General features: G+C 59.7%; 51 protein-coding genes and 3 pseudogenes (1 of these 54 cut by a window edge). 35 read left to right on the top strand and 19 right to left on the bottom strand.

The features are described from left to right. The 5 genes and pseudogenes from ACQ5BM_RS05740 to ACQ5BM_RS05760 all read right to left on the bottom strand — a co-directional run. A pseudogene (locus ACQ5BM_RS05740) lies at positions 1 to 301 on the bottom strand (esterase); the annotation flags it as partial. A gap of 91 nt (positions 302 to 392) precedes the next feature. Then, positions 393 to 605 carry a hypothetical protein gene (locus ACQ5BM_RS05745; RefSeq protein ID WP_429808963.1) on the bottom strand — a complete coding sequence of 71 codons (213 nt, stop codon included), beginning with the start codon at positions 603 to 605 and terminating at the stop codon, positions 393 to 395. Continuing rightward, a complete protein-coding gene (locus tag ACQ5BM_RS05750; protein WP_429808966.1) occupies positions 602 to 1,393 on the bottom strand; it encodes a DUF2092 domain-containing protein in 792 nt (263 codons plus the stop codon). Before ACQ5BM_RS05750 ends, ACQ5BM_RS05745 begins: the two co-directional genes overlap by 4 nt. A 136-nt stretch (positions 1,394 to 1,529) precedes the next feature. After that, on the bottom strand, positions 1,530 to 3,344 hold the full coding sequence (locus ACQ5BM_RS05755; RefSeq protein ID WP_429808969.1) for an adenylate cyclase: 1,815 nt from the start codon (positions 3,342 to 3,344) through the stop codon (positions 1,530 to 1,532). Between the two features lie 442 nt (positions 3,345 to 3,786). Then, complete coding sequence (locus ACQ5BM_RS05760) at positions 3,787 to 4,125, bottom strand: DUF2147 domain-containing protein (RefSeq protein WP_429808972.1); 339 nt, start codon at positions 4,123 to 4,125, stop codon at positions 3,787 to 3,789. A 418-nt stretch (positions 4,126 to 4,543) separates the two neighbouring features. Between ACQ5BM_RS05760 and ACQ5BM_RS05765 the strand changes: the two genes are divergently transcribed. From ACQ5BM_RS05765 to ACQ5BM_RS05785, 5 genes are all read left to right on the top strand, one after another. Continuing rightward, positions 4,544 to 4,969: a hypothetical protein gene (locus ACQ5BM_RS05765; RefSeq protein ID WP_429808975.1), complete on the top strand. Its 426-nt coding sequence runs from the start codon at positions 4,544 to 4,546 to the stop codon at positions 4,967 to 4,969. Between the two features lie 27 nt (positions 4,970 to 4,996). Then, on the top strand, positions 4,997 to 5,566 hold the full coding sequence (locus ACQ5BM_RS05770; RefSeq protein WP_429808978.1) for an OmpA family protein: 570 nt from the start codon (positions 4,997 to 4,999) through the stop codon (positions 5,564 to 5,566). 108 nt (positions 5,567 to 5,674) lie between these two features. Further along, entirely contained in the window at positions 5,675 to 7,117 is a 1,443-nt protein-coding gene (locus tag ACQ5BM_RS05775; RefSeq protein WP_429808981.1) for a DUF1254 domain-containing protein, read from the top strand. 220 nt (positions 7,118 to 7,337) lie between these two features. Next, a complete protein-coding gene (locus ACQ5BM_RS05780; protein WP_429808984.1) occupies positions 7,338 to 7,784 on the top strand; it encodes a hypothetical protein in 447 nt (148 codons plus the stop codon). Positions 7,785 to 7,788: 4 nt separating this feature from the next. Next, the gene (locus ACQ5BM_RS05785) at positions 7,789 to 8,754 is read left to right on the top strand and encodes a polysaccharide lyase (RefSeq protein WP_429808987.1); all 966 of its coding nucleotides are present in this window, start codon (positions 7,789 to 7,791) and stop codon (positions 8,752 to 8,754) included. 231 nt (positions 8,755 to 8,985) lie between these two features. Here ACQ5BM_RS05785 and ACQ5BM_RS05790 read toward each other — a convergent pair whose 3' ends face one another. From ACQ5BM_RS05790 to ACQ5BM_RS05800, 3 genes are all read right to left on the bottom strand, one after another. Then, a complete protein-coding gene (locus ACQ5BM_RS05790; RefSeq protein ID WP_429808990.1) occupies positions 8,986 to 9,873 on the bottom strand; it encodes an NAD(P)-dependent oxidoreductase in 888 nt (295 codons plus the stop codon). A gap of 130 nt (positions 9,874 to 10,003) precedes the next feature. After that, complete coding sequence (locus ACQ5BM_RS05795; RefSeq protein ID WP_429808993.1) at positions 10,004 to 10,561, bottom strand: DNA-3-methyladenine glycosylase; 558 nt, start codon at positions 10,559 to 10,561, stop codon at positions 10,004 to 10,006. A gap of 211 nt (positions 10,562 to 10,772) precedes the next feature. Then, positions 10,773 to 11,654 carry a LysR family transcriptional regulator gene (locus ACQ5BM_RS05800; protein WP_429808996.1) on the bottom strand — a complete coding sequence of 294 codons (882 nt, stop codon included), beginning with the start codon at positions 11,652 to 11,654 and terminating at the stop codon, positions 10,773 to 10,775. Between the two features lie 180 nt (positions 11,655 to 11,834). Between ACQ5BM_RS05800 and ACQ5BM_RS05805 the strand changes: the two genes are divergently transcribed. From ACQ5BM_RS05805 to ACQ5BM_RS05840, 8 genes are all read left to right on the top strand, one after another. Continuing rightward, entirely contained in the window at positions 11,835 to 12,824 is a 990-nt protein-coding gene (locus ACQ5BM_RS05805; RefSeq protein WP_429808999.1) for a hydroxyacid dehydrogenase, read from the top strand. A 47-nt stretch (positions 12,825 to 12,871) separates the two neighbouring features. Next, positions 12,872 to 13,555 carry an RraA family protein gene (locus tag ACQ5BM_RS05810; protein WP_429809002.1) on the top strand — a complete coding sequence of 228 codons (684 nt, stop codon included), beginning with the start codon at positions 12,872 to 12,874 and terminating at the stop codon, positions 13,553 to 13,555. Between the two features lie 160 nt (positions 13,556 to 13,715). Further along, the gene (locus tag ACQ5BM_RS05815; RefSeq protein WP_429809005.1) at positions 13,716 to 14,672 is read left to right on the top strand and encodes a tripartite tricarboxylate transporter substrate binding protein; all 957 of its coding nucleotides are present in this window, start codon (positions 13,716 to 13,718) and stop codon (positions 14,670 to 14,672) included. Further along, positions 14,672 to 15,136: a tripartite tricarboxylate transporter TctB family protein gene (locus ACQ5BM_RS05820; protein ID WP_429809008.1), complete on the top strand. Its 465-nt coding sequence runs from the start codon at positions 14,672 to 14,674 to the stop codon at positions 15,134 to 15,136. The genes ACQ5BM_RS05815 and ACQ5BM_RS05820 overlap by 1 nt, the downstream gene beginning before the upstream one ends. Positions 15,137 to 15,146: 10 nt before the next feature. Further along, positions 15,147 to 16,655: a tripartite tricarboxylate transporter permease gene (locus tag ACQ5BM_RS05825; protein ID WP_429809011.1), complete on the top strand. Its 1,509-nt coding sequence runs from the start codon at positions 15,147 to 15,149 to the stop codon at positions 16,653 to 16,655. 75 nt (positions 16,656 to 16,730) lie between these two features. After that, positions 16,731 to 17,711 carry a D-2-hydroxyacid dehydrogenase gene (locus tag ACQ5BM_RS05830; RefSeq protein WP_429809014.1) on the top strand — a complete coding sequence of 327 codons (981 nt, stop codon included), beginning with the start codon at positions 16,731 to 16,733 and terminating at the stop codon, positions 17,709 to 17,711. A 4-nt stretch (positions 17,712 to 17,715) separates the two neighbouring features. Then, positions 17,716 to 18,975 (top strand): glycerate kinase type-2 family protein, encoded by a 1,260-nt coding sequence (locus ACQ5BM_RS05835; RefSeq protein ID WP_429809017.1) that lies wholly within the window; start codon positions 17,716 to 17,718, stop codon positions 18,973 to 18,975. Positions 18,976 to 18,977: 2 nt separating this feature from the next. After that, on the top strand, positions 18,978 to 20,147 hold the full coding sequence (locus ACQ5BM_RS05840) for an alpha-hydroxy acid oxidase (protein WP_429809020.1): 1,170 nt from the start codon (positions 18,978 to 18,980) through the stop codon (positions 20,145 to 20,147). Positions 20,148 to 20,432: 285 nt separating this feature from the next. On the opposite strand, the gene ACQ5BM_RS05845 is transcribed toward ACQ5BM_RS05840, so the two are convergent. After that, the gene (locus ACQ5BM_RS05845) at positions 20,433 to 21,272 is read right to left on the bottom strand and encodes a hypothetical protein (protein ID WP_429809023.1); all 840 of its coding nucleotides are present in this window, start codon (positions 21,270 to 21,272) and stop codon (positions 20,433 to 20,435) included. A 176-nt stretch (positions 21,273 to 21,448) separates the two neighbouring features. Between ACQ5BM_RS05845 and ACQ5BM_RS05850 the strand changes: the two genes are divergently transcribed. The 4 genes from ACQ5BM_RS05850 to ACQ5BM_RS05865 all read left to right on the top strand — a co-directional run bounded on the left by ACQ5BM_RS05850 (position 21,449) and on the right by ACQ5BM_RS05865 (position 24,925). Beyond that, positions 21,449 to 22,042: a nutrient deprivation-induced protein gene (locus ACQ5BM_RS05850; protein WP_429809026.1), complete on the top strand. Its 594-nt coding sequence runs from the start codon at positions 21,449 to 21,451 to the stop codon at positions 22,040 to 22,042. After that, positions 22,035 to 22,454, top strand: a complete 420-nt coding sequence (locus ACQ5BM_RS05855) for a phage holin family protein (protein WP_429809029.1) — start codon at positions 22,035 to 22,037, stop codon at positions 22,452 to 22,454. Before ACQ5BM_RS05850 ends, ACQ5BM_RS05855 begins: the two co-directional genes overlap by 8 nt. Next, positions 22,451 to 23,386, top strand: coding sequence for a DUF3618 domain-containing protein (locus ACQ5BM_RS05860; RefSeq protein ID WP_429809032.1), 936 nt, complete (start codon positions 22,451 to 22,453; stop codon positions 23,384 to 23,386). The genes ACQ5BM_RS05855 and ACQ5BM_RS05860 overlap by 4 nt, the downstream gene beginning before the upstream one ends. A gap of 195 nt (positions 23,387 to 23,581) precedes the next feature. Then, a complete protein-coding gene (locus tag ACQ5BM_RS05865) occupies positions 23,582 to 24,925 on the top strand; it encodes a PQQ-dependent sugar dehydrogenase (RefSeq protein ID WP_429809035.1) in 1,344 nt (447 codons plus the stop codon). 1,262 nt (positions 24,926 to 26,187) lie between these two features. Here ACQ5BM_RS05865 and proX read toward each other — a convergent pair. From proX to ACQ5BM_RS05880, 3 genes are all read right to left on the bottom strand, one after another. Next, positions 26,188 to 27,171, bottom strand: a complete 984-nt coding sequence (gene proX, locus ACQ5BM_RS05870) for a glycine betaine/L-proline ABC transporter substrate-binding protein ProX (RefSeq protein ID WP_429809038.1) — start codon at positions 27,169 to 27,171, stop codon at positions 26,188 to 26,190. 307 nt (positions 27,172 to 27,478) lie between these two features. Next, positions 27,479 to 28,474, bottom strand: a complete 996-nt coding sequence (locus ACQ5BM_RS05875; RefSeq protein WP_429809041.1) for an ABC transporter permease — start codon at positions 28,472 to 28,474, stop codon at positions 27,479 to 27,481. A gap of 39 nt (positions 28,475 to 28,513) precedes the next feature. Next, positions 28,514 to 29,545, bottom strand: a complete 1,032-nt coding sequence (locus tag ACQ5BM_RS05880) for a quaternary amine ABC transporter ATP-binding protein (protein ID WP_429809044.1) — start codon at positions 29,543 to 29,545, stop codon at positions 28,514 to 28,516. 1,271 nt (positions 29,546 to 30,816) lie between these two features. Between ACQ5BM_RS05880 and ACQ5BM_RS05885 the strand changes: the two genes are divergently transcribed. From ACQ5BM_RS05885 to ACQ5BM_RS05905, 5 genes are all read left to right on the top strand, one after another. Next, positions 30,817 to 31,830, top strand: coding sequence for a GlxA family transcriptional regulator (locus ACQ5BM_RS05885; RefSeq protein ID WP_429809047.1), 1,014 nt, complete (start codon positions 30,817 to 30,819; stop codon positions 31,828 to 31,830). 199 nt (positions 31,831 to 32,029) lie between these two features. Continuing rightward, complete coding sequence (locus tag ACQ5BM_RS05890; RefSeq protein ID WP_429809049.1) at positions 32,030 to 33,394, top strand: LLM class flavin-dependent oxidoreductase; 1,365 nt, start codon at positions 32,030 to 32,032, stop codon at positions 33,392 to 33,394. A gap of 20 nt (positions 33,395 to 33,414) precedes the next feature. Beyond that, positions 33,415 to 34,413: a flavin reductase gene (locus tag ACQ5BM_RS05895; protein WP_429809052.1), complete on the top strand. Its 999-nt coding sequence runs from the start codon at positions 33,415 to 33,417 to the stop codon at positions 34,411 to 34,413. Between the two features lie 13 nt (positions 34,414 to 34,426). After that, positions 34,427 to 36,031 (top strand): GMC family oxidoreductase, encoded by a 1,605-nt coding sequence (locus ACQ5BM_RS05900; RefSeq protein ID WP_429809055.1) that lies wholly within the window; start codon positions 34,427 to 34,429, stop codon positions 36,029 to 36,031. Between the two features lie 101 nt (positions 36,032 to 36,132). Continuing rightward, entirely contained in the window at positions 36,133 to 36,657 is a 525-nt protein-coding gene (locus ACQ5BM_RS05905; protein WP_429809058.1) for an NAD(P)H-dependent oxidoreductase, read from the top strand. A 24-nt stretch (positions 36,658 to 36,681) separates the two neighbouring features. Here the strand turns inward: ACQ5BM_RS05905 and ACQ5BM_RS05910 are convergent, their stop codons facing one another. From ACQ5BM_RS05910 to ACQ5BM_RS05925, 4 genes are all read right to left on the bottom strand, one after another. Continuing rightward, positions 36,682 to 38,112: an aldehyde dehydrogenase family protein gene (locus ACQ5BM_RS05910; RefSeq protein ID WP_429809061.1), complete on the bottom strand. Its 1,431-nt coding sequence runs from the start codon at positions 38,110 to 38,112 to the stop codon at positions 36,682 to 36,684. Next, the gene (locus tag ACQ5BM_RS05915; RefSeq protein ID WP_429809064.1) at positions 38,109 to 39,197 is read right to left on the bottom strand and encodes a quaternary amine ABC transporter ATP-binding protein; all 1,089 of its coding nucleotides are present in this window, start codon (positions 39,195 to 39,197) and stop codon (positions 38,109 to 38,111) included. Before ACQ5BM_RS05915 ends, ACQ5BM_RS05910 begins: the two co-directional genes overlap by 4 nt. Then, complete coding sequence (locus tag ACQ5BM_RS05920; protein WP_429809067.1) at positions 39,197 to 40,246, bottom strand: ABC transporter permease; 1,050 nt, start codon at positions 40,244 to 40,246, stop codon at positions 39,197 to 39,199. Before ACQ5BM_RS05920 ends, ACQ5BM_RS05915 begins: the two co-directional genes overlap by 1 nt. Positions 40,247 to 40,356: 110 nt before the next feature. Beyond that, positions 40,357 to 41,325 (bottom strand): ABC transporter substrate-binding protein, encoded by a 969-nt coding sequence (locus ACQ5BM_RS05925; RefSeq protein ID WP_429809070.1) that lies wholly within the window; start codon positions 41,323 to 41,325, stop codon positions 40,357 to 40,359. A gap of 117 nt (positions 41,326 to 41,442) precedes the next feature. On the opposite strand from ACQ5BM_RS05925, the gene ACQ5BM_RS05930 reads away from it, so the two are divergent. The 3 genes from ACQ5BM_RS05930 (at position 41,443) to csgH (ending at position 43,886) form a co-directional block, all read left to right on the top strand. Next, on the top strand, positions 41,443 to 42,435 hold the full coding sequence (locus ACQ5BM_RS05930) for a LysR substrate-binding domain-containing protein (RefSeq protein ID WP_429809073.1): 993 nt from the start codon (positions 41,443 to 41,445) through the stop codon (positions 42,433 to 42,435). A 498-nt stretch (positions 42,436 to 42,933) separates the two neighbouring features. Further along, positions 42,934 to 43,371 carry a curlin gene (locus tag ACQ5BM_RS05935; protein ID WP_429809076.1) on the top strand — a complete coding sequence of 146 codons (438 nt, stop codon included), beginning with the start codon at positions 42,934 to 42,936 and terminating at the stop codon, positions 43,369 to 43,371. Between the two features lie 71 nt (positions 43,372 to 43,442). Continuing rightward, positions 43,443 to 43,886, top strand: a complete 444-nt coding sequence (gene csgH, locus ACQ5BM_RS05940; RefSeq protein WP_429809079.1) for a curli-like amyloid fiber formation chaperone CsgH — start codon at positions 43,443 to 43,445, stop codon at positions 43,884 to 43,886. A gap of 819 nt (positions 43,887 to 44,705) precedes the next feature. Here the strand turns inward: csgH and ACQ5BM_RS05945 are convergent. Together ACQ5BM_RS05945 and ACQ5BM_RS05950 are read right to left on the bottom strand one after the other, a co-directional pair. Then, on the bottom strand, positions 44,706 to 45,140 hold the full coding sequence (locus ACQ5BM_RS05945) for a thioesterase family protein (RefSeq protein ID WP_429809082.1): 435 nt from the start codon (positions 45,138 to 45,140) through the stop codon (positions 44,706 to 44,708). Beyond that, positions 45,137 to 45,826, bottom strand: coding sequence for a TetR/AcrR family transcriptional regulator (locus ACQ5BM_RS05950; protein WP_429809085.1), 690 nt, complete (start codon positions 45,824 to 45,826; stop codon positions 45,137 to 45,139). Before ACQ5BM_RS05950 ends, ACQ5BM_RS05945 begins: the two co-directional genes overlap by 4 nt. Before the next feature lie 79 nt (positions 45,827 to 45,905). Between ACQ5BM_RS05950 and ACQ5BM_RS05955 the strand changes: the two genes are divergently transcribed. The 10 genes and pseudogenes from ACQ5BM_RS05955 (at position 45,906) to ACQ5BM_RS06000 (ending at position 55,155) form a co-directional block, all read left to right on the top strand. After that, positions 45,906 to 46,313: a hypothetical protein gene (locus tag ACQ5BM_RS05955; RefSeq protein WP_429809088.1), complete on the top strand. Its 408-nt coding sequence runs from the start codon at positions 45,906 to 45,908 to the stop codon at positions 46,311 to 46,313. A 12-nt stretch (positions 46,314 to 46,325) separates the two neighbouring features. After that, complete coding sequence (locus tag ACQ5BM_RS05960) at positions 46,326 to 47,423, top strand: efflux RND transporter periplasmic adaptor subunit (RefSeq protein WP_429809091.1); 1,098 nt, start codon at positions 46,326 to 46,328, stop codon at positions 47,421 to 47,423. After that, positions 47,420 to 48,481, top strand: a complete 1,062-nt coding sequence (locus tag ACQ5BM_RS05965; RefSeq protein WP_429809094.1) for an efflux RND transporter periplasmic adaptor subunit — start codon at positions 47,420 to 47,422, stop codon at positions 48,479 to 48,481. The genes ACQ5BM_RS05960 and ACQ5BM_RS05965 overlap by 4 nt, the downstream gene beginning before the upstream one ends. A gap of 5 nt (positions 48,482 to 48,486) precedes the next feature. Next, the gene (locus tag ACQ5BM_RS05970; RefSeq protein ID WP_429809097.1) at positions 48,487 to 51,606 is read left to right on the top strand and encodes an efflux RND transporter permease subunit; all 3,120 of its coding nucleotides are present in this window, start codon (positions 48,487 to 48,489) and stop codon (positions 51,604 to 51,606) included. Positions 51,607 to 51,669: 63 nt separating this feature from the next. Beyond that, a complete protein-coding gene (locus ACQ5BM_RS05975; protein WP_429809100.1) occupies positions 51,670 to 51,852 on the top strand; it encodes a hypothetical protein in 183 nt (60 codons plus the stop codon). A gap of 181 nt (positions 51,853 to 52,033) precedes the next feature. Further along, positions 52,034 to 52,885: an aminoglycoside 3-N-acetyltransferase gene (aac(3), locus tag ACQ5BM_RS05980; protein WP_429809102.1), complete on the top strand. Its 852-nt coding sequence runs from the start codon at positions 52,034 to 52,036 to the stop codon at positions 52,883 to 52,885. 17 nt (positions 52,886 to 52,902) lie between these two features. Continuing rightward, positions 52,903 to 53,448: an AAA family ATPase gene (locus tag ACQ5BM_RS05985; protein WP_429809105.1), complete on the top strand. Its 546-nt coding sequence runs from the start codon at positions 52,903 to 52,905 to the stop codon at positions 53,446 to 53,448. A 286-nt stretch (positions 53,449 to 53,734) separates the two neighbouring features. Further along, complete coding sequence (locus ACQ5BM_RS05990) at positions 53,735 to 54,148, top strand: SyrB-like regulator (RefSeq protein ID WP_429809108.1); 414 nt, start codon at positions 53,735 to 53,737, stop codon at positions 54,146 to 54,148. 111 nt (positions 54,149 to 54,259) lie between these two features. Further along, positions 54,260 to 54,802, top strand: coding sequence for a hypothetical protein (locus tag ACQ5BM_RS05995; RefSeq protein WP_429809111.1), 543 nt, complete (start codon positions 54,260 to 54,262; stop codon positions 54,800 to 54,802). A gap of 86 nt (positions 54,803 to 54,888) precedes the next feature. Next, a pseudogene (locus ACQ5BM_RS06000) lies at positions 54,889 to 55,155 on the top strand (hypothetical protein). A gap of 818 nt (positions 55,156 to 55,973) precedes the next feature. Here ACQ5BM_RS06000 and ACQ5BM_RS06005 read toward each other — a convergent pair. Further along, positions 55,974 to 56,434: pseudogene (locus ACQ5BM_RS06005) on the bottom strand (hypothetical protein); it runs 12 nt beyond the window's last position.

Consider the following 56,434-nt stretch of genomic DNA (forward strand, 5'->3'; position numbering starts at 1 on the left):
TCAGTTCGTCCGCCTTCAGGGTCGCAAAGTCGGTGGCGGGGTTAGGGGGTAGCTTCTTTGGCCAAGCCACGTCACCCACCTTGCGCACAGCGGGGATGGATACTGTGATGTCGGCGAACGTTGGCGCGCGCGCCCTTTCGCCCGAGAACATTTCTCCGGGCACTTGCGAGCGATCACGCGTTGTCGTGATCAACATGTCCACCCGGCTTGCGTCGGCTTGCGTCTCGGCGACCGGCGTCAATACACCCTTCGGGTGGCCGCCGCATCCGGAAATGGTCACCACCGTCAGGAAAAGGATCATCCCTCGCAGACGACGCAAGTAAGAACCAAGGCACGCTTCGTGAGTGGGTGGATCGATCAAAAAGCTTCCAACTTTCACCAGATACCGGCCCCTAGCAGTAATAGACGCCAACGCCGCAGCGCCGCACGGTTCGTCGAGCGACCCCCGCGACGCTGACCGGCGTCAACGGGCGACCGACACGAGCCTCGGCGGGCTTTAAAGGACGGTAGAGCCCAAAAGTCGCCAGCTGCTCAGCGGCATCGATCGCAGGAAGCCACAAAGCGGCAACAAGCAGGACAGTCCTCAGTCGCGCGTGCGCGGTCATTTCTTGTCTCCCATCCTCAGGTGATCGGGTAGCTCGTCTGTGTCAGCAAGATCCTTGAGGTCGACCCTCTTGGCGTCGGTCTTGTTGATGAAACTATAGTCTTCCGCCGCGACATCGACGCCCGTCTTCCAGTCCCTGATCTGGATACTGTATTGCGGAGCTTGATCGACCTGGCTGGCGGTAATCACGTAACGGCAGGGACGCGGGTTTTCGCCCTGCGCAATCCAGATCTGCCAGTCGACGTCTTTCGCCCGGAACGCGAGGTGGTCACATTCAACGCCACCGATCACGCCACTGCCGAGATCCTTTATGTCGGTTACGCCTTCCATCAGCTTGTTGTAGGCGTCGGGCAGGAGCAGGTCCGCACCGGGAACCGGTCTACCGAGCTTGTCGCGCATCTCGTCGATCAGATGCTCTACCGTGCCGGGGAGTTCTATCTGGGCATAAAGGTTGCTCTCCTTGCCGACGAGGGTTACCGATTTGCCGTCGAAAACCATCTCGATATCTGCAAAGCCGCCAAACCGCGTGACGCGCAGCTTGTCTGGTCGCCCCACCTCGACCTTCCCGGAGCTCGCCAGCAGTAGCTTCTGATGATCTGCTGTGACGATTTCCAGGTTTGAGTCGTAGCCAAAGGAAATCGCCTTTTGCGAAGCGACGTAGTCTGACATCGCCTTAAGGAGGTTCTTGGCGTCAACTTCTGCCGCCACGGCCTGTGTTTGCAGCATCAGTCCCGACATTAACGCGAACGCAGCGCTTGAAACGGTGGTTTTCCTATTCCAGTGAAACATCTGCCTATGCCTCTCGATGTGGCCTGCGTCAGGGGCCTGCCATTGGCAAACCGTAATCGTCAGAGAGACGGAACACCCGTAACGTCTGGTAGGCTCTGTGCGGGCAGACCGTAGGCTCTGTCTGCCATCATAACCTTCAGGGGAGTTTCGACGCAGTGGAGGCCGATACTGACGCCTCGACTTCCTCTACGCTCGGCACAGGAAGGCCCGCTTTGCGAAGCGACGAAATCATCCGTAGATTGTCGCGTGGCTGGATGTTGCGCTTCCTGTGTTCCTCCATGATGTTGGGAATGTAATCCGGGCGCATTTTCATGAAGATTTCGCCCTCGCGCCTCGCATCGTCCAGGAAGCCGGCCTCCGCGTAGATTGCGGCTGCGACCAGATGAAACATCGGGAACGTCTGCAATTTTGTTGTCCGGATCAGGCTCACAGCTTTGTCATTGTCATTCAGCATGTAGGCGGCAAGCGCTCTCGCTCCGTGATAAAAACTTGCGCCGCCGGGATTAAGCGCAAGCGCGCGGTCAAGGAGATCTGCGCCGCGTTGCCACTGGCCGCAGATTGCCAGCCGCGTTCCGAACTCGCCCAACAGTTCGGTGTCGTTCGGGTTTATTGCCAGAGCCTCCTCGCCAACTTGAAGCGCCTCGGCGAGTTGTTGGTTGAAAAACAGTGCAATCATTAAAGATTGAAGCGCCCGGGTATTTCCAGGTTCGAGTTCAACCGCTCGGCGGGCGGAGCGCAACGCTCGCTCGAGCGGCGTCGGTTGGCCGGGCGTGAGGTTGAAGCGGAAGCGGTCCTCATCGATATAAACGATGGACGACATTGCCCAAGCGGTCGCATACGTTGGGTAACGCGCTACGACGCTTTCGAGACACTCTCGAGCGGCTAGGTGCGTTTGTTGGCTCAGCTCAGAACGGTACGCGTAGAAGCGGAGCGTGCAGTCGTACACGCCGAGATCATCGGGGGGCGGGCTTGCCATGGCGGCCTGAGCGATGATTCCGTATGGCTGGGCAATAGCTGTCGCGACCTTGCTCGCGACGTCGGATTGAATGACGAAAAGTTCCCGGCTGGACAAGTCATCGTTGTAGGTTTGCGACCAGAGGATAGCACCGTCGGATGTGTCCAACAGACGTGCCGTCACCCGGACCTTGGAGCCCGACACCCTGACACCGCCTGCAAGCAGATAGCGAGCGCCGAGACCGCCACGAATTTCAGACGCCTCAACATTGGGGGGAAGTGACTTCGACGTCTCGCGACCGAAGACCATGATCTCCTTGAATCGCGGCAACGCGGTGAGCAATTCCTCAGTGAGGCCGCTTGTGTAAAGATCGGCCTGCGGGTCGTCTCCCAGATTGGCAAAAGGTGCGATCACCAGCGTCGGCTCGTATGCCGATTTCGTGGCGCCGCGCCAGGTCGTGGCCTTGTCTATATGTTCGCTTGCCGAGTAAATCAGCGCGGCCAGCCCAAAAGCGCCAACAGGGCCAAGGATCGGCCACAAATTCCTTCGCCTCGTTTGGCGGTTCTCATCGCCATCGGTCTCGGCGGGAGCAGATGTCGCCGCGGTAGGTATCGGATGATTCCAGGCGAACGAAGGTGCATAGCGTCCTTTTGGAATATCTATCCTGATTGGATCGTGCCGTCCCGCCACAAGATAGTAGCGCTCGAGCGACCGCCTCAGCCGCCCGGCTTCGATACGGACGACGGGGTCGTCCTGGGTAAAGTTTTCGCTACGCTTGAACACTTCGACCGCGATAGTGTAGCCCTTCAGGCGCTGCGCGCGTCCGGCAAGGGCCTCCTCGACGACGAAAGTAAGGAAAGCAGGGCCGCGGCCTCCCTGCGGAAACTCTGGGCTGGATGTGATGCGCGCGAGCTGGTCCCGGATATCTGCTGGGTTTGGCGCAGATCCTGGCGGTTCTTCCGCGTCCTTTGATCCCTTTGCCACAAAGGTGTCCATCGATCGCCCCCACTACGCAAATGCAACAATTACAGATTTAGTTAGCGCCCTTTCTGTAACCTATGCTGCAAAAAAGTGTGCTCGTCCAGAAAGCACACCGGACCAACACAGCGATTTTGATGCTGCGGTGAAGTTCCCGTGTCCGAGCATCGGGCGCACGAAAAGGCCAACCGATCCGGTTCAAAACGGATTCTCATGAAAAACTTGAAGGAGTATCGCGATTGAGCGCGTGAATGGTGAAGCCTCGCGCGGACGTGCGGGGGCTGTCACGGCAGGTAGAGACGGCGTCTCTGGGCGCTGCGGCGCTCGGATGCGGCTCATAGAGCGCATCCATAGCCATGTTCATGCGCTGTGGGCGGGTGATCGACAGTTTTTTGCGATTATCTCGTGGCGGGCGACGTCTTGTCGGAGATTCTTTTTTGGGCGCGAGGAAATCCCGCTTTCAAATCCGCGGCCAGGTCTGAGACTCGCATACGACCCTCAGGACGCACCCCTTCAACTTCAGTGCATTACCTGAAACGGAAAGGGAGCCATCATAAGTCTTGTTCGCCTCGGGATCCGTGATCTTTCCCGAATAGTTTCCATCCTTGCCATGGAACGTACCAATCTGCTTGCCTGCGTGCTTCCCGGATTTCAGGGTTATGCAGTAGCCTTCAGCGCAAGGTGCGATGGCAGCAGTGTCGCCCAGTTCAGTCTTCCAGTTGCCGACGATGAGATCGTCTGCGTGGGCGGCACTTGCAGTCACCGTCAATGCAGCCGCCATGGCGAAGATGCGCTTCATAAATCGCTCCTGTGAGATGTTGCTTCTCGAAATCTACGCCTGTTCTCGCTCGTGCGCCTGTAGCCACTGGTAGGTTCTTAGTATCGGACGCCGTATGTCGGCGCTACCGAGGTGACTCTCTGGGGATATTTCCGCACGCAATTGGAAGCTGCACTTGGTGCGCAGGCGTGTTTCTCGATTTCTGCGGTGATGCCGGCGCATCGATTCAGTGCAGCCGTCTAGAGTGCGAAGAGCGTCCGATACGGCAACTCGATCGCGCTCGCCATGGTGGCAGAACAGCGATGCAGCCGTAATGAGGGTGTTGGATACTGTAAGCTACTTTTCTTTTGGCCGTCGCATTGAGCATGTCAGGGCTAGCTAATGCCTGGCCAGTCGGCTGGGGCAGTCGAGTTCAACGCTGTTTTCGATCGGATATGCCATGGCGAACAGACTTGGAGTTTTCGGAGGAACGATCCTTCTTGCGGTTATTGCCCTTACCACCATCGGTCGGGCGGAAACCATCAGCTATGCCGACGCGGTGAGCATGCTCGCCAACGATTGTGGCGCGGATATCCGGAAATACTGCAAGGGGCTCAATCTCGGCGGCGGCCGAATTCAGGCCTGTCTCGAGCAGAACGAGGGCAAAGTCTCCCCGGCCTGTACCGTGACACTGGCGAACGTGATCACGTCGATAAGTCAACGTCAGGCAGCGCAGTCGTCCTTTGCGACGATTTGTAAGCATGACATCGCCCAGTACTGCAAGAGCGTCAAAGGCGAGGGCAATGTTCTCTCCTGTCTGAACAAGGCGACGCGCGTGAACGAAGGGCAATGCGGCCAGGCCATCATCGACGCCGGATGGCGTTGAGGCTTCTTGAGGACGAAAGGCAAGACGATGAAGAGAATCCAACTTGGCGCGTTGCTGACGATCGGGCTCACGATGTTCGCTGGCGAAGTAGCATCGCAGGAAATCAGTGACACGCAACTTATCCGTACGCTTGGCAGACTGGAAAGTACCGCGCCTGCGATCGACGTTGCGCTTCTTGTAGAAGAGGCATCGGCAAGTGCCGGCAAAGGTGTCGCCAACCTTCCGAACTGGCAGAAACTCTCCAAGTTGTCGCAACTGATCGTAGATATCGAATTCGAAAACGACTCCGTCGCCATCGAGCCAAAATCTTACCGTACGGTCGGCCTGATCGCCGATGCGTTGCATCATCCCAACCTGCGGCGCTACAAATTTCTCGTCGTCGGTCACACGAGTTCGACGGGAGACGCGCAACACAATCTCGAACTTAGCGCGCAGCGCGCCAACGCCATAACCGAGGCGCTTTCGACCACGTTTGCGATCGCACCAGACCGCTTGTATTCGATCGGTGTGGGCGAGGAGTGGCCGCTGGATGCAGCCGACTCGAAAGCGGCGGAAAACCGGCGGGTCCAATTGATTAATCTCGGTCTCGCCAAATAGCCCAATTCTTGCCTCGGTTGTCATTCTGCGGTCGTGGATTGAGGCGTTAGAAGTCTATGTCCGCGTTTTGCATACATTTCGTCATGAATCGTTTTTTCGGAGGATAAAATGGATATTACGCGCCGTGAGCTGACGGTGGCTGGTCTAGGGCTGATGGCCGCCGGATCTATGGGGTCGACGTCGAACGCCAACGACGGGCTGGTGGCAAATTTGCCGGAGGGTCTCGACGAATTCGCACTTGCGGTCGAAGCGTATATTTACGCTTATCCGCTTGTGACGATGGAGGTAACTCGGCGTGTAATCACCAACGTAGCCGAGTCGAAGGGCACCCGCGGCCCGATGGGGCATGTCATCAAGCTGCGGCAGTATCCGGACGCTAAGTTCCGCGATGTGACCGCGCCGAATGCCGACACACTATACACGACCGCATTCTTCGACGTGGGTGACGAGCCCTGGGTGATCAGCCTACCGGATCTGAAGGATCGTTATGCGCTGTTCCCCATGTTGGATGGTTGGACGACGGTGTTCGACGTTCCAGGAAAGCGGACGACCGGTACAGGTGCGCAGACCTTCGTGGTGACCGGTCCCGGTTGGGAAGGTACGCTGCCGGATGGACTGAAGCAATACAAGTCGCCGACAAGCATCGTCTGGTTGCTCGGTCGTATCTATTGCACCGGCACACCAGAGGATTATGCAGAAGTCCATAAGCTGCAGGATGAGGTCAAGCTTTACCCCTTGAGTGCCTGGGGGAAAGACTGGACGGCACCCGAAGGCAAGGTCGACCCGGCGATCGACATGAAGACTGCCGTGCGCGAGCAAGTCAACAGCATGAACGCCGTCGAATACTTCACTCTATTCGCCGAGCTCCTGAAAAGAAATCCGCCGACTGATGCGGACGCACCGATGGTCGCTAAGCTCGCCGAGCTGGGGATCGTTCCCGGTAAGGACTTTGACAAAAGCAAATTCGATCCCGCATTTGTGAAGCGTGTCCCCCAGGCCGGCTTCGCCCGCATCATGATGCATTTCAAGTTCAGCGACGGCGACGTTCAGGACATCGACGGCTGGGGCTTCACAACCAAGACCGGCGTCTACGGAACCAACTACCTGCAGCGTGCTTTGGTCACCGCGATCGGTCTTGGGGCAAACCGGCCACAGGACGCGATCTACCCAACGTCGACGAAGTCCGGCGGGGGTCTGATCAAGCGGGCCTACAATGGCTCCGAGAAGTATGTGCTGACATTCAAGAAAGGTTTGACGCCGCCGGTTGGGGGCTTCTGGTCACTGACCATGTATGATGCGCAGTACTTCTTTGTCGACAACCCGCTGAACCGTTATTCGATCAGTGCAAGGGAGCCGCTCAAGGCCAACCCGGACGGCTCGATCGACCTGTTGATCCAGCATGAATCTCCCGGAGCGGACATGGAATCAAACTGGCTGCCCGCGCCTGAGGGGAAATTTATCCTGATGATGCGCCTCTATTGGCCCAATGAGGCCAATCCTTCCATCATCGACGGCACGTGGACGATCCCGCCGGTGAGAAATGTGAGCTGAAATAGCGCTCCGGGGAACAGGGACAGGTTCGGCCCGTCTCGTTCCCCGGCGGCACACCGCCCACGACAAGTTTGGCATTTAGGTGCAAGGCGCTTCGCCAGTCCGGTTTGCCGGTGACGCTCTTCGACTGACGCCTCGGATCGAATTGAGGAGGGTGCTGTTTGAGCGGTTGGAAAGGCCCCAATCGGATTATCTGGATTCATGCGAGGGTAGCCTCCGTATGACCGATGCAGAGTTCGTCGCGCACATTCGTCAGACGTATGCCGGACTCTTCGATCCGAGGACGAGCCAGGAGGCGTGGCGTCATTTCCTGACCACAAACGCCGGTTGGAACGCACTGATTGAAGAGTATTTGCAGCGCGTCGAAGAGTTCGTGATCCAACACGGTCTGCTATCCATGGTCTACGTTCGGCAAATAGAAGAAAAATGGGGCGGTCTCCGCTGCTATCTGACGCCAGCGAACGGCTATCGCTTGTCGGCAGAAAAGGCCGCCGCCCTTGGCGTGATCTACCACGAGATCGCCAGCCGATCTTACCACACCTGCGACGTCTGCGGAGGTGTCGGTCGATTGATGTCAAACAACGGCCGTTACCTAACTCGGTGCGACGACCACATCGCTGATCTCAAGCTCGCGATGGACAGTCGCAGGATAGCAAGCGGGTGCTAAGACCATGGAGGAGAGGGGGCTGGACACCGTTGGTGAAGAATCTGATGAGGTCGGCGGCGCGACGCCACTGTCCTGGGAAGCCAACCTTTTTGACGGCTTCGAGGGCGACAGCTTCTCGCCCAGGGGTGGGCTCTATTATCGTGACAATGCCGAGCAACGGGCGGGTTCCGTTGAGTTTCAGAGCGACGTAACCTACGGCAGTGAGGGCGCGTTAAAGCTAAGCGTCCGGCCACTCTGGCAGGGCGAGGAAGATCGAAGTGAGCGGGCGGAGGTGTGGGAACGCACTAGCCTCCGGGTCCCTTTTGACAAGGCTGTCTGGTACGGCTTTTCGGTCAGGTTTGCCGATCCCATTCCGCAGGCTGACCATCGTCATTTGATCGCACAGTGGAAGCGTGAGATCGGTCCCGAGGCAAGGGGGGACTACAGCCCTTTCCTCGCGCTTCGTCTTGTGCGTGGTCGGCTCTTTGCGACGGTCGAAACCACATTTCCGGTGATCCCTGGGCCCGTTCTCTCGTCGACCCGGACATCTGGTCTCACGCCTGTTTGGCTTCGGCCGGGAAAGCGGCAGATGCGCGCGTTGGTTGCCACGGACCCTGACTGGAGGCCAGCGGACGGGCACTTATTCACGGCCTATACGGATCGCATCACGGTCGTCAACAGGGGGAATTCACTGCCATCGCCGGATAGCGGATGGATCGACTTTGCAGTTATGACGCGACCCGGACCGGACGGCACAGGGCATATTGAACTCTTCGCCAACGACCGCTGGGTCGTCACGGTCCGTGGCCATATCGGACATGACGAACACGGGCTCGGTTCGCGGCAGTACTTTAAGTTCGGCCCCTACCGGTCGGCAGCCCAGAGCGAATGGACGCTCTACTTCGACAATTTTCGCCGCTCCAAACGCGGTGAAGATGTTCTCGGTTCGGCCGGACTTGCGGCACTGCGGGCAGACCAGATTATCGCCTGATTTCGGGAAGTTTCTGCTCCGCGACGATGGTCAAACGTACGCATAATCCACGCGACGGAAAGAAGCACGTATCGTCCGCTAACGGAGATTGGGGACGTACGGTGAACCGGAACTGATCGGCCTACAAAAATCGGAGCCCTTGGTCCTTGTTGACGACGTGAATGGCTGGCGCGCATAGACCCTTCGATGTCATGCTCGACGTCGGAGAAAGCCGCCGTTAACAGCTGCCTCTCACTTGATGCCGTTCGCCTCGGCGACGAAATCCGATAGCATCGGCACGTAATCCTCGCCGCGACCAGCTGCGACCGCCTGGGCGAAGGAATTCCTGACTGCGGCCCCGATCGGGTTCGCGACGCCGCTCGCATTGGCGAAGCCGGCGAGATAGCTCATGTCCTTGAAGCCGTTGCGGATTGCGAACTTGTGGGCGTTCGGGTCACGCTCCAGCACCCAGCGGAAGAACGTCTGATAGAAGGGGCAATCCATGCGGCCCCCTCGAATGACGCTGTCGAAGACTTCCGGGGTGAGCCCCGCCTTGCGTCCGAGCATCAGCGCCTCGGAATAGAGCGCCGCATAGCCCATCGAGAGAAAGTTGTTGAGCAGCTTCATCGTGTGGCCGGTGCCGGTTGGGCCTGTGTGGACGATTCTGCCGGCGAAGCATTCGAGCAAGGGCCAGACACGGCGCACGTCCTCGTCCGCGCCGCCGACCATCACATCGAGCGTACCGGCGGCGGCGTCCGCCGGGGTACGGCTGAGCGGCGCATCGATGAGGGTAATAGCCTTGCCGGCGAGGTTCGCAGCGAGTTTTGTGGTGACGGAGGGATCGGAGGTCGAACAATCGACGATGGTGAGCGGCTTGCCGGCGGAAGCGATGCCGTCCGGGCCTTCAATCACCGAGAGGACTTCTGGCGAGCCGGTTACGCAAAGGATGATGATGTCGCAACGCTCGGCCATATCGCGCGGTGTTGCTGCCTCCGTCGCGCCCTCGGCGACCAGCGCGTCGACCGGCACGCGATTGCGATGCGCCATCACGCAAAGCGGCAAACCCTTCTTCAGGATATTCGCCGCCATGCCCTGACCCATCAGCCCGAGCCCGATGAAGCCCACATTTGATTTCGTCATTTGGTCGCCTCCACTGATTGGCTATCGAGATCACGATGAATCTGGGTCGGGCCCGAGAGCCATTGAACGCGATCGATTCCGACAAGTCGAGCCTCGGGATCAGGCTAAAAACGGCGCAGACGTTTCCGCGCTAGAATTTACGGCTGATGAAGGGCGAGTTGGCGAGCCCGAAACGCCACGGGTGTTCCACCGCCTTTGTAATTCCCACACGGATACCGCTGGAGATCGGCGGACGCTGAGCCGGTAGGTGGAGGTGAAACGGCTCCTGCCAGAGCGGCAGGCCATCCTGCGCTCTATTGATCGCCAGCGCCTGGCCGAGGCGTCCCGGCCCGGAGCACAAGAGCCTGTCCTTACGAACACCCCTCCGCGCTTGCATCGCCTCGATGCCCCACTTCGGCTCGATCGCGCGGATCAAGACGGCGCTGCCGGGCAAGCAAACGAAGTTGAGGCACCAATGGAGGCCATAGGAGAGATAAACATAGGTGTGCGCTGGCGGACCGAACATCGCTCGATTTCGGTCGGTGGCGCCGGCGAAGCTGTGCGACGCGGCGTCATTGGGCAGGTATGCCTCGGTCTCGACAATAATGCCGCCGACGCCGGACACTGCGAATTCGGCGCCGATCAGGTCCGCTGCCACCTCGAAAGCGGGGCGCGCGAAAAACCTGACATCCCAACTCAATCGATGCACCGCAGGGTCGTAGCCTCCATCTTTGCATGATGATCTACTGGATGATTCCTTGGATAGGAACCGATTTAGGGATCAGGCGGCAGTTCACAGTGCCACGTCACCACGCTGTCGACCGGCTGGGAACTGAACGCGACGCGCCGGCGAACTTCGATATAAGATCGGCGACCCAACCTATTAGCTGAACATCCCCGTCGCGCTCAAAGACCTACTGTCAACGAGCAAGCCCGTACTTTCCGCTGAAACTGACCAAATGCTGATGCAGCCGATCGATTACCGCCGCCCGAGGGCTGGCCCGCCGCTCAATAAGGCCGATCTGGCGAGAGATCGGCGGATCGCCAAAGGGCACCGCAACCATCTCCCCAGACGCTTCTTTCAAAGCGCTCCAGGGGGCGATTGATGCTCCGAGCCCATTTACCACGCAGGCGACTACCGCTGTGATGGTGTCGATCTCGGCAATGACGTTTGTGACGATCCCGCGTCTGGCGACCTCGGTTTCGATAATGTTGGCCAAGCGAAACCGGCTGATGAACTTCACGTAAGGAAGCTCCGAGAGCATCTCCGCTGCAGGCATAGGAGGCGTTCCCTTCGGGGCGATCGCGAAGAGAGGCTCCTGGATGAAGGGGCTCCAGCGCAATGTCGATGGAACGCCCGAATATTCGGCCACCATCGCTGAATCGAGGCGTCCGGTAACGACATCGTTGAGCAGCTCGTCGGTATTGGCAACGTGCAGTTTGATCTTCAAATCGGGGAAATCGTTCTTAAGTGCAATGATCGCCTTCGGCAGGAGAGAAAGTGCGCTTGAACGCACGGAGCCGATGGTAAATGTGCCGCTGACCGACTTTCCGGAAATAGCGTCAACGACATCATCGGCAGCGCGCACAAGACCTTGTGCGGCCTCTAGCATCTGAAGTCCTTGGCTGTTCAGTGTGATCGGCCGCGTGGAACGATCGAATAACTCTGCTCGCACTTCAGATTCTAGTGACTGGATCTGCTGGCTCACAGCAGACGGCGTGAGCCCGACTGCGTCGGCGGCCTTCGCGAACGTGCCGTGTTCTGCAATCGCGATGAACGTTTTCAGCTGACGAATATCCAACGGTCACCTGTTGAATTAAGTTTTGCTGTTTATCTTTGACAGATTTATTCGCTTTTTTCAAGAAAAGCTTATGTTAACGTCATGGGTAAGAGGTGCCCACGGGAGTTCGGGCACGAGGGAGGATCTGGCAGAAAGCACCGTTAGTGCTCCGCGTCCTCGCCATTGCCAATCGAGGTACGCATGCCAAGCCAAAACATTCTCGTCACCGGTCCAGCGATCAATGAGCGGGCAGTGAAGCTCGCCGAAGAACGCGGCTACAGCCTGGTCTACGTACCGCCCTATACGAGCGAAGAAGACCTCGTGGGTATCGTGTCGAGAGCGGATCCGGTGGGTGTTATTGTGCGGATGGGCCGCTTCGGCGCCTCGGCGATTGCTGCTGCCCCCTCGCTGCGCGTGATTTCCAAACATGGGGTAGGGGTGGACAACATAGATCTCGATGCGGCCTCCCGTCGCGAAATTCCGGTTGTCGTCGCGACCGGTGCGAACGCTCTTTCCGTCGCGGAACACGCCATCGCCCTGCTGCTTACTACGGTTAAGGGGATTTTGCCGCTGGATAGTGGGCTACGAGCGGGAAAGTGGGAGAAGCCAGGTTTCTCCGGCAAAGAGCTTTCGGGCATGACCATGGGGCTCATCGGCTTCGGGGCGATCGCCCGCCATACGGCGATGCTCGCGAAAACATTCGGTATCCGCATCAGCGCATACGATCCGTTCACGGACGATGCCACCTTCGCAGAGGCCGGCGTCACCCGAGCGCGCACGGTTGAGGAGATCCTCGCAGGTTCGGATATTGTCAGCCTGCACTGCCCACTCACGCCCGAGACGCGAAATCTCCTCGACGACAAGGGTCTCGCTCGGATGAAGCCGGGGTCCTATGTGATCAACACCGCGCGTGGTGGCCTCATCGATGAGGACGCGCTGCTGCGCGCAATTGCCAGCGGCCACATCGCGGGCGCGGGCCTCGATACCTTCCAGACCGAGCCACCTTCACCCGACCACCCGTTCTGGCAGGAACGGAAGATCGTCGTGACGCCCCACATCGGCGGGGTCACGAAAGAGGCGAATGTCCGTGTCGGCGTCGACGCGATCGAGGGAGTGCTCGCCATCGTAGAAGGGCGTGGACTTGGCCGCGAGAGGATCGTGAACTTCCGGACCCTGGCGGCCTCGGCCTGACAATCGCTCACATTCAACATTGTCACTACCAAATTCAGGAGAACACGTTGACCATAGGATTCAGAGTTCGCAGCCGTCCTCGGACCGTCGAGCAACAGTGGGTCGAGAAGTTCCGTGAACTGCCGGTTGCCAATGTCAGCGACAGCATGCACCGCATGCATGCGGCTGGCGCGCAACTTCGACCGATGCACCGTTCCGGTAAACTTGCCGGCCGCGCCCTCACGGTCAAGGCGCCGCCAGGCGACAACCTCATGCTTCACAAGGCGATGGATATGGCCGCCGAAGGTGACGTGATCGTCATGGATGCAGGAGGCGATGTTACTCACGCGCTAATGGGCGAAATGATGCTCGACTATGCCCGCCGCCGAGGCGTGGTCGGTTTTGTATTGAACGGAGCCATTCGTGACGCTGACGCGTTTCTTGAGATGAACGTTCCGTCGTTCGCCGTTGGCGTGACCCATCGGGGTCCGTACAAGAACGGCCCTGGCGAAATCAATTGCCCCATCGCCATCGGCGGAATGGTGATCATGCCGGGCGATCTGGTTCTGGGTGATGCAGACGGGGTCGTCGTGGTTCCGATCGATGACGTCGCTGAGGTCTACGAGCGCACCGTAGCCAAGCACGCGGCTGAGAACAAGCAGATGGAGAACATCAAGGCGGGGACGCACAAGCCGACATGGTTCAACGATGCGCTCGCGAAAGCTGGCTGCGAACTGCCGGCAGAGGGCTGACCGCTCAGCCTTGGGTAAACCAGCCGGGTACCTCACGAGGAGGTGAGTTTACCGGCCACGTCAAAGTCTCGGCCTACGCACCGGATGGCTCCGGGTGGGGCCGAGCGAACCTTCGAAGCGCTGCGGCGCTCTAAAGTACTGTCATCAATGGGAGGATACCATGAAGCACTTGATCCGAAACACCGCGCTGGCAACGACCCTACTCCTTGGCGCAGGCGCTGCTCATGCCGAATGGCCGACGGACCGGCCGATCGAATTTATCGTTGCCTTTGCACCAGGCGGTGGCACGGACGTTATGAACCGCACACTCGCTCCCTTTGTCGAGAAGGAGCTCGGTGCAAAGATCACCATCCTGAACCGGCCGGGTGCTTCGGGCGAAATCGCCTACACGGCGATGACTGAAGCCCGCCCAGACGGTTATACAGCCTCTTCGCTGAACACTCCCGGTTATCTGACCATGCAGATGGACCGCAAGGTCCGTTTCGACCCCAAGAAGATCTGCCCCGTCGCCCGCATCGTCGAAGATCCGGGCTCGTTCATCGTGCAAGCCAACTCCGAGTTCAATTCGCTCAAAGACCTGGTTGCCTACGCCAAGGCAAACCCCGGGGCGGTAACCGTCGGTACGACCGGACTTGGTACCGACGAGCATCTGGCGATGCTTCAGCTTGAGAAAGCTGCCGGTATCGACCTCACCGCCGTAACCTTCAATGGGGCCAACGAGGCACGCACCGCACTGCTTGGTGGTCATGTGATGACAATCGGCATCAACGTCGGCGAGTTTGTCGGAAGCGACCACTCGGCATTCAAGAACCTTGGCCAGTTCGCGGAGCAGCGCGCCGTAATCGCCCCGGATCTGCCGACGGCGAAGGAACAGGGCTTCGAAGTGCTGATGAGCTCCGAACGCGGCATTGCAATGGGTTGCGACGTTCCAGCGGAGATCCGTACAAAGTTCTCTGAAGCCGTTCGCAAGGCACTCGACAATCCCGAGTTCCAGGCGAAGGCCAAGCAGCAGTCACTCGCGTTGTCCTACCTGTCCACTGAGGATTGGAACAAGGAAATGCCGGTGAGGGCAGAACGCCTCGGCGCGATTTGGAAATTGGCCAAGGAACAGAACTGATGTCGAACTCGCGCAAGGTGGGTGGAACTGGGGACCGCCCAGATTTCCTCACGGCAGCACTTTTGGTGGGTTTCGGAGCGCTCGGCCTTTGGGCCGGGCGCGACCTGACCCTCGGTACAGCGTCCGCAATGGGTCCCGGCTACCTTCCGCGGATTGTCTGTTGGCTTTTGATCGCCGTCGGTGTCGCTGTCGGTGGCCTTGGTGCCTTCCGGGAATACGCGGAGATCTCCAAGCCGAAGCTCTGGCCAGTGGCAATCATACTGGCATCAGTGGTCGGCTTTGCCTTTATCGCCGAATTCTTTGGTTTCGTGGCCGCTTCAGTCTGGCTGCTTCTCGTTGGAAGCGTTGCCGATCACGACTCCAAGCTCCGCGAGGTGCTCATCCTCACCGCTGGGCTGACTGCCTTCGGCGCCTTGGTCTTCATCGTCGGGTTGGGCGTGCAGATGCCAATCTGGCCGTTTTGAGGCTTAGAATATGGAATTCCTTGACCTCCTCGTATTGGGCTTCAGCGAAGCGCTGACGCCGACCAATCTTGGTTTCTGCCTATTAGGCGCACTGCTCGGAACCCTTATCGGCGTGCTGCCCGGTATCGGTCCAACCGCAACGATTGCGGTACTCCTGCCGATCACGTTTTACCTGCCGCCCTTGGCCGGTATCATCATGCTCGCCGGCATCTACTACGGCGCGCAATATGGTGGGTCCACGACAGCAATCCTGGTCAACTTGCCGGGCGAAGCATCCTCAGTGGTCACCGCGATCGATGGCTACAAGATGGCGCAGAACGGGCGAGCGGGGTCGGCATTGGCCGTCGCAGCGCTCGGTTCCTTTTTCGCTGGGACGGTTGCCACGTTTGGCATTGCGATTGCCGGGCCGACACTTTCCTCTTTTGCCCTGTCATTCGGGCCGGCGGAATACGTCTCGCTCATGCTGTTCGGCTTGCTCGCGGCGACAGTGCTCGCCCGTGGGTCGGTGCTCAAGGCGATCGGGATGATCCTCCTTGGCCTGCTGCTCGGCATGGTCGGCATCGACGCCAGTTCGGGCGAGGAGCGCCTGACGTTCGGCGCGGTCGAATTGTTCGATGGCATCGATTTCGTGGTGATAGCAATTGGCCTGTTCGGCTTTGCCGAGATCATCGAAAACCTCGAGAACCACGAGGCGCGCGGCGTGCTCGTCAGCAAGCTGAGCCGGCTCTGGCCGACACGGGACGATTTCCGCCGCGCTTGGCCGGCCGTCCTGCGTGGCACTGGCGTCGGGACCTTCCTAGGCGTGCTGCCGGGGGGAGGAGCAACGCTTGCTTCCTTCTGTGCCTACTCCGTCGAGAAGAAAGTCTCCAAGAATCCGCAAGAATTCGGCAATGGTGCCGTTGAAGGTGTCGCTGGCCCTGAGGCCGCCAACAACGCCGGTGCACAATCATCATTCATTCCGTTGCTCACTTTGGGTATCCCCTCGAACAACATGATGGCGATGATGTTGAGTGCCTTCATCATCCACGGAATTACCCCAGGCCCGACGGTGCTTGCGACCCAGCCCGAAATTTTCTGGGGCCTCGTCGCGAGCATGTGGGTCGGCAACCTGATGCTCGTCGTCATCAACCTGCCGCTCATCGGCGTCTGGGTGAAGTTGCTGACAGTTCCTTACCGCCTGCTCTATCCGGCGATTCTGCTCTTCTGCTGCGTCGGCGTATATAGCATCAACAATCGCATCTTCGACGTTGTTCTCGCCGCAGGGTTCGGTCTGTTGGGGTACGCTTTCCGTAAGGCAAGATGTGAAGCTGGACCGCTGCTCCTCGGCTTCGTACTGGGCCCGCTACTCGAGACGAACATCCGCCGTGCGATGACCATCTCTCACGGTGATCCGAGCGTATTCTACGAACGACCGATCAGCCTGGCATTGCTTATCGCCACCGTGGGCATGTTCGTGCTGATGGTGTTGCCATCCTTCCGTCGGACACGCGAGGAAGCGTTCCAGGACGAAGAAGCCTGACCCCTCGTTCCATTGTTGAACCTCATGACGGTCGCTCAATGCGGCCGTCTTCCACCTCAACCGGGCTGAATTCGCATGTCCAAGTTCCCGCAGAAACCTGCTCGCATTGTGTTGCTCGATCGTCATACGCTCCCTGCCGACATTACATTTCGTGCATTTTCGTTTCCTCACGAACTTGTCCAGTTCGATCACACAAGGCCGGAGGAAGTTGCTGACCGCATTCGCGATGCAGACGTCGTCATCACCAACAAGGTTCCAGTTCGAGATGCCGCGATTGCGGGAGCTCCAAATCTGCGCTTCGTGGCAGTCGCGGCAACCGGTACAGATGTCGTAGACGTTCGGGCCTGTGCCGAGCGCGGCATCGCCGTGTCGAATATCCGCAACTACGCGGTCAATACGGTTCCGGAGCATACCTTCGCCCTGATCCTGGCGCTCCGCCGGAGCCTGGTGGCCTATCGGGACTCGGTGCGTGCCGGTCGGTGGCAGGAATCCGGTCAGTTCTGCTACTTCGACTATCCAATTCGTGATCTGTCGGGCGCGACGTTGGGGATCATCGGCGATGGTGTGCTGGGCCGTTCCGTCGCCGATCTCGGCCGCGCGTTCGGCATGAAGGTGCTGTTCGCCGACTATAAGGGGACGAAGGGGATGGGGCCGCTTTACACCCCGTTCGAAGATGTTTTGCGGATGAGCGACATCATCACATTGCATTCTCCGCTGATGCTTTCGACCCGCAACATGATTTCCACCGCAGAGTTCACGCTCATGGCGCAGCGGCCGCTGCTGATTAACACGGCCCGGGGCGGCTTGGTCGATGAGGCGGCTCTTGAGGTGGCCCTTCGCAAAGGACTGATCAGCGGCGCCGGGTTTGATGTCGTCACCTCCGAGCCGCCAGAACGCAGTCACGCTCTTATGCGCCTCCTCGATTTGCCGAATTTCATCCTGACGCCGCATGTCGCGTGGGCAAGTCGCGAAGCCGTTCAGACGCTTGTCGATCAATTGATCGAAAACGTGGAAGCGTTTGAACAGGGTCAACCCGTCAACCTTGTGGCGGCCTAGCGCGATGAACCCGAGGCAGGACCAAAAGGCATTTCTGACCAGTCTCTTCTCGGCTGCGGTTAGCGCCGCCAATCCCTACGATGCCATCAAGGCGAACCTGCCTTGCGGACGGACCATCGTCGTGGGCGCCGGAAAAGCGTCTGTTCAGATGGCTCAAGCCTTTGAAAAGCTTTGGGATGGCCCTCTTGAGGGGCTGGTCGTGACGAAACGGGGAGGGGGTGCTCGGTGTGATCGGATTGAGGTTATTGAGGCGAGCCACCCGGTCCCTGATGCTTCCAGTCTGCATGCGGCCCAGCGTCTGATGGAAGTCGTCACCGGGTTGGCAGAAGATGACCTTGTGGTTGCGCTGATTTCCGGGGGAGGCTCAGCGTTGCTTGCAGCGCCGCAACCCGGCCTGACGCTCGACGATGAGATTGCAGTCGGTGAGGCGCTCCTCGCGTCGGGCGCGCCGATCTCCGCTATGAATGTCGTACGAACCCAACTCTCCAGGATCAAGGGAGGGCGTCTTGCCATCGCGGCCCATCCTGCGAAGATCCTGACGCTGATCGTGTCGGATGTGCCAGGCGACATTGCCGGTTTGGTGGCTAGTGGGCCGACGGTTCCAAGCTCCAGGAGCCATGCCGATGCACTCGACATTGTCGAGCGATATCGAATTCAGTTACCGCGACGCGTCATCGAGTTTCTTTCCGCACCGGTTGAACGCCGGCTTGATCCGGATCATCAATGCTTTTCCCGAAACGACGTGCGCGTCATTGCCTCGGCGGCCAAATCGTTGGAAGCTGCGGCAGAGATGTCCCAGTGTCTGGGCGTTCCGGCGGTCATCCTTGGCGATGCCATGGAAGGGGAGGCAAGCGAAATCGCCAAGGTCCACGCTGCAATTGCAAGAGAAGTCCTCAACAAAGATCGGCCTTTCAAGGGGCCGGTGGTCCTCTTGTCGGGCGGCGAAAGTACCGTGACGCTGCGAAGTGACGGCAAAGGTGGCCGAAACCCCGAATTCCTCCTTTCGCTTGCAATAGACATCGCCGACTGCGATGGGATTTTCGCCTTGGCTGCCGATACGGACGGGATCGACGGGTCGGAAGACAATGCCGGGGCTTTTGCGGATGCCTCATCTGTGGCGCGATTGAAAGCGTTGGACCAGGACGCGAAAGCGCTGCTCGCCAAGAACGATGCCTGGACAGCGTTCAACGCCGTGGATGACCTGTTCCTCACCGGGCCGACGGGAACAAATGTGAACGATTTTCGCGCAATCCTGGTGGTCTAGAGATGGGCGATGGTCTTCAGCGGTACCTCTGCCTGGATGATTTCGAGAAAATGGCCAGGCGGCGACTGCCGCGGCCATTGTTCGGATACATCTCTGGCGCAAGCGAAACCAACGCGTCGCTGCGCTACAATGCACAGGACTTCGATGGGTATGCTTTTCGGCCCCGTGTGCTTCGAGACGTCTCCAGGCGCAGCACCCAAACTACGTTGCTTGGCGAAACATATGACGCGCCGTTCGGGATCGCGCCAATGGGCATCAGTGCGTTGATGGCCTACCGCGGCGACGTCGTGCTGGCCCAGGCGGCCAGGAAGCGTCGAATTCCCATGATCATGAGTGGTTCGTCGCTGATAAGGCTCGAAGAAGTCGCCGCCGCCGCCCCGGAATCTTGGTTCCAGGCATATCTGCCGGGAGAACCGGATCGAATTGACGCGCTCGTCGACCGGGTACTACGCGCCGGTTTTCAGACGCTGGTACTCACGGTCGACACGGCTACTCTGGCCAATCGCGAGAACAATGTACGCGCCGGCTTCTCGACTCCATTGCGCCCGAACCTGCGTTTGGCGTGGCAAGGCATCACCCATCCCCGATGGACGATTGGTACGTTTTTACGCACTCTGGCCGTGCATGGCGTTCCGCATTTTGAGAACTCCTACGCAGACCGTGGCGCGCCGATCATTTCATCGAACATCATGCGTGATTTCGGGAGGAGGGATCACCTCAATTGGGTCCATCTCGAGCGCATCAGAGGACGCTGGCCGGGAAAGCTCGTCGTCAAAGGGGTTCTCCATCCGGATGACGCGTTGCGGGTTCACGACGTTGGTGCGGATGGGCTGATTGTGTCAAACCACGGGGGCCGCCAACTCGACGGCACCATGTCGCCGTTAAGTGCGCTTCCTGAGATCGTTGCGCGCGTCGGCCATAAAACCGCTGTCATGGTCGACGGAGGTTTTCGGCGGGGCACCGATGTAATCAAGGCACTCGCCTTGGGCGCACGCTTCGTTTTCATCGGGCGCCCCTTCATCTACGCTGCGGTAGCCGCCGGCGGTCCAGGTGTCCTCAGAGCCCTCGATATTCTGAAATCCGAAATTCATCAGAATATGGCACTTCTCGGAGCCGTATCGCTCGGCGACATCGATCTCAGCTATGTCGTTCGCCGTGGCGGCATCAAATAGGGTTGTGTCTGGTTCGAGCAGCCGGTCGTCTTGTTGATAACGGGCGCTGCGGTTCGATCCCGGTCAAGGCCAGGGGTAAGGATCGACATCCCGGACTGGTGGCATGTTGTTGACTCCGATCGCCTCAATTGGGTGGAACTTTGCCGTCGGAAAGATCAAAGAGGGCCGGGAGCGACAATTGCCGATCGAATGCTCTAACGTCGCGTTTGGAGCCGGGTGTCAGCATACAGCAGGTGGTCAAGTCACCCCACGCGGTTGGGGAAAAACTTACACCAGGCGACCGTCCTATTCATTACGAATTGCGAAGCCGTCACTTCCAGTTCGCCGTTCGGCGGAGACCGGTAACTTTTCTGGGGTCAGGCGGCACGCAGGAGTGGTGGCTTGGGTTTGAATATCGAAGGCATGTTCGGTTCTGGCTGCCGGAACGGTGTCCTCAAACGATCGCGACATTCGCCGTTCGCATCGGGCCACAACGAGTTCGAAGCTTCGCGCCGAATTGGGATCGGCACTGCGGACCTGAGCCGTGTCGATGCTGATGACGAATTCTTTGCGTCGGTCGCCGGGAAGATGCATTTCCGGCTGGCGCCGTTCATCAGTTTCATAAGGACTTGCGCGTCGTTCGTCCTGTGCAATCCGATCGTCTAGTCGCTCGCCGATCTTGATGGTGCGCTGGCGCACGGCAGCATGCGTTTCCGTTGGCTCGACAGGTAAGAACTCGGCCGGCATCATGCTTCCCAGCCGTGCTGTCGGTTCCATCAACTCGCGTGTCGCTCGATCGGGGCAGATTTCCTTCAGCGGTGCGAAGGCGCCGGCAATGCCGGGGTGACAATCCCCGCACAGCACCCAGCGGAGATTGCGGGCCTCGACCGTGCCGAAGACGGTTCGGATCTGGCGCGTCGTGTAATCCTTGACCGGCCGGAACGAGTGGCGATCCGGGCAGACCCGACGAAAAAGGGAATAGGTCTCGGCTTCGTGGCTTACGACCGCGCTCTGCAGCGCCGCCATGATCTTCTTGCCCTCTTCGATCGACAAACCGACCTCGCCGTCGAACAGGCGCTCCCAACTCTTATCAATTCGGACCTGCCGACGAGAGACGGCGCCTTCCCCTGGATCGTGATCGTCCATTCCACCGCCACCGTCGCCTCCTCCTTGAGCAAAGCGATGGTCATGAACCACTCGGGACTAACAATCCGTGCTCAACCCCGGAGAAGTTGCCGGTCTCCATCCGAGGAACAAGGATCAAATTCGTTGGTTTGATGTGCAATGAATCGGGCCGCCGTCCGATCGAAGAGGAGGCGCAAATGATCGACGACCCAAGGGACCGTAGACCCCAGCAACAGCAAAGGTTGTCGTCGTCCGAGGAGAACGGCCGGTCCGCGACGAGCTCCGGGAACGGTTTCCCCGAGGGCCCAGATGAAGCCCGGGCTGACAGAAATTCACGTGGTGATGATCAAGCCAGCCAAGCGAAGGTAACCGCAGCCCGGGCCATCGATCACGAAAAGAACGCGCTGGCCCGCCATTTACGCGGTCTTGCAGGCGCCATGGAGAAGGTCGGAAGTGAACTCCGCCACTCAGAGCAACCGGTCCTTGGGCGTTATACGCAGCAAATGGGAACCTCCATTGGGCGGCTGGCGCGCGACTGTGAGGACCGCGAACTCGGCGAAATAGCCGCAATGGCAGAAGATTTCGGGCGAAGGCAACCACTCGCCTTCCTCGGCATGGCAGCAATTGCGGGATTGGCGGCAAGTCGCTTCCTGTCTGCCTCGGCCCAGCGATCCCAGAACACTTCAGATGATGCTCGATCGAATTCCTCTCCGACAAACGAGAGGGAGGGCGATTGGGACTTTGACAAGGAAGGCGATTGGGACTTTGAGAAGGAATTGCGCGATGCTTAACCCTCGTGACGACCGCTCCCTATCCGACCTCGTGGCAGGATTGGTGACAGACATATCCGGGCTTTTCCGGAAGGAAATCGATCTTGCCAAGGCCGAGGCGAGCGAGAGTTTTGATCGGGCGATCGGCAGGATCGAGACGCTTCTTGTCGGGCTTATCTTCGCCATTGCGGCCATTGGCGTGCTCTTGAGTGCTGTTGTGCAGGGTCTCGGCGCCTTCCTCGTCGCGCAAGGAATGAGGGAAGCAGACGCCCACGCCTTGTCAGCCGTTACCGTCGGCGTTCTCGTCGGCCTCCTGGCCTGGGCAATGATTTCGCGCAGCCTCGCGAGGCTCGGAAACCGCAGCATACGCTTCGACAAGACGACGGCGTCCCTCCAACGTGACCTCGATGTGGCTAAGGAGGCCGTACGATGACCGCTGAGACGCATTCGCCTGCCGAATTACAACGGGAGATCGAAGCCGATCGACAAAGGATCGAAGAGAAGCTTCACATAATCCAGGAGCGGATGTCCCCTGGCGAGTTGATGGATGAACTTCTCGCCTATGCGAGGCGGAGCGGAGGAGCTGAATTTCTCACCAATCTCGGCGGCGCGATGAAGGCTAATCCTATCCCGGTAGCTCTGACGGGCATCGGCCTTGCGTGGCTACTCGCGGATCCCGCCTCCCGCGCACCTCATGCTTCAGCCCCCGACGATGATTTCGACAACTATCCACTCGCGTCCGTGAATGGCAACTTGCGGCGCGTTGGCCCGGTCGAAGCGAATTTTGGTGAGCGGTACAGCCACTTCGAAGACGAAAGTGGCAGTCGCTTTCGAGCTCGTACCGATGCCGCCGGCCACAGAGCCGGTCATTTCGTCGATCCCAGTGGCACAGTCTACCGTGGTTTCGCCGACGTTACCGGACGGCCGATCGAGGATATCCGTGATGAAAAAGGCAAACTGTTCGACGAAGCCTCCGGCTGGGCGTCAGCAACGTGGCGCGAGATGAAGAGCGCGGCGGGCGGCATTTCAGATACCGTTGCGGACGCCGGCCGGTCCGCAGCAGATAGTGCACGAGATGTCCACCAGACGGTACAAGCCCGAGGCGCGCAACTGAATGCGGCCATTCTCAAGAACTTTCGCGACCAGCCCCTGGTTGGAGGCGCACTTGCCTTTGCGATCGGTGCCGCGATCGGCGCCGCGCTGCCTGCAACCGAATTAGAGGACGAGGCCGCCGGCGAGGCGTCGGACAGAGTTCGCGATCACCTCGCGGCCACGGCCGATGCCGCAGCAGAAGGGGCAATCGAAGGCGCCAAAGGAGTTCTGGACGAGACAATGAAGGCGAGTGAGGCGCGTTCTCCCGGATGACGCTCGACCTTGCATGTACCCGCTGCAAGCATCGACATTATTCGGGCCTGGCGACACGCTGGTTCATCTATGAGACGACGAAATGCGTCGATCTCCGGGAGACCATCTTGGTCATGAGGCATGATGTGGCCACGGATGCGAAGGAAGGCCGACATCCGGAACCGGCGATGATCCATTCCGTTCGGAGGACATCCGATGAATACCGGCATCCCGCGACTCTCGATCATCGTCACCCTGATAGCGGCCGTCGTTACAGGTTGTGTCGCCATTTCCTCTGAGAAGACAGGGGCAATCGCGAGCAATGGCGGCTACGGAGCGAACCCGACGCTGCCAAAGCCGCGATCGACGCTGATCCCCACGATCCGCGTCGCCGAGGCAAAAGGTTGGCAGGGCGGCACGGCGCCGACACCGGCGAAGGGACTGAGGGTCAATGCCTTCGCCAGCGATCTCGACCACCCGCGTTGGCTGCATGTCCTGCCCAACGGGGATGTGCTGGTCGCCGAAAGCAATGCGCCGGAAAAGAAGGATGGCGGCTTCAGTCTTCGCAAGCTTGTTATGGGCGCAGCAATGAAGCGCGCCGGTGCCGCAACCAGGAGCGCCAATCGCATCACGCTCCTGCGGGATACCGATGGAGATGGCGTCGCCGATATACGGCGGACGTTTCTGGAAGGGCTCAATTCGCCCTTCGGCATGACGCTTTCGAACGGGGAGCTCTATGTCGCCAATACCGATGCCCTCGTTGCCTTCCCCTATAGGAGCGGTCGCACTCGAATTACCGCCCCGGCGCAGAAGATCGTCGACCTGCCCGCGGGCGATATCAACCACCATTGGACCAAGGACGTCATCGCCAGCCCCGACGGGCGCAAGCTCTACGTGACGGTCGGGTCGAACAGCAATGTCGGCGAAAACGGTATAGCGGCGGAAACGAATCGAGCCGCTGTTCTCGAGGTCGACCGCGCAAGCCGCCATACACGCGTCTTCGCCTCTGGCCTGCGCAATCCGAATGGACTCTCCTGGAACCCGCAGAGTGGCGCACTCTGGGTCGCCGTTAATGAACGGGACGAGATCGGTGACGATCTCGTCCCCGACTACATGACCTCGATCCGTGATGGGGGCTTTTACGGGTGGCCCTACAGCTATTTCGGCGGGAACGTCGATACCCGGGTTAAGCCTCAGCGGCCCGATCTCGTTGCCAGGGCTATTAAGCCGGACTATGCGCTGGGCTCGCACACCGCCTCGCTCGGGCTGACGTTCTCCAAAGGCGCGTCACTCGGCCCGCCTTATCGCAACGGCGCCTTCGTCGGCCAGCACGGCTCCTGGAACCGGAGCGCCTACAACGGATACAAGGTCGTCTTCGTTCCCTTCCGCAATGGCAAGCCGAGTGGACGGCCGCAAGATATCCTCACAGGCTTTATCGGTAGCGACAACAAGGCGAGGGGGCGTCCGGTCGGCGTGGCGATCGATAAGACCGGTGCACTGCTCGTGGCAGACGACGTCGGCAACGTCATCTGGCGCGTAAGCCGACAGAAGGGGGGGTGAGGCACCACACCGCCTCCCTCCATCTGGATCAAGCTGTGGGGAGTAAATGTCCCTGACCGCCAACCTCGTCTCCGAATAGGCAGGCTAACATTTGTTGGATGGCAACCCTGGCGGCGCCAGTTCCCGTACGCGCCTTGGTAAGCTGCTCTGTCGCGGCAGACACCAGCAGGACCGCCAAGGCATTCCAATCAGCACAATCCTGTATGGGCAGCCTCGAAACATGATCCGCACCCGCGCGTTTATATCAGAGAGCAAAGCGAGGTTTCGAAGTGTCCATCCATATGAGAGATATCGGCGAGGCGGTTCTAGGTCTGTTTCATCTGCACCATGCGGAAGAGCCGCAGTTAAACGATGATCAGCGCCTGCTGATCGAAGCTTACCGATCGGGGCAGGTCCCAGAGGCCGCGTGGCAGGAGCACCTTGACCTAGATCCTGAACTTGCGCGTTATTGGCGGGCGAATGCTGGGCATTGAGCATCTGATCTGATTGCGGTCAACAATGGTCGCTGACTACAGTGCGGCTCTGTGAAGTCGAACGCTCAGAAGGGCTTGGGTTCCTACGAGGAGTATCCGGGGACTTCCCAGATCGCCTTGATCACGACCGGAGCCGCAGCAGATACCAGCAACGCTGCCAGCGCGATGGTCGTTCCAAGTCGTGCGATCGTCATCGGGCGTCCGCGCGCACCATTCCCAAGGCCCTCAGCCTCTGGCTGGGGACCGGCAACGGCCGGCAGAAGTCCCAACACGTGCGGACCAACCACCCTCTGAGGTCCGCTGTATCGAGGAACGCCAAATGCTCCATGGCGTGCTGTTTGTTCGGTCAGCGCCTTGCTTCCTCCTGCGAGGACGTCAGGCTCCGCGCTCTTGGCCGCCGTTCACGTAGCGGCTGCCCGGTTCGAACAGGGCAATACCGGGCCTATGTGATCGCGATCAGAAAGAGCGTGCCAGCCAAGGCTGGCACGACTGACTGGAGCTACCGGCCGGAAAAACGCCCCTTGGCCTACCGCCCGAAGAATCGTCAGTTCGATCGGCCTGGCGGTCAATGACCGAACATCTGAGGATCCGCCAGCCGAAGCCGAGGAGCAGTATTACGCCATGCTGGACGAACAGGGATGGCCGCATGACTTAAACGAAACAGCCTCTGGCAAACCTGGCGCGGTTCAGCGTAGCCGAATCTCCTGCCAGGCTCCTCATCCTCCGTTGCATAGCTTCCACCGAAAGGGCTCCTTCCCTTGCGGATTGTTTGGCGTCAATCACGCCGGATCACTTGGCCGCGGCGGCATCCGCTATCCATCCGTCAAATTGGGCTTGATGTTTCGAAACCCATTCCCGCGCCTGGCCCAGGATCTGATCAGGCTGATTTTCTCCATCATGTTGGCGCAGGATCATTGCATTGATGTCGTCGAGAGGGATCTCGATCTCTTCGAAAAGGCGCTTCACCACGGGATTGGACGAGAGAAACGTCTTGTTCGCGAGAAAGACGATGTCATTAGTCTTGAAGCCCGGATTTGACCCGTCGGGTTGCGCGGTGTCGCTGCCGTCCGTTGATGCCGAGAACGGAACATCCAGTTGAACAACGTCCCTGCCAGGTTGGAGGATGGCACCGACCCATTGCGGCGTCCACGTATAGTAAAAGATGGGATGGCCGGCCTCGTGACGGGTGATCATATCTGCGATCAGGGCAAAATAGCTTCCCTGGTCGTGGTTGACGACATCACGCAAATTGTAGGCGTCAAGCTGATGCTCGATCTCCCGCTCACACCCCCAACCGGGATTGCAGCCGGTGAGGTCCGCCTTGCCGTCGCCGTTACTGTCGAAAAGCTTGGCGATGTCGGGTGACTGGAACTGCTTGAGATTGTTGATCTTGTATTTTTCGGCGGTAGCCTTGTCGATGAAATAGCCTTGGCTTGCGCCTTTGACTATCTTGCCGACCCTCTCCATGTCCGTATCGCCGCCAGCCTGCTGATAAAAGCTGTCATGCACCGGAACCCAGTGATTTGCCGTATAGTCCGCTTGACCTTGCGCAATTGCCAGATGCAGGGCCGGGTAATCTGCCTCCAGGACCGGCTTTACCTCGTAGCCAAGCTTCTCCAATGCAAGCTGGACGACGCCATGCTGAAAAGCGACACCGCTGATACCGGCGGGTACGATCGGCTGGACGGACTTGCCCTCACCGGGCATTTGCGCCCGTGCGGCAGCGGCTGTCAGGACGACCGCAAGCGCCAGGATACGCGCCTTGTTGTTCATATGACCCATTCTGTTCCCCTTTGTTAAGTCTCTGGGCGTTAGGCACAATCATGAAGTCGTTGTTTTGCCTGTAAATCGGAAAAAAACTGTCGGCCATGGTAAGTTGAGCTTACCCTTGCGAACTGGATAGCATTCCCGGCGGACAGGTTCGTAGGCATCCCGCCGGGCACGGACGCTCTTGCTCTCATCCGACCATTACGTTGTTATGGTTTTGCAGCGAAGGAAGCACACGTCCTCGAAGGCCGCGTACCGTTAGCGAATGGCTTCTGTCCGGGATCCATTTCCCTGAAACCCGGACCCAATTCCTTCACAAAGGAATCTTCGATTCAGCTTTCCCGTCGGAGACTCTCCTGGCGATTGCCAAAGGTTTTGTCCCAGGTAACACGCGGCATCTTTGCACCAGAAGACCGATCGGTCCCGTTTCCGTCCACTTGCCGCGTGCCCTGCTTCGGTGCGAGCCACCTATGCCTTGGGATATCCGGTCGACGACCATGGCGGTGAGCACAATGCCAAGGCCACCGGTTGTGGCAAGCGCGATATCCAAGCGGCCGATACCGCGCAGGACCATTTGGCCGAGGCCGGTAACGGATATCATCGACGCAATGACGCTCATCGACAGTGACAGCATCACCGTCTGATTGACTCCGGTCATGATCGTGGGTCGAGCGAGCGGCAGTTGGACCTTGAGAAGCGTTTGCAATGAACCGCCGCCAAAGGCCGTGGATGCCTCCACGAGATCGGCACGGACCTGCCGTATGCCGAGGCTCGTCAGCCTGATGACCGGTGCCAAAGCGTAAATGATGGTGACGATGACGCCTGATACATTGCCTATTCCGAATAGCATGACGATCGGAACGAGATAGACGAACGACGGTATCGTTTGCATAAAATCCAGCACTGGACGCAGGACTTTTTCGACAGCGGTGTTTTGGGCCGCCAAAATGCCGAGAGGAATGCCGACGGAGCAGCAGAAGATGACCGAGGTCAAGACAATGGCCAACGTGGTCATCGCCCCTGACCAGGCGCCAATAAGCCCAATAGCGCACAGACACACCGCAACAAACACCGCAGTCCCAATCTCGGCAACCTGCCATGCAAGCAAGAATAGGACAGCGATAAAAACCAGCGGCGGACAAGCATGCAATCCGGCTTCTGTATTCGAAAGTATGAAGTTGATAGGCTGCTTGATCTCCTGGAAGAAGCCGCGGAAATTAACGACAACCCACCGGATCGCGATAGCTACCCAATCGCCGATCGGCACCACCGCAGTCTGGAACGGATCCAAAAAATGAAACGACTCCATCATTTCCCCCATACGTTCATATTTTTTGCTTGCACCGGATCAGGCTGTGGCCCTGCTCATTGCGCGCAGCAAGCCGTAGGGTTCGATCAGGCCAACGATCGTGTCCCCATCCGCCACGCATACCGGCTCTCGCACCTTCGCCACCTTCTCCAGAATCTCCGGCAGATGCGCGTCGTGAGGAACTGAATGCTGTGGGCGCTTTTGATCCGCCACATCGGAAATCGGCATCATCAACTGTTCCGCCCGAAGGAAGCGGGCTTTCGACATCGGCCCGACAAAATCGGCGACATAGTCGTTGACAGGAGCGAGGACGATATCTTCGGCAGTACCAACCTGAACCAGTTCACCATCCTTCATGATAGCAATTCGGTCTCCAAGCCGGAGCGCTTCCTCAAGATCGTGCGTCACAAACAATGTCGTCTTGCGCATCCGGCGGGTGAGTTCCAGAAATTGCGTCTGCAGGTCGCGACGAATGATAGGATCGAGAGCACTGAATGGCTCGTCCATGAGGAGGATATCGGGGTTGGATGCAAGCGCGCGCGCCAGGCCCACCCGCTGTTGCATACCTCCTGACAGCTCGTCCGGAAAACGATTGTCCCAGCCGTCAAGTTTCATCAGCGACAACATCTCGGATGCAAGCCCCCACCTTTTCTCTTTCGCCATACCTTGGATTTCGAGGCCATAGGCCACGTTGTCCAAAAGCGTCCGGTGCGGCCAGAGCGCCATATGCTGAAACACCATACCGATTGTGGTCGAGCGCAGCCGGCTGAGGGCCTTGTTATCCATGGTCATCGTGTCAACACTGTCGACGCGAATACGGCCCGCGGTCGGCTCGATCAGTCTGTTGATGTGCCGCAGCAAGGTTGATTTCCCGCTGCCAGACAGACCCATAATGCAGAAGAGTTCACCGCGCTGGATTTGCAACGAGACGCCGGCGACGCCGACAATATGATTGAGCCTATGGCGTGTCTCACGCTTGTCGAGTGCTTCGTCCCGGATCGCTCTGAGGGCCGACTTCTCGTCAGAGCCGAATATCTTCCAAACATCCTCGCATTCGATATGCCAATCCATCGCCACTCCTTCAGGACACGGTGAGCAAAACGTGCGTTCTATCTCGCAGCAAAGTGCAACTTCGCACGTCGAAACGACAGCCTGCGCAACTCTGTCGCCGGAGAATGGGCAATGTTCCACAGAACTTGGCGCCAGCTTAGTGGTGGGCCAGCAGACCCCACAACGCTAGAAAAGTTAACGTCATTGGTAAGGTGCGCTTTATGCAACTACCTGCTGGCAATGAAGAACTTTACGAGAATCCAATCGGTACCGAACCGTGACTAAAGTGCGCTTGGGCAGCTCCGGTATCCCAGATCAGTCCGAACAGATCGGTGAGCTCGACAAGGGCCTACAAGGAAGAACCAGGTTTTTGAACCTCCTCTTTCCGGCCCATCAGCTGGCTGGCAGCATCAGCTCAAGTGATTGCCGCGCGGAAAAGGCGGCGTCGGACTCGTTCGGTTCGTGGCCCCACAGCAAGGCCTAACCGGGTATCTGCGGCAAGGGCGAAAGCTAGAGCGGGAACGGCGCGGGATTTCGCGCGTGCGGAACAAAGCGGATGTGCTTTTTCACTGAACTCCTCTGAGTACTGCACAATACGTCTTCAGATCATAATGCTCGATAAACCCCGGCTTATTGGTCGCGAATTCGAGCCTGAAAGAGCCGGCGACCGTTGCGTGCAGCCGAGGCTCGACACCTCGAAGGTCCTCGATCGACTATATTGGCGTGCGGGCGAACCAAGACACAAGCTGATCGACCCGCTGCCCGATCCCAGCGATCTTTGCTCCCCATTGCAGAATCCCCATGGACCATACCGGCGCGGACGCACGACCAACTGCTCGGGCGGAGTCCGCCGTCGAAGTTTGTAAGAAAACTAAATGCTGCCGCGGCCAGCCCGCGGGAGTTGGACGGCGGCGCGGCCTACCGCCGGATGAGCCTCGAAGCGCGGGGCCACCGCGATCGCTGCATCGATGCGACCGCTGTGCTCGCGGCGGCCATACCCGGCCACGCTGACCATGGTCTGGCAGTCGACGGGTCCGCTGCGTCAGATCGATGGTGGCCGTGATGCCGCAAGCAAATGATTCGAAAGCGTGAGCTGGAGCTCGTTCGCTGCATCAACGATCCGGATGGTCGACATCCACCAAAGGCAGGCAACGCAGCGGCGTCCAGCTCCAGGGTAAGCCCTACTTAACACAAACGGCAGTTTTTTCGTCATTTACATGGGAACCTTGAAGTCGGATCTTGCCCAACAACGCAGCGGTCGGCAGACACAACTTGCTAGGTGGATAGAACCGATGGATGCAAGATCGGATGGAAAGAAGTTGCTCCTATTCTACCTCGCCCCCGAGTTCACGATGCTCGCTTTCACGTCGGCATTGGAAGTTCTTCGGCTCGCCAACCAGGTCCTCGAAGCTGATGCCTACGAGTGGCGATTGGTATCTGCCGACGGGTCTTGCATCAGGGCGAGTTGCGGTCTCGCAATCGACACGGATCTTTCGTTGGCCGAAGCCAGAAGGCGCGTCAATGATGGTCTCGACGTCAGAATGGCGATCGTGTGTTCCGGCCGGAATGTCCAACATCACGTTGACAAGGGCCTCGACAGCTGGCTTCGCGAGTGCCGTAAACGCCGGATCACTTTGGGGGCACTCTGCACCGGTTCTCATCTCCTGGCACATGCGGGCCTGCTACGAGAGAAGCGCTGCACCATCCATTGGGAAAACTATCCGTCCTTCGCGGAAAGGTTCGCAGACGCCCTGCTGAGCACCCAGATTTATGAGGTGGACGACGAAATCTATACCTGCGCCGGAGGCACCTCCGCCCTGGAGATGATGCTTCACATCATCGGGCAGGACTTCGGTTTCGATGTGGCTGTCGAAGTGTGCCAGCAGGCGATAGTTGCAGGCGTCCGTGACAGGTCTGAGCGGCAGAGACTCCCCTTTTCGCTCCCTCAAGGCGTGAGGAGCAAGAATTTGAAAGCCGCCATCCGCATAATGGAACAGAACTTGACGGAACCCTTGCCCCTGCATGTTGTGGCGGCGAAGGTCGGCATATCGCGCAGACAGATGGAACGGTACTTCCGTCACGAGTTTGCCTGTAGCCCTGCTCGATACTACGTCCGGCTCAGGCTCGAGCGTGCCAAGTCCCTCTTGAAACAGACTGGTATGCCGGTTGTGGAAGTGGCCGTCGCCTGTGGATTCGCGTCGGCGTCTCACTTCTCGAAAACCTACCGGATAGCGGAAGGCGTGCCGCCCCACGAAAGCCGCAAGGCGAGACTGCCGGAATGGGCCGCGGCCAGAATACCGGCGTAAACCGCCTAGACCCTCCGGTGTAGAACATTGACGGCATCGAGACGAAGCCTTGGCGAGGGGCCTCGAGACGAGGCATTCGCTCGCTTCGATGAGGATAAGAGATGAACAATCCTACCGAACATCCACTTTGGCAGCCTGATGAGAAACGCATTCGCGAGAGTGCGGTGAAGACTCTGCTGATTTAACACGAGGGAACGCCATGACCAAAAGGCAGATGAAACTAGGTCTATCCATTCGCTATATGGGCTATCATGCCGGGAGTTGGCGACACCCTGACGTGCCGGCGGATGGGAGTTCCCTCTTCCGGTCTTTTCTCGACGTGACGAAAACTGCAGAAAAAGCAAAGTTCGACATGGTATTCCTCGCCGACGGCATCGGCGTAAGACTCGACGATAAACCGAAGGGATCGATGTGCCGGTCGCGGCACAACGTTGAACTCGAGCCCTTGACGCTGCTCTCCGCATTGGCTCCCCTTACCAGCAACATTGGTCTCGTCGCCACCGCGTCGACGACCTACAACGAACCGTTCCACATTGCCCGGAAATATGGATCGCTGGATCAGATCAGCGGCGGCAGAGCTGCCTGGAATATCGTCACGTCCTGGTCCGATCACGAGGCGTGGAATTTTTCGATGGCGAGCCAGCTCGCCTACGATACCCGCTACGAACGCGCTCATGAGTTCGTGGATGTCGTAACCGGTCTGTGGGACAGCTGGGACGAGGACGCATTCATTCTCGACAAGGAAACTGGCATCTTTTACGACGAGAGCAAGATGCATGTCCTGAACCATGTCGGCAAGCATTTCTCGGTTCGAGGCCCGCTGAGCGTGCGCCGCTCTCCGCAGGGCAGGCCGATCCTGGTGCAGGCAGGTGTGTCGGAACAAGGTCAGCAGATCGCTGCGGACTATTGCGACATGGTCTTCATGGCCAAGAACGATCTCAAGTCCGCTCAGGATTACTACGCTTCGGTGAAGGACAGGCTCGAAGGCGTTGGGCGCAAGCGCTCCGACCTCTTGATGATGATGGGCCTGACGCCGATCGTTGGTCGCACGCGCGAGGAAGCGCAAGAGAAGTTCGAGTACTTGGAATCTCTGATTGACCCGGTTGTTGGGCTCTCCTTGCTCTACCGCTCGTTCGGCGACTTGTCCCACCTGCCGCTCGATGCCCCGGTTCCGAAGCCCGATTTCGACAAGGTCGGTCTCAAGAGCAGCGCGCAGATGTATTACGACCTGGCGCAGAAGCAGAACCTGACCATCCGGCAACTCTACAAGAAGCTCGGCATGGCGCAGGAGCACAAGACCATTGTCGGGACCGCGAAAGACGTTGCCGACGAAATGGAAGCCTGGATGGAGGCAGGTGCGGCAGACGGATACAACATCACGCCGGCGATGCTGCCGCATGGCATAGACGACTTCGTGGAACTCGTGGTTCCGGAACTGAGAAAGCGTGGCCGCTTCCGCGAGGAGTATGAAGGTCGGACGTTCCGAGAAAATCTCGGGCTTCCCGTTCCTGCAAGCCGCTACGATAAGACGGACAAGTCCGCTGAGGCGCTCCTCGTCAGCTGATCATCTTCAAGGAAATCGACATGCAGCGTGATGCCGTCATGGAAAATACGTCTCCTCAATATATTCCGCGCCTCCCTGTCGAAGAGGGCGATCCCGCCACAGACGGCCGCATGTTTCGCCGCTGCCTTGGACAGTACGGGACCGGAATCGCGATCATCACCACGGAGGCCGACGGCCGCCGCGGTGCGGTCACTGTGAATTCGTTCGCGTCGGTTTCGCTTGAGCCGCCGCTGGTGCTCTGGTCCATCGCCGACACGTCGCGTAGCCGTGAGTTGTTCACATCAAGCGGTCGTTTCGCAGTGAACGTTCTTTCCGCTAAGCAGATGGACGTATCCCGTCATTTCTCGAGCAAATTGGATGACAAGTTCGCTGACGCGGTGTGGGCGCTGGGCGAGTTTGGTTCTCCTCTGCTCGATGGATGTCTCGCGCACTTCGAGTGCGAAACCTACTCGCAGGTCGACGGCGGCGACCACACGATCATCATCGGACTGGTAAAGCGTGCCAGCCGCTTCGATGGCGAACCTCTGCTGTTCTCGCAGGGTCAGTACAGCATAGCTGACTCCCATCCGGCCGCATCACCGACACCAGAAGCGAGCGGCGCCAAGCCGGACACGACAGCCGAAGGCACGATCGTATCGCAGATTTTCGAGGCGCATCATCTACTTTCGACCAGGTTCGACGAGCATCGCCGAGCCGAAGGTCTCCACCTGTCGATCGCGCGAATTCTTGCCTGCATGTACGACCGGCCTGGTCTGAAGATTGATCAACTGGCTGCCGCGACCCATCTCGGCCAGCGCGATACGGAAGACGCGATTTCGGAACTACTGGAGCGAGAGCTTCTGATCGGCACGGAAGGCGGATACTCCCTTACAGATGCCGGCCGTAATCTCAGGGTGGCGATTAAGGCGCGCTGGCTCGCTTTCCAACACGCGCAGATCGCCGGGATACCGGAAGCCGATCTCCGGGCGACGATCCGTACGTTGTCAAAGCTGATCGATCAGAACAAGATGGCGGAATGAAGCAGGAAGAATGATGACTTGGGATTACATCATCATCGGAGCTGGGTCGGCCGGCTGCGTGCTTGCGAACAGACTGAGCGCGGACCCGGCCACCAAGGTCCTCCTGCTCGAGGCCGGCGGCAGCGACAAGAAGCTCAACATCTGGATGCCGGCGCTCGCATTCAAAGCGATGGCGGACAAGCGAACAAACTGGAAGTTCATGTCGGAGCCCGATCCGACACGCAACAACCGGCGCGACATGGTGCCGAGAGGGAAGGGACTTGGCGGATCGAGTTCGATCAACGCCATGTTTTACGTTCGAGGCAACCGCGGGGACTACGACCATTGGGCCCAACTTGGAAACCGCGGATGGTCATACGACGAGATTCTCCCCTTCTTCAAGAAAGTCGAAGGAAACCGGGACGGTGTGTCCGACATCTACGGTAAGGATGGTGCGGTCGTCGTCAGCCAGGTCAGAAAGCCACCCAAGCTCGCCTACGTATACCTGGAGGCCATGAAGGAGCTGGGCTATCCCATCAATCCGGCTTACAATGCCGAACCGACTGAGGGGGCCGCGATCATTCACGTGACCCAGCACAGGGGAACACGCTTCAGCGCGGCCCGCGGCTACCTCGACCCCATAAAAAAACGGCCGAATCTGAAGATCGTCACGGGTGCCGTGGTGCGCCGGATCGTTTTCGAAGGCCGACGCGCTTCGGGGGTCGAATATGAGGCCGCCGGGCGGGTCCAAACCGACTTGTGCGGACGCGAAGTCATCCTCTCGGCGAGCGCTATCAATTCGCCGAAGCTGCTCATGCTATCGGGCATCGGCCCCCAAGCGCAGCTCCGGGAGCATGGCATCGAGGTGCTCCACGACAGTCCCGGCGTGGGTCGAAACCTGCAGGAGCATGCCAGCACCCAAGTGAAGGCTTTCGTGAATATCAAGACGGCGAACCAGGAATTCAATCTGCGTGGGAAATTGAAGTACGGCCTTCAGTTCATTTTCGACCGGTCGGGATACGCCACCTATACATATACGGGAGTTGGCCTCGTCAGGACACGGCCCGACCTGGAATATCCCGATATCCAATATCATTTCGGTGCCTTCTCTGCGAACTACACCCATGACGGGATCGAGATGCAGAGGGAGGCGGCAATCAACCTTCAACCCAATGTGAACAATTCCCGAAGTCGAGGGTTTCTCGAGCTGCGATCAGCGGACCCGAACGAGCAGCCGAAAATCCAACTGAACCTTCTCAGCGATCCCTACGACGTTCAGACACTGATGGCGGGTGGGCGGATAGCCCGTGCAGCGCTCAACACCAAGGCGTTCGCGCCCTACGTCACAGGCGAGTGCAAGCCAGGGAAAGATGTTCAGACCGATGACGAGTGGATCGCCTATATGCGCGAGAACGCGAGCGGCAGCTATCATCCTTGCGGCACTTGCAAGATGGGCATCGACCCCGCGGCCGTCGTGACGCCGGACCTCAAGGTCATCGGCGTGGAAGGCTTGCGTGTCGTCGACTCCTCCATCATCCCGCAGATACCGAGCTGCAATCTCAACGCTATCAGCATGGCTATCGGCGAAAAGGGTGCGGAGTTGATCCTGCGCGACCGCAGCCAACAGGCGGCAGCCTGATCGCGCTCATCTGAGGGCAGGCATGGAGCGCTTTATCCATCAGGCATCGCGACGGGACTTTGAGAGGCTTGGAAACGCGGCTGGCAAGGAGGTTGGCTTCAATGGGAACCATAGTCGGAATCAGCGGCAATTTCAGTCGCCCATCGAAGACTCGGAGAATGGTCGAAGTGATCGTCGAGGCGGCGGCGACAGAATTGGCGTGGGAATCCCGTGTCTTCGACCTTGTGGATGCGGGGCCGGCCCTCGGCGCCACTCTCGGAAGGAAGCACGCACCGCCCGAAATTGACAGAATTTGGACGGCAATCGAAACTTGTGATGCACTCGTGGTTGGATCGCCGGTTTATAAGGCATCCTATACCGGTCTATTGAAGCACCTGTTCGACATACTGGATATGAACGCTCTTCGTGGGCGTCCGGTTCTGGTCGCCGCGACCGCCAAAGCGTCGAGCCACGAGCTGATGATCGACCACCAGTTTCGACCTTTGTTTGCTTTTTTTCGAGCGGTCGTCGTATCTGGGTCCGTTTATGCCCTGGAGCAGGACTTCGGACCGGAGAATGAACCGACTGAGGGACTGCGTCAGCGGGTCGCGACGGCCGTGGGGACACTTGTCGCCGCAGCCCGCTAAGCTCGCTTGTTGAAGCGGCTTCGGTCAGCCTTCATGAAGTCCGCCGATCGCTTTAACCTCAAGGAATGCCTCAAAACCGAATTCCCCGCATTCGCGACCGTTGCCCGACTGCTTGAAGCCCCCGAATGGCGCGGACGCATCCCAGGCCGGGTGGTTGATCATCACCTGGCCGGCGCGAAGTTTCGAGGCGATACGTTTGGCCGTGCCGAGATCCTTCGACTGCAGATAAGCGGCGAGGCCATAGGGCGTATCATTGGTGATCTCGATTGCTTCCTCAAGAGTATCGTAGGGAATCAGACTGACAACCGGACCGAAGATCTCCTCGCGGGCAATGACCATCGACGGAGTGACATTCGCGAAGACGGTGGGTTTCACAAAATAGCCGCGGTTCAACGAGGACGGTCTGCCTGAACCACCGGTCACCAAGGTCGCGCCCTCGCGAACCGCTTCGTCAATGATCGAATTGACGCGTTCGAACTGGCGCTCGTTCATGACCGGGCCAAGGGTGGTGGTCTCATCATTAACGTCGCCGACCACAACAGACTCGGCTGCGCGCTTGGCGATCGGTACCGCCTGATCATGGAGCTGCCGCGGGACAAGCATACGGGTCGGGGCGGTACAGGACTGCCCGGCGTTCCTATATGCACCGAGTACCCCCTTCGTGACTGCGGCTTCCAGATCGACATCGGGCGCGATGATATTGGCCGAGTTGCCGCCGAGTTCCTGGTGGACACGCTTGACCGTATCCGCCGCGTTTTTCGCGATCTGCACGCCTGCCCTGGTGGAACCGGTGAACGAGACCATGTCGATGTCGGGATGAGCGGACAGCGCTTCTCCAACCGTCGGACCGTCGCCGTTGATCAAATTGAAGACCCCGGCAGGAACTCCCGCGTCATGCAGGACCTCGGCGAACAACATCGGGCTGATCGGCGCGTACTCGCTGGGCTTCAAGACGATGGTGCATCCCGTTGCCAAGGCCGGCATGACTTTGGTCACGATCTGCAAGACCGGGAAGTTCCAGGGCGTTATCAAAGCGCAGACGCCGACCGGCTCCATCGAAAGGACCGTGCGACCGGAGAGGCGCTCGAACTCGTAGTGCTCGAGAATCCGGATAGTGTCGGCTATGTGCGCCCGTGATCCTGCGATCTGGGCATTCCGAGAGAAATTGATGGGAGCTCCCATCTCGAGCGTCGTCAACTGTGCGAACTCTTCCGCGCGTTCGTCGAATAGCTCGAGAACACGACGGAGCACGATGAGGCGGTCGTCACGACTGGACTGACTGTAGCTCTGAAATGCTCTGCGAGCGGCTTCGACGGCGCGGTTTACATCTTCAACGGTCCCCATTGAGATCGTGCCGACCCCTTCTTCGGTGACGGGACTTATGACGCTTCGCTTCGTCCGGCCCTCGCCGGTGACGAACTGGCCACCAATGTAGAAGTGGTCAAGGTACTTCAAGATACACGCTCCTGCTTTATCGATGCTTGGGGTTCGCTCGCCGGGGATTGTTCCGGCTCGACTCGCCTCGGGATGAGGGCCTTGAACACGTCCTGCATTCTTATCACTCCGGCCGGGACGCCGTCCTTAACGACGACAAATGACCGGGTCAGATCGCCCTCCGAGCGCGCGATGACCGATTCGAGATTGTCATCCGCATCTACTTGACCTGACATGCCGGAACTTTCGATGACGGCAGGGACCATCACCGACTCCGCTCTCAGGACGCGCCCACGGTTGATGTCGTTGACAAACTTCCGAACATAGACGTCTGCCGGATTGAGGATAATCTGCTGTGGCTCGCCTTGTTGAACCACGATGCCATCTTTGAGTATCACCAGGTGGTCAGCGATCTTCAGGCTTTCATCGAGGTCATGGGTAATGAAGACGATGGTCTTCTCAAGATCCTTCTGCAGCTCAAGCAGGAGGTTCTGCATGTCCGTCCGGATGAGAGGATCGAGTGCCGAAAACGCCTCGTCCATCAACATGACATCGGAGTTCGACGCGAGTGCCCTGGCGATGCCGACGCGCTGCTGCATCCCGCCGGATAGCTGGTGCGGGTAATGGGTTTCGAAGCCCTTCAGTCCGAGCCTCTCGATCCAGTTCAGGGCGTTGGTCCTCGCCTCTTGCGCGTCGTCACCGCGCACGCGCTGCGCCAGTTCTACATTCTCGTGGACCCGCATGTGAGGCATGAGAGCGAAATTCTGAAACACCATCGACATTCGGAAGCGCCGCAGCTCCCGTAGCGAGGCGCCCGTATACCCGGCGACATTGGTGCCATCGAGCAGGATTTCCCCTACGGTCGGCTTGATGAGACCGTTGATGTGCCGGATGAGCGTACTCTTGCCCGATCCGGAGAGGCCCATGATGACAGTGATGTCACCGCGGCGCATGTCGATGTTGATATCCTGAAGACCAATGACGTGGGCATGGTCCCTCAAGAGTTCGGCCTTGCCCATACCCGCCTTGACCTTTGGGACCATCGCTTGCGGATCGGCACCGAAAATCTTGTAGAGGCCCCGAATGGAGATTTTGGGATGTTCCATCAATGCCCCCTCTCGCGCGGTTGAAGGGTGGAATTGATACGGGCCATCGACGCCTTGCTCACACGGTCGAACATGATCGCGAGAAGAACGATGCCGAAGCCCGCGATAAGGCCGACACCTAGCTCGAGATTGTTGATGCCGCGAAGGACCAGGACGCCGAGGCCGGGCGCAGAGACTAGCGATGCGATGACGACCATGGAGAGCGACATCATGATCGTTTGATTAACACCCGCCATGATGCTCGGCAGGGCGAGTGGCATCTCGACCTTGAAGAGTTTCTGCCAGCGATCCATCCCGAACGCGTCCGCCGCTTCACCGACGCTGCCGTCGACCATTCGGATGCCGAGATTCGTGAGCCTGATGACCGGAACGATCGCGTAGAGAATGATCGCGATCCCATAGAGCTTCGACTCGGTAACGGAGAACAGAAAGATCAGCGGGATAAGGTAGACAAACGAGGGCAACGTCTGGAGCATATCCAGTACGGGTATAGTCAGTCTCTCCATACGCTTGCTCTTCGACATGACAATCCCGATCGGGATACCGGTCGCGATGCAGATCAACGTGCAGGAGAAGACGATGACCATCGTCTGGAGCGCGTGATGCAGATGGTCAATGAAGCCGAAAAGAAAGAGGACCGACGCGACGAAAGCGAGGATCTTCCAGGACCTCGACGCGACATAAACGATCAGGAGGAGCGCGCCCACCAACGCCCACCACGGCACGACTTCCACGACCCAGAGCGAGAAGTCCAGAATCCAGGACAGAGGCTGGGTAAGCGGATCGAGCACAGTTTTCAAGGCAACCCGGATATAAAGGAATCCGTTTTCGATACCCGATGTCAGTTCGCGGGTACGGGGAACCGCTTGGCAGGCGTCATGGAGTGCGTCGAGCGAGGGAAATGGGGCGTCCAGGATCGAGTGGTCCGCGCTGCCGGCCTCTTTGCTCTTCTTGAGCAACTCGGCCATACTCATCGGGCCCTTCGTCTCGGACGCGTCGCACCAGTTCCGAAGTCCAAGCCCATCGAATAAGCTGTCGTAGAATGCCATGGAAGACCTCCGTCGGCCAAACACCATGGAATGTCGTCCCATGGTGTTTCAAGACCAGTAACAAGGTTGCGGAGACTGCGGCCCAAGTGCGCGACCGCAGACTTCCGCGATCACTTGATGATCGAGGCGACCTTTTCCCTTGCCTCGTCGGAGAGCCATGCCTGCCAGACATCCTTGTGGTTGGTTAGGAAGTAGACGGCGGTCTCATCGGCGGTCGCCTTGTTGTCTTCCTGCCAGGCGAGGAGTTCGTTCATGACCTGGTTGGTGAAGCTCACCTTGCTCATGAGGGCCACGATATCCGGATTCTTGTCATAGAACGGTTTTGCCATGGTGGTTAGAACCGTGGCTTTCGGCCAGCCCGTCTTGCCCGGTGTAGGGCAATCGACCGTGGCGTTACATTTGGCCTTCTCGGTGTCCACCGGGCCCATGTCGATCGGCACCATGTGGTATTTGCCCAGCACGCCGGTAGGAGCCCAGTAGTATCCGAACCAAGGTTCCTTGTTCGTGTATGCGGACGCGATAGACGCGGCGAGCGTTTCTCCTGAGCCGTGGTTGAAGATTTCGATGCCGTGCTTCTCGAGTTCGAATGCCTTTATCAGGTTGTCGCTCGACGTGCGGCAGCCCCAGCCAACGGGGCAGTTATTGAACTTACCTACGAGTTTCGGGTTCTTCAGGATGCCATCGAGCGTCTTGAGTTCGGGATGAGCTTCAGCCAGATAGTCAGGTATCCACCACGCGTCCACGCCGCCGTCTGACAGGACATCGGCGACCTTGATGATCTTTCCTTCCTTTTCGAGCTTGTAGTAGATGTCCGCCACCCCCGGCCAGACTTCGGTAAGGATGTCTGGTTGGCCTGTTTCGGCCAAGGAAGTGAGTGCCGGGACTGTCGACGTGGGCACCTTTTTCACCGTGCAGCCGTAGCCTTGCTCCATGAGAAAGCTCGACACCGCTGTGATGACCGCGGAAGACGCCCAGTTCATTTCGGTTATGGTGACCGTACCGCATGCGGCATTAGCCGACGATGCGCTTGCGAAGAAACTCGCTCCAAGAATTCCAACCGCTGCGATAATTGAGTTCATGTTTTCGTTCCCCTTGGCCCTTTGCCGTCGAGCGACCACGGGAGGCCCCGGAGATGCCTGCGCGATCGTCGATCAGGTCCATTTTTCGTGTTGACCGGCAGTGAGAGTACGAGGGAGATGAAAGATAACAAGTTGCAAAAAACATACGTGATGCGTAAGTTCTACTTTATGCAAAAACTCAGATTCAAGCTTCCGCCGCCAAATCTTCTCATATCCTTTGAAGCTGCCGGGCGTCATCTCAGCTTTACCAAAGCCGCGTCGGAATTGAATGTATCACGGGTCGCCGTCAGCCAACAGATGCAGGCTCTCGAAAGGTTTCTGGGCGTCCCGCTTTTTCATCGACTGCCGCGCGCATTGAAGCTTACGCGGGTTGGTGAACGATATCACCTGGCGATATCGGACGCGTTGGAGCGGGCGCTGCGTGCTACGGCTGAGATAACTCGACGGTCAGAGAGCAATATTATAAATGTGGGTACCACGCCGGGCTTCATGACCTACTGGCTATCGCCGCGGTTGGGTGAGTTCAGGACGATCCATCCTGACATCGAACTTCGCTTTATCGTTTCGGATGGAAACTTAAGCTTCGAAGACAATATCGACGTGGCGATCCGCTATGGCACGCCACCGTTTGAGGATTCGGAAACAACCTTCCTGGCGCGACAGACGATCGGTCCCACTTGTGCGAGTACGTTTCTTCCGCCGGGCACTGAGCTCTCGCCGATTGAGCTGTTGGACTACCCTCTAATCAACCTGGAGGGTCCCTATGACGAGCACACAAGGTGGTCGACATGGTTCCGCGCGCAAGGACTTAATATGGGGAAGGCGAAAGCAGGCATAACTGTAAATTCATATACAAATCTCGTGCAAGCGGCCCTCGAAGGGCAGGGCTTTGCCTTGATCGGGCCTCCGCTAATCGAGCGCTTTCTCGCCAACAAAACGCTTATACAGCCAGTTAACGCTCCACATGTGATGCGTCACGCTTTCCATCTACTTCTTCCCCGGGCCTCCACGCCACCCCTCGCAGCCGAAGCCTTCGCTGAATGGGTGAAGGCCTCCTTTCCCACCACCAGGCCTCTCGTTGAAGAAGTTATTGAGTTGGATGAGAGTTGAGACACGACCCCGAGGGCTAACTGAACGATGTGCGAGGAATTAATTACCCCGACGCGAACAAAGCATCTGTCGCTCTCACCGATTCAGCGCGCTAACCAGAAGACCAAGTCCAAGGTCAATTTGACGAAGAGCTCCTGCCTTGTCGGTATCGGTGAAACTGGATTCGCATCAGCCCCCTAGGCGCGAACGGCGAGGGGTTTCCGTTTCACCTGATTGCCTTTCGACGCTATCTGCATAGGCCGGTTCGCATTGACGATGCCTCTTTCACGCGTGCGCGCGTTAACGAGCTGGTCGAGCGGAATGAGCAGGTGAGCTCATGAGTGTCGCTGAAGCCATACGACATTGCGCCTCCCTGAACAGGGCACTGGCGGCTGCTTCTAGAAGCGTGTCCGCCTCTCTGAACCCAGAGTGAATGGTGCCTTCAGCACAGGTTCGAGTGGCCTTCCCTAAAACAAAGCTGTTCAAACCGCGGTCCCGTCCGCCTATGGAGATGCTCTCATGATCCGCAATGCTCTCGTCGCAACCGCGCTCGCCGCTCTTGTCGGAATCACTGCTACCGTGCCGGCCATGGCCAATGATGTGCGCATTGAACAATATGGCTGGTCAAATTCGGCTGGTGGCGCCCAGAGTGGTTTCAGAAACCGCATTCGGGTACACCAGAACGGTCGTTTCAACACGATGATCGGGCAGCAGCGCGGCCGGCATAACCTTTCCGCGATAGGTCAGGAAGGCACCGGCAACTACGGTGCCACCTACCAGAACGGCAACCGCAACGTGGCCGGTGTCGGTCAGTTCGGCTCCAATCATACGACGATCCTGACCCAGGATGGCAACGGCAATATCGCTGCCGGTGTGCAGGTTGGCCGCGGCTGCGACGCCAATGTCAGCCAAGGCGGCAACGGCAATGTCGCCGCCTTCGTCCAGGCCTGCCAGTAATCGGAAACATCGGTCGGGCGGCCGCGGGAAAGGTGCCGCGGCTGCCCTTGAGTTACCCCAGGAGGCGTCCCATGCATCGCATCCTCTATCGTCCTCGCCGCATGATGGCGGCACTCGCCTTGCTTTTCACTACCGCCAGTGCCTTGGCGACTTACGACGCCGCCGGCCAGTCCGGTGGCCCGGTGCGCTGCGAGATCCGTGCGACACCGGATGGCGACACGGTGACACTGGAGGCGCTCGTCCATGCCGACAGAAGCGTGAGCGGCGGCTATTCCTTCCATGTTGAAGGTGCCGATGGGAGCGGGAACTCAGATGTGGAGCAGAGCGGTACTTTCAGCGCCACGCCCGGCCGGCCTACCACGCTCGGCACGGTCACGCTCGAGGCGAACGGCACGGTGTACAACGCCGACCTCGACATTAGGGTGGGCGGCAAGAGGGTCAGTTGTGACGAGCGCGTCAACTATAGCGCGACATCATCCAAGGCGCGTCATCGTGGGGCCAGATATGGAGGCTGACGTGGCCACGAAGATGCAAAACCCCAACTAAGTGGCAAAGCGGTCCAACGGAAAAGTACGGCCATGGGTCGGGGATCCCGGGTAGGTCGAGCTGCCCCGCGCGGATCAAAGAAGAGATTTGCACAGATGACGAGATCGTGCACGGCGCGAGAGGCGATGATATCGCCCGGTCCCGCGCAGCCTGCAAGTTCGGCGGCAAGCCGCAAGACAGGGCCGACATAGCGGCCGTGGAACTTTTTCGCACTCGCCGATGTGCACGGCTGCTCGCGCATCCAGGCCGATATGATTGAGGCGGCCCCGGAGATCGAATGCGCAGGCGATCGCCTGGCTGGGCTGCCGGAACCCGGCGACAAGCCCGAAATCCTGGAGGTCGATCGCCTCACCATCGGGGCACGAAGCTGCCGAATGGCGTAAAGGGCCTTCAGAGGGAAACAGCGATCCATGGAAATGAGGAAGATTCGGATATGCCGGATGGCCGGGCCGTGGACCATCTCAAGGTGAGAAGCGGCAACTCGCTCGCCCATCCCCGGATCAATTATAGCGCTCGAGCCTGCATCCGCTTTTCGCGCAAACCGGCCGCCTCGATGATCCGCCGAGATGTCCACTTCTGGAAATCACTAGGACGCGAGCTATGTCGGGGATGAAGGCGCGAAGTCATCATCTGGCGTGCGGAAATGAGGTCGGCTTCGGGTCAACCTTCGTCTCCTACAGGTCTCCGCATTCGAGTGGCGTTTCAACAGGCGTCGATGGCAAGCAGCTGTGGAACTCGAGCTTCCGCTTCACGACCTAAGTGCAGTCATCGATCCAACCATGGGACCGTTACGCCGCGCCCTTCGTCTCCGCTGCCTTTCTTGCAACACGTGCCATGAAGCGATCGGTCTCGACCAGGAAGCGATCATGGTAACCTTGGGAAATGACTTCTACTTCATCGCGACAAGTGACTCCGAACCGCAGTGCTCGACCCGAAAAAGACAGTAACTTGACGTCCGCCGTAACTGCCATGCCGACCGGGGTCGCTGCGGAATGGCTCAGATCGACATGGACTCCGACCGTTCGTTGTCCAGCGCTCAAATAGGGTCGCAGCGCCTCTATACAGGTCCACTCGACAAAACCGACGAGAAACGCTGTCGCAAAGACGGGAGGCATGTCGGCGAACCCTGTGAACGCGCTGGAGACAGCAGGCACGGTTAGGTGCTCGCCGATAACGATAGTCTGCCGATGAGTCAGACCGGGCAGTAACGGAGTGGAGATCACCTTTTGCCTCCCGAGGGGTTTGCCCGTGGCTGCGGCCCGCAGCCACGCAAAAATATGTCTACTGCCGCCGCCACATGTTTTTTCAGAGCGGCGTGACTGAGCGGCATACCGATGACGGCCTTGTTACGCGGCGTGGCGACGACAAGATCAAGAAAGGCAGCCGCAGCGCTTGCGGGCTTGCTATAGAACGGCAACCTTCCGCTCTTGTGCCAGTGCGCAAATAGTCGTGTGAGGAAGGCTAAGACGCGACCCGACCCTTCCCCATAGAGCTTGGCAAGGCCGGGAAAACGGCTGCTCTCCGCGACGACCAGGCGATAGATGCCGAGCGATTCTTCCGCCGTGGCGAGTGTGGCGAGCCGGTCGCCGATCTTGATGAGGAATAGCCGTGGCTCGGTCTCGTCGGCTTCGGCATCGAGCTCGCTGATCAGATTCGGCAGTGCTCTTTCCATCAGCCTTCGCACGGCGGCCGTCAGGATCTCGTTCTTGTTGCGATAGCGGCTGTAGACCGTCTTGGTGGACGCGCCGGCTGCGCGCACGATGCGGTCCATCGTGGTCTGCGCGTAGCCTTGATCGAGAAAGACAGCCATCGCCGCGTCGAGCAGCCGGTCGGGCAGCCGCGCGGCCTCCTCGGCGGAGAGCCGGCCCGAGCCGCTGCGCTGCGATCCGTCAGTTGCCTTTTGATCCATTCCAGAACGTCCTTTCCTGTCGGGCCGGGCGAGCGGCCATGCCGGCCTCAGCCCTTGGTCGCATTCAGGAAAATATCAGTTGACAATCGGAAAGAAAAGGCTTTCTTTTTATAGGAAAGAAAATAGTTTCTTTCTTAATGAGACGCATCCGCATCTCGAATGCCCGCTGCAGGCCGACGCCTCGGCGGATCCGGGCGCCGTGGGTCACGGCGCGAGGACGCCAGTCGCGGCCGCACTGCGAGACAACACAAGTAGGAAGACGACCATGACGTACACAGCCGGATCCCGGCCCGCGCCGGACACCCTCAAGACCTCCCTGCCCCTCGTTGCAGCGGCGTTGACGTCGCTTTCGCAAACGATTGATGCCGAGTTTCGCCGGCGCCGCGCAGAGCGCGATCTCAGCCTGCTCGACGATCGCGCGCTTCGCGACATCGGCCTCGTCCGCCGAGAGATCGGCTACGCGGCGCGCAACGACATCGAGCGCTGAAAGGGCACCTCCATGGGCACGCTGCCACACGCCGCCGCTGCATGCTGCATCATCGCATGCCTGGCCCTGTCCTCGACCAGCCTCACCGCCTGCTCGGACGAGACGGCTCTCGAGCATCCGCCGCAAATGGTGCGCGCGATCGCCGTCGAGCTAGCCGACCACACACAGACGGTGACGCTGACCGGCGAAATCAGGCCGCAGGTCGAGAGCGTGCAGGCCTTCCGTGTCGGTGGCCGTGTCGTCGGCCGCGTTGTGGACACCGGCGACCATGTCGAGGTCGGGCAGCTGCTCGCCAGCCTCGATCCAGACGAGCTTCAGACCAGCGTGTCATCGGCCGAAGCAGCCGTGGATGCGGCCAAAGCCCAGCATAGCCAGGCGGCGTCCGCCTTCGCCAGACAGCAGGCGCTGCTCGCCAGCGGATTCACCACGCGCCGCGCCTATGACCAGGCTGACGAGGCGATGCGGACGTCCCGCGCCGTGCTCGACCAAGCCGTGGCCAAGCTCGACGCCGCCCGCGACCAGCTTACGCACGCCGAACTGCGTGCAGCTATCGCGGGGATCGTGACGGCTCGCAATGTCGAGGCCGGGCAGGTGGTGCAGGCGGCGCAGCCGATGTTCACTATCGCCGGTGACGGGCCGAGGGATGCCGTCTTCAGCGTCAACGAGTCGATCTTCTCGCGCGAGCCGGAGGAGCCCTCCGTCGCGATCGCGCTGGTCTCCGACCGCGGTGTCAGGACGAGGGGTACGCTGCGCGAGGTGTCGCCGGCGCTGAGCGCAGCCGGGACGATGATAGTGAAGGTCGGCCTCGCCAACCCGCCGGCGCAGATGGAACTCGGGGCCGCGGTAAGCGGGATCGCGAAGTTCCGCTCCGGGAAGGTGATCATGCTGCCGTGGCAGTCGCTTGCTTCGAGCGGCGGCAAACCGGCGGTATGGATAGCCGACCCCACCAGTAAGGCCGTCAGCCTGAGGCCCGTGACCGTCGACCGCTACGACGCCGGGCAGGTGATCATCCGCAACGGGCTCGCGCCCGGCGAGATCGTGGTGACGGCCGGCTCGCAGCTGCTGCGGCCCGGCCAGCTGGTCGAATTCGCCGATGGAGTTAAGTCATGAAGCAGCGTCTGATCATTTCCGCAAGCCTGGTCCTCGCGCTCGCCGCCTGCAAGGAAGAACAAGTGAAGGCCAAGCCCGAGATCCAGCCCGTCCTGGCCGTCGTCGCCAGGTCTGGGCACCACGATCTCTCGAGCTTCACCGGCACCATCGAGCCGCGCACTCAGGTAGGCCTCGGCTTCCGCATGCTTGGCCGCGTCGTTGAGCAGAAGGCCGCAGTTGGCGCGTTTGTTCACAAGGGCGACGTGCTGGCCAGGCTCGACCCGGTTGCACTCAAGCTTGCTGTTCGTGCGGCGGAAGCGGAAGTCTGCCTCGCAGAGGCGCGCTTCGCCAATGCCAAGGCCAGCGCCGCGCGCGTGCGCGCCCTGTTGAAGCGCGACGCCGCCTCGAAGGTGCAGGTCGAGCTTGCCGAAGAGGCGCTCTCGACCGCCGACGCCGGGCTCGCCGACGCCCGCGCCAGGCTCGCGGAAGCCCGGGAGCAGCTTGGTTACACAGTGCTCGCAGCAGGGTTCGACGGCGTGGTCACCTCGGTGCAGACGGAGGTCGGCCAGGTCGCGTCACCGGGGCAGCCGGTCGTCACCGTTGCCGGCTCCAACGCGCCCGAGGCCGTCGTCGACGTGCCCACAGAACTCGCCCGCGCCATGGCGCCGGGCGACCTTTTCGAGATTGCGCTGCAGGTCGAGAGCACCGTCGTCGTCGGCACGCTCCGCGAGATCGCGCCCCAATCCGATCAGGCGACGCGCACGCGCCGGCTGCGCATCTCGCTGGGCGGCGCCACCGACAGCTTCCGGCTCGGCACGATCGTCACCGCAACGCCGAAGCACAGGACAGCCTCGCATGTCGAGCTGCCGGCCTCCGGCCTGGTCGAGCGCGACGGCAAGCAGATGGTCTGGGTCATCGACCCAGCCTCCAGCAAGGTCTCGCTGCGCGAAGTGAAGATCGCCGCGCGCAGCGACGCAAGCATCGAAGTGGCGGAAGGCATCGCCGACGGCAGCCAGGTAGTCGTCGCCGGCGTGCACAGCCTGAGGCCGGGACAGCTGGTCAGGATCTCGGAGGAATGATTGCGATGGGCAGGTTCAACCTTTCGGAATGGGCGCTCCGGCACAAGTCGCTCGTCTGGTACTTCATGATCGCGTCAATGATCGCCGGGGTGATGAGCTACATCAATCTCGGCCGCGAGGAGGACCCGGCCTTCACGATCAAGACCATGATCGTGAAGGCCGGCTGGCCGGGCGCATCGGCCGAAGAGATGATCCGCCAGGTCACTGACCGCATTGAGCGCAAGCTCGAAGAGCTGGAGCCGCTCGACTACACGCGCTCGATCACCACGCCGGGTGAAACCACGATCTTCATCAACCTCAAGGACTCCACCAAGGCGCGGGATATTTCGGCAGTCTGGAGCCAGGCCCGCAATATGGTTGGCGACATACGCTCCCAGCTGCCGCAGGGCACGGTCGGGCCGTTCTTCAACGACCGCTTCGGCGATGTGTACGGCAATATCTATGCCTTCACCTTTGATGGGGTCAGCATGCGCCAGCTGCGCGACTACATCGAGGACGTGCGGGCGAAGCTGCTCACGATCCCCAACATCGGGAAGGTCGAACTGATCGGCGCGCAGGACGAGGTGATCTACCTCGAATTCTCGACGCGCCAGATCGCGGCCCTCGGTCTCGACCAGCAGACCATCCTGCGCACGTTGCAGGGTCAGAACGCGATTACGCCCTCCGGGGTCATACAGGCCGGCCCGGAGCGCATCAGCGTGCGAGTCGGCGGCCAGTTCATCGACGAGGAGAGCCTTCGTTCGATCAACCTCAGGGTCAACGACCGCTTCTTCCGGTTGGCCGACATCGCCACCGTCAAGCGCGGCTATGCCGACCCGCCGCAGCCCATGTTCCGCTTCAACGGGAAGCCGGCGATCGGGCTGGCCATCGGCATGCGCACCAACGGCAATTTGCTGGAGTTCGGCAAGACGCTGGAAGAGCGCATGGAGAAGATTGCGAAGGAGCTGCCGGCCGGCATCGGCGTGCACCTCGTTGCCGACCAGCCGGTCGTGGTCGACGAAGCTGTCGGCGGCTTCACGCAGGCGCTGTTCGAGGCGGTGGTCATCGTGCTGGTGGTCAGCTTCGTGAGCTTGGGGATGCGCGCCGGCTTCGTGGTCGCGCTGTCGATCCCACTGGTGCTGGCGATGACCTTCATGGCCATGGCCTATCTCGGCATCTCGCTGCAACGCATCTCGCTCGGCGCCCTGATCATCGCGCTCGGCCTTTTGGTCGATGACGCGATGATCGCGGTCGAAACGATGGTGTCCCGGCTGGAGCACGGCGATTCGCTAACGAAGGCCGCGACATTCGCCTACACCTCGACCGCATTTCCCATGCTGACGGGCACGCTGGTGACGGTCGCCGGCTTCATCCCGATCGGCCTCAACGGCAGCGCGCCCGGTGAATACACCTTCACGCTGTTCGTCGTGATTGCGCTGTCGCTCTTGATTTCGTGGATCGTCGCGGTGCTGTTCACGCCGCTGATCGGCGTGACCTTGCTGCCCGCAAGGATGAAGGTCCATCACGGCAAGCCGAGCCGCGTCAACGCGGGCTTCAAGGCAATGCTCCTGTTTGCCATGCGCCGGCGCTGGCTCACCATTGTCGCGACGATTGCAGCCTTCGCCTGCGCGATCCTCGGCATGCACTTCGTCCAGCACCAGTTCTTTCCGGCGTCCGACCGGCCCGAGCTGATCGTCGACTGGACTCTTACGCAGAACAGCTCGATCGCCGAGACGAAGGCGCAGATGGAGCGCTTCGAGCAGTCACTTGCCGGCGATCTCGACATCGACCATTGGTCGAGCTACATCGGGCAGGGTGCGCCGCGCTTCGTCCTCTCTTTCGATGTGCAGCCGGCCAACCCGTATTTCGGCCAGATGGTGATCGTCACCAAGGGGTCGGAGGCGCGCGAACGCGTGAGAGCGCGGCTCACGGAGGTCCTGCGCCGCGACTTCGTCGGCACCGATGCCTTCATCAAGCGCTTGGAACTCGGGCCGCCCGTCGGGCGTCCGGTGCAGTACCGGATCAGCGGTCCCAACATCGAGCAGGTGCGCGAGCTGTCGCAGAAGCTGGCGGCCGCGATCGCCGGGAATCACGATCTTGGCGACGTCACCTATGACTGGATGGGGCCGTCGCGCGTACTGAAGATCGACGTGCTGCAGGACAAGGCGCGTCAGCTCGGCATCAGTTCGGATGACGTTGCCTCGGCGGTGAACCGGGTGGTGAGTGGCGTCACAGCGACGCAGGTGCGCGACGACATCTATCTCGTCAACGTGGTCGGCCGCGCACGCGCCGAGGAGCGGCAGTCGATCGACACGCTCGAAAATCTGCAGCTGCCGACGCGCGGCGGCCAGTCGGTGCCGTTGGCTGCGCTCGCGACCTTCCGCTACGAGCTGGAGCAGCCGGTCATCTGGCGGCGCAGCCGCGTCCCGACGCTCACCATCAGCGCCGGCATCGTGAGCACGGCGCAGCCGGCGACGGTGGTGGCGGAACTGGCGCCTGTCGTTGAAAAGTTCGTTGACGAGCTGCCGGCGGGGTACACGGTCGCTACCGCCGGCTCGGTCGAGCAGAGCGCCAAGGGGCAGGGTCCGATCGCCGCTGTCGTGCCGCTCATGCTGTTCGTCATGGCGACAATCCTGATGATCCAGGTGCAGAGCTTCCAGCGCTTGTTCCTGGTCGTCGCGGCGGCGCCGCTCGGACTGATCGGCGTGGTGGCCGCGCTCGCCCCCAGCGGTGCGCCGCTCGGCTTCGTCGCGATCCTCGGCGTGCTCGCGCTGATCGGCATCCTGATCCGCAACTCGGTGATCTTGATCGTGCAGATCGAGGAGTTGCGCAGCCAGGGCCATGCGCCGTGGGACGCCGTCGTCGAGGCTACCATCACGCGCATGCGGCCGATCATGCTTACTGCCGCAGCGGCCAGCCTCGGCCTTATCCCGATCGCCCGCGAGGTGTTTTGGGGGCCGATGGCCTACGCGATGATGGGCGGCATCATCGTCGGCACATTGATCACGCTGCTGTTCCTTCCGGCGCTCTACGTCGCCTGGTTCAGGATCAAGGCGCCCTCCGCAGCCGTGACAGCACAGGCCGACGAGCAGGCGCTCGCGCCTGCCCTGCTGCAGACCCGAAGCCTGCCGACCGCGGCCGAATGAAGAAGGCCGGCCGTTTTCTCGGAGGCCGGCCGGTATAGAACCTGTCGATCAATGGAGCTCACGATGTCCAACGCAACACGCGCACTGATACTCCGCGCCAATGCGATCTTTCTGCTGTTCGCTTCCAGCGTCGCTTTCCTCGCGGATATCGCCGGCAGCTTCTTCGCGGCCGGCCCCGTGGCGGCTCTGTTCAGCCAAACGCCATATCTCGCCATCGGCTCGGCCGAGAAACGCGAACGGGATTGAGATCGCTACCTTGGGCAGCGGGGCCTGCACCATAATGGGCCCCGCCACGCAGGCGCGCGACGGAGGCGAAACGGGCAGCACGCGGATGAACCCAACCGGAAACGAGGCCGTAGAATGAGGAACGAAAGAAAGAGCGCTGTTGCATAGGTACGGTATCTTGCGGTGTAGAGGAGAGATCACCATGCATACACGAGGGTCGATAATAGAGGCGCTTCAGAAACTTGGCGTCCAGCTCGGAGACCTAATAATGGTGCATGCGTCATTGAAGGCGATTGGTCCGGTCGAAGGAGGAGCAGAGACCGTCGTTGCGGCGCTACGGTCGGCTGTGGGGCCGTCTGGCACAGTGATGGGCTACGCATCGTGGGACAAATCACCGTATGAGGAAACGCTGAATGGCGCTCGATTGGATGATGAAGCCCGTCGCTCCTGGCCGCCGTTCGATCCGGAAACGGCGGGTACGTACCGCGGGTTCGGTCTGCTGAATCAGTTTCTTGTTCAAGCTCCGGGCGCCCGGCGCAGCGCACACCCAGATGCATCTATGGTCGCGGTTGGCGCGCTCGCAGAGACGTTGGCGCAGCCTCACGAACTCGGTCATGCCTTGGGCGAAGGATCGCCCGTCGAACGGTTTGTCCGCCTGGGCGGCAAGGTTCTCCTATTGGGGGCGCCGCTGAACTCCGTTACCGCGTTGCATTACGCCGAGGCGGTTGCGGATATCCCCAACAAGCGCAGAGTGACATACGAGATGCCGATGGCTGGAAGCGACGGTGAGATCGTATGGAAAACAGCAGCGGATTTCGATTCCAACGGCATTCTCGATTGCTTTGCCATTGAAGGAGAGCCGGACGCGGTAGAAACAATCGCAACCGCCTACGTGCAGCTCGGTCGTCATCGAGACGGAATCGTTGGTTCCGCGCCGTGCTACTTATTCGACGCCCGGGACATCGTATCTTTCGGCGTCACCTATCTTGAGCAGCATTTCGGGTCCGCTCCAGTTCCCGCGCGCGAAGGAGTGCAGCTCTCATACGAGCCGTGAGGCGAGAGGCCATCGACATGATCGTCTGGATCAACGGACCCTTCGGGGCCGGAAAGACAACCCTTGCCGAGAGACTGCGCGATCGTCGACCCGGATCGCTGATCTTCGACCCCGAAGAGATCGGCTTCGTGGTGAAGGCGACCGTCCCCACGCCAGCGAGCGGGGACTATCAGGATCTTCCCGTGTGGAGGGGGCTGACGATTGCGGCCATCAGAGAGATTCGAAGGCATTACTCGCAGGACATATTCGTCCCTATGACCCTGGTGCAACCAGAGTATCTTGATGAGATCCTTGACGGCGTAATGCGCGTCGACGATCAGTTTTTGCATATCTTCCTGACGCTCAACGAGGATCTCCTGCGTCACCGTATAGCGAACCAGGCCATGCATCCCGATCCGAACCGAAATGCAGAGATTCGAGGCTGGCGGTTGGCGAATGTCGCCCGATGCTTGGCTGCCAGGGAAAAGCTCCCCCCCCCCGAGACACAAATTCTCGATAGTGGCGCTCATACGCCCGACGAACTCTCGGAAATGGTTCTCGACGCGATCGATGGGACGACCTGATCACCTGCGATGCCGCGCGGCACCCGATGCTTGGAGACTTGGGCTGCGGACCTGAGCCTATGCGGCGGCTCATCATCCACGAACGATATAGTGGTTATGGTGCGGACGACAGGACTCGAACCCGTACTCTCACAGAAGTAGATTTTCGTACCACGAGTTTCGCCGCCGCCTTTTGGCGTTCGTGGTCGCCGTCTTTTGACAGCCGGGTTGTTGCGGACCGGAGAGTCTCATTGACTCTGCTTTTTCCTCGTTGGAAATAAGCCCGATAGTTGCAGAGGGAACAGCCATGGAAGACGACAACAACATCGAGACCGTCGAGACGACGACCGCCCCAGCGGAAATTGCGCCGCCGAAAAAGCGCCGGGGCCCGAAGCCGAAGAACGTCGCAGCGGAAGCGACCGCCGAAGCCCCAAAGGCAGATAGTGTCCAGACGGGAAGGGGACGCCGGAAGAATTCCGCGACGTCGGCCGAAGGCGTGACCGCTGTCGCGACCAGCGGTAGGACCTCGACAAAGAACAGCGCCAAGGGCGCCGGAAAGACCCGAGCGCCGAAGCAAACCACCGCAGCGGCAGCTCCGGTCCTTGACGACATCGCGGACCTGCTCCAGCTCGAAGAAGAGAATGCGCGACTCCGTAAGGCGCTGGCTGAAAAGCTGCGGGCCGAGAACGCGGACCTGCGCAAGCGGCTCGGACTTTCCTGATCGTTTTCGGTGATGGCCGATCGGTCTGCGCGATCGGCCTCCTCCGACATTTGGGTGGCTTCCCGGTCCTAGCAATGGGTGCCGACGCCACCGCGTGAGATGACGGCCACGATGAAGTCACCCTGGAAATACCTGGCCAGTTTGGCGACTTTTGGCCGGACAATCAAGGAGCCTGTGAGCCCCCCAGAAGCCGAAACTTCGAAGCCGGACCAACCATCGCTCGCGCCGGAAGAGGGCGCGCCGGTGCCATGGGATCGAACCGACGACGCTGCAAGCGCGGCAGTCGACGTGCCCGACAAGCCGACAGACCCGATCGGTAACCTCGTTGTTCCGGTCGAAATCATCGAGCAGGTGTCCGCGGCCATTACGGTCGATTCGCCGCGCGTCGACGATCACGCGTCGGAACGCGCACAATCGGCGCGCCTGAGAAAAGTGCAGCGGCGCGTCAGGAAGCCAAGAGCCAGGCCCGTTGCTGTGGTTAAAGCGATGCAGCCGAAGCAAGCGCCTATCGTCGTGCGGCCGCCACCGACGTTGTCCGACGAAGTTGCTGCTCTGGATGAAGAGGTCCGGCAACTCAGGCGGCAGCTCACAGAAAAGCTGCGGCTGCAGAACGAACAGCTTCAAGGATTGCTGAAGCGGTTTGACAGATCGTGATCTGGACGCGCGCTTTTTAACGCTCGTTTGACCCGAGTACGACAAACGCAACATTGAAGTGGCATAGTATCCACACGTTCCCCGCCATGTCTTCCATTCCCGCCGCCAACGAGATCGAGAAGCTGACGCCGCACGAGATGAGCCGTCTTCTTGACCGGTCTGTCGACACGATCCGCAATATGCGCGAGTAGAGCGAAAGGGTTGGTAGTCGGCGGGCGAGGGACGTTCTGATCGACTTGCTGGTTGCGTCGTCGCGTGCCCGAGACTTGTCACCAGAGGACGCGAGAGATGCTCTTCTCGATGCGGCGGACCTCATCCGGGCGCTGCGGATCATGCAAGACGGTGAGGAATGAGCTCAGTATCGGCTCGAGCGCGATGTCAGCGCAATCTCCATTCGTGCGCCATACGTTCTCACAGTCGGGTTGCGCATCTCGCCCGTGTCCGCCCGGCCGAGTGACGCCGGAAGCAGCTGTTGCCGCTTACACATCTTGCTGCCGTCTCAAGGCTTCCTATCTGACATAGCAGCCTCGACATGGAGCCTCGAGATGGATCAACAAGGCAGACAAGTGGTCTCCGACCATCCAATCGAAATCATACCGCCGAAGCGCGACAACAGGAGGGCGCGCGACACCGTCACCTGCCTCTGTTGTCAGAAGAAGCGCCCAGCGACGAGCATGGACTCAGACAGTTGTGGGATCTGTGAAGAGTGTCTCGCGCCCTGACACTGTCAGCGTGCGCATATCGCGCCTAGTCCGCTAGCATCGATCCTGTGCCTGGTTCAAGCAGCAATCTATCCTCAACGCGAGGCGGGGCCCTTCATAGCCCGGATGCCTTGGCGAGATTGACCCGGAAACGGTCGCGCCGGCGCTGATATTTGCGGTCATTTCCGCGCTTGCATGGCTGTGTTTTTGCTTGCCGATTTCAGTTGCTCCCGTAACCTGCAAATATGTCCATTGATTTTTCACCTTGCGACTTCGGTCGGGGGCCTGGGAGTGGCGGCAGGTGTTCGTGACGGTTGACGGAACATGTGGGTCCTGAACTATACGGTGAAGGAACGTTAAAGACCGCGCCGATCGCCTGGAACGCACGGAGCGACAACCAAACGCGTCGCCAAGTCTTCGGCCCAAAGCGAAGTTCTCGCTTTGGGCCAGAGTAGAAATCCAGACGCTTGTTAGTTCTTGCGCGCCGCCCGCTCGACACTGGCTGCAAAGAACGGGGTTTCACCTTGGTTATGCGCGATCGACATCGGCTGTCGTTGCGCCCGGAACACATCGAACGGAATGCCTTGCCGGTCGAGGAATGCCTTGAACTCCTCCGTAGCGCTGGATCGGACGTGGTTAGTGCACTCGCATCTCTTGTCATCGATCGCCTTGACGCTCAGTTCCCAGAGGACGTTGATCGTTGTCCGGCCCGTGGGCGTGAAAATGTCCGACACCGATTCCAGGATGAGGTGGTCCTTGCGGCCGAGCGTCTCGACATAATGCTGCACCATCAGGCTGCCGCCAATGGTTTCGACATTAATCGACATGCGCCTGCCGTCCGCAGCGGTGGTAAAGCCGGCGGCAATGTGGGCCGGAGAACAACCCTGATACTCCTGGTGATGATCGCGGTGAAGCTTGAATCGACGATTTC

The sequence above is a fragment of the Ensifer sp. B1-9 genome, assembly GCF_050474445.1.
GTDB lineage: Bacteria > Pseudomonadota > Alphaproteobacteria > Rhizobiales > Rhizobiaceae > Ensifer.

Excerpts from the sequence above, each read along its gene's own strand:
- ACQ5BM_RS05745 (WP_429808963.1), bottom strand. The coding sequence starts at position 605 with ATGACCGCGCACGCGCGACTGAGGACTGTCCTGCTTGTTGCCGCTTTG.
- ACQ5BM_RS05750 (WP_429808966.1), bottom strand. The coding sequence starts at position 1,393 with ATGTTTCACTGGAATAGGAAAACCACCGTTTCAAGCGCTGCGTTCGCG.
- ACQ5BM_RS05755 (WP_429808969.1), bottom strand. The coding sequence starts at position 3,344 with ATGGACACCTTTGTGGCAAAGGGATCAAAGGACGCGGAAGAACCGCCA.
- ACQ5BM_RS05760 (WP_429808972.1), bottom strand. The coding sequence starts at position 4,125 with ATGAAGCGCATCTTCGCCATGGCGGCTGCATTGACGGTGACTGCAAGT.
- ACQ5BM_RS05765 (WP_429808975.1), top strand. The coding sequence starts at position 4,544 with ATGGCGAACAGACTTGGAGTTTTCGGAGGAACGATCCTTCTTGCGGTT.
- ACQ5BM_RS05770 (WP_429808978.1), top strand. The coding sequence starts at position 4,997 with ATGAAGAGAATCCAACTTGGCGCGTTGCTGACGATCGGGCTCACGATG.
- ACQ5BM_RS05775 (WP_429808981.1), top strand. The coding sequence starts at position 5,675 with ATGGATATTACGCGCCGTGAGCTGACGGTGGCTGGTCTAGGGCTGATG.
- ACQ5BM_RS05780 (WP_429808984.1), top strand. The coding sequence starts at position 7,338 with ATGACCGATGCAGAGTTCGTCGCGCACATTCGTCAGACGTATGCCGGA.
- ACQ5BM_RS05785 (WP_429808987.1), top strand. The coding sequence starts at position 7,789 with ATGGAGGAGAGGGGGCTGGACACCGTTGGTGAAGAATCTGATGAGGTC.
- ACQ5BM_RS05790 (WP_429808990.1), bottom strand. The coding sequence starts at position 9,873 with ATGACGAAATCAAATGTGGGCTTCATCGGGCTCGGGCTGATGGGTCAG.
- ACQ5BM_RS05805 (WP_429808999.1), top strand. The coding sequence starts at position 11,835 with ATGCCAAGCCAAAACATTCTCGTCACCGGTCCAGCGATCAATGAGCGG.
- ACQ5BM_RS05815 (WP_429809005.1), top strand. The coding sequence starts at position 13,716 with ATGAAGCACTTGATCCGAAACACCGCGCTGGCAACGACCCTACTCCTT.
- ACQ5BM_RS05820 (WP_429809008.1), top strand. The coding sequence starts at position 14,672 with ATGTCGAACTCGCGCAAGGTGGGTGGAACTGGGGACCGCCCAGATTTC.
- ACQ5BM_RS05825 (WP_429809011.1), top strand. The coding sequence starts at position 15,147 with ATGGAATTCCTTGACCTCCTCGTATTGGGCTTCAGCGAAGCGCTGACG.
- ACQ5BM_RS05830 (WP_429809014.1), top strand. The coding sequence starts at position 16,731 with ATGTCCAAGTTCCCGCAGAAACCTGCTCGCATTGTGTTGCTCGATCGT.
- ACQ5BM_RS05835 (WP_429809017.1), top strand. The coding sequence starts at position 17,716 with ATGAACCCGAGGCAGGACCAAAAGGCATTTCTGACCAGTCTCTTCTCG.
- ACQ5BM_RS05840 (WP_429809020.1), top strand. The coding sequence starts at position 18,978 with ATGGGCGATGGTCTTCAGCGGTACCTCTGCCTGGATGATTTCGAGAAA.
- ACQ5BM_RS05845 (WP_429809023.1), bottom strand. The coding sequence starts at position 21,272 with ATGGACGATCACGATCCAGGGGAAGGCGCCGTCTCTCGTCGGCAGGTC.
- ACQ5BM_RS05850 (WP_429809026.1), top strand. The coding sequence starts at position 21,449 with ATGATCGACGACCCAAGGGACCGTAGACCCCAGCAACAGCAAAGGTTG.
- ACQ5BM_RS05855 (WP_429809029.1), top strand. The coding sequence starts at position 22,035 with ATGCTTAACCCTCGTGACGACCGCTCCCTATCCGACCTCGTGGCAGGA.
- ACQ5BM_RS05860 (WP_429809032.1), top strand. The coding sequence starts at position 22,451 with ATGACCGCTGAGACGCATTCGCCTGCCGAATTACAACGGGAGATCGAA.
- ACQ5BM_RS05865 (WP_429809035.1), top strand. The coding sequence starts at position 23,582 with ATGAATACCGGCATCCCGCGACTCTCGATCATCGTCACCCTGATAGCG.
- proX (WP_429809038.1), bottom strand. The coding sequence starts at position 27,171 with ATGAACAACAAGGCGCGTATCCTGGCGCTTGCGGTCGTCCTGACAGCC.
- ACQ5BM_RS05875 (WP_429809041.1), bottom strand. The coding sequence starts at position 28,474 with ATGGAGTCGTTTCATTTTTTGGATCCGTTCCAGACTGCGGTGGTGCCG.
- ACQ5BM_RS05880 (WP_429809044.1), bottom strand. The coding sequence starts at position 29,545 with ATGGATTGGCATATCGAATGCGAGGATGTTTGGAAGATATTCGGCTCT.
- ACQ5BM_RS05885 (WP_429809047.1), top strand. The coding sequence starts at position 30,817 with ATGGATGCAAGATCGGATGGAAAGAAGTTGCTCCTATTCTACCTCGCC.
- ACQ5BM_RS05890 (WP_429809049.1), top strand. The coding sequence starts at position 32,030 with ATGACCAAAAGGCAGATGAAACTAGGTCTATCCATTCGCTATATGGGC.
- ACQ5BM_RS05895 (WP_429809052.1), top strand. The coding sequence starts at position 33,415 with ATGCAGCGTGATGCCGTCATGGAAAATACGTCTCCTCAATATATTCCG.
- ACQ5BM_RS05900 (WP_429809055.1), top strand. The coding sequence starts at position 34,427 with ATGACTTGGGATTACATCATCATCGGAGCTGGGTCGGCCGGCTGCGTG.
- ACQ5BM_RS05905 (WP_429809058.1), top strand. The coding sequence starts at position 36,133 with ATGGGAACCATAGTCGGAATCAGCGGCAATTTCAGTCGCCCATCGAAG.
- ACQ5BM_RS05915 (WP_429809064.1), bottom strand. The coding sequence starts at position 39,197 with ATGGAACATCCCAAAATCTCCATTCGGGGCCTCTACAAGATTTTCGGT.
- ACQ5BM_RS05920 (WP_429809067.1), bottom strand. The coding sequence starts at position 40,246 with ATGGCATTCTACGACAGCTTATTCGATGGGCTTGGACTTCGGAACTGG.
- ACQ5BM_RS05925 (WP_429809070.1), bottom strand. The coding sequence starts at position 41,325 with ATGAACTCAATTATCGCAGCGGTTGGAATTCTTGGAGCGAGTTTCTTC.
- ACQ5BM_RS05930 (WP_429809073.1), top strand. The coding sequence starts at position 41,443 with ATGAAAGATAACAAGTTGCAAAAAACATACGTGATGCGTAAGTTCTAC.
- ACQ5BM_RS05935 (WP_429809076.1), top strand. The coding sequence starts at position 42,934 with ATGATCCGCAATGCTCTCGTCGCAACCGCGCTCGCCGCTCTTGTCGGA.
- csgH (WP_429809079.1), top strand. The coding sequence starts at position 43,443 with ATGCATCGCATCCTCTATCGTCCTCGCCGCATGATGGCGGCACTCGCC.
- ACQ5BM_RS05950 (WP_429809085.1), bottom strand. The coding sequence starts at position 45,826 with ATGGATCAAAAGGCAACTGACGGATCGCAGCGCAGCGGCTCGGGCCGG.
- ACQ5BM_RS05960 (WP_429809091.1), top strand. The coding sequence starts at position 46,326 with ATGGGCACGCTGCCACACGCCGCCGCTGCATGCTGCATCATCGCATGC.
- ACQ5BM_RS05965 (WP_429809094.1), top strand. The coding sequence starts at position 47,420 with ATGAAGCAGCGTCTGATCATTTCCGCAAGCCTGGTCCTCGCGCTCGCC.
- ACQ5BM_RS05970 (WP_429809097.1), top strand. The coding sequence starts at position 48,487 with ATGGGCAGGTTCAACCTTTCGGAATGGGCGCTCCGGCACAAGTCGCTC.
- ACQ5BM_RS05975 (WP_429809100.1), top strand. The coding sequence starts at position 51,670 with ATGTCCAACGCAACACGCGCACTGATACTCCGCGCCAATGCGATCTTT.
- ACQ5BM_RS05985 (WP_429809105.1), top strand. The coding sequence starts at position 52,903 with ATGATCGTCTGGATCAACGGACCCTTCGGGGCCGGAAAGACAACCCTT.
- ACQ5BM_RS05990 (WP_429809108.1), top strand. The coding sequence starts at position 53,735 with ATGGAAGACGACAACAACATCGAGACCGTCGAGACGACGACCGCCCCA.
- ACQ5BM_RS05995 (WP_429809111.1), top strand. The coding sequence starts at position 54,260 with ATGAAGTCACCCTGGAAATACCTGGCCAGTTTGGCGACTTTTGGCCGG.